The 44,609-nt window shown below is 38.1% G+C and carries 45 protein-coding genes, 2 tRNA genes, 1 rRNA gene, 2 pseudogenes and 2 riboswitches; of the genes and pseudogenes, 48 read left to right on the forward strand and 2 right to left on the reverse strand.

The features are described from left to right. The 4 genes and pseudogenes from KQI83_RS12190 to KQI83_RS12205 form a co-directional block, all read left to right on the forward strand. Positions 1-533, forward strand: a pseudogene (locus tag KQI83_RS12190) (hypothetical protein); the annotation flags it as partial. A gap of 14 nt (positions 534-547) precedes the next feature. Next, positions 548-838, forward strand: coding sequence for a hypothetical protein (locus tag KQI83_RS12195; RefSeq protein WP_216558424.1), 291 nt, complete (start codon positions 548-550; stop codon positions 836-838). A 64-nt stretch (positions 839-902) separates the two neighbouring features. Further along, complete coding sequence (locus KQI83_RS12200) at positions 903-1,880, forward strand: hypothetical protein (protein ID WP_216558427.1); 978 nt, start codon at positions 903-905, stop codon at positions 1,878-1,880. 15 nt (positions 1,881-1,895) lie between these two features. Further along, entirely contained in the window at positions 1,896-2,135 is a 240-nt protein-coding gene (locus tag KQI83_RS12205; protein WP_216558430.1) for a hypothetical protein, read from the forward strand. A gap of 44 nt (positions 2,136-2,179) precedes the next feature. Here the strand turns inward: KQI83_RS12205 and KQI83_RS12210 are convergent, their stop codons facing one another. After that, positions 2,180-3,358 carry an IS110 family transposase gene (locus KQI83_RS12210; protein ID WP_216558433.1) on the reverse strand — a complete coding sequence of 393 codons (1,179 nt, stop codon included), beginning with the start codon at positions 3,356-3,358 and terminating at the stop codon, positions 2,180-2,182. Between the two features lie 738 nt (positions 3,359-4,096). Here KQI83_RS12210 and KQI83_RS12215 point away from each other — a divergent pair. From KQI83_RS12215 to KQI83_RS12340, 26 genes and pseudogenes are all read left to right on the forward strand, one after another. Continuing rightward, a complete protein-coding gene (locus KQI83_RS12215; protein ID WP_216558436.1) occupies positions 4,097-4,369 on the forward strand; it encodes a hypothetical protein in 273 nt (90 codons plus the stop codon). Between the two features lie 154 nt (positions 4,370-4,523). Beyond that, entirely contained in the window at positions 4,524-4,802 is a 279-nt protein-coding gene (locus KQI83_RS12220; protein ID WP_216558439.1) for a hypothetical protein, read from the forward strand. A gap of 10 nt (positions 4,803-4,812) precedes the next feature. Continuing rightward, positions 4,813-5,037, forward strand: a complete 225-nt coding sequence (locus KQI83_RS12225) for a hypothetical protein (protein WP_216558441.1) — start codon at positions 4,813-4,815, stop codon at positions 5,035-5,037. Between the two features lie 372 nt (positions 5,038-5,409). Next, positions 5,410-5,610, forward strand: coding sequence for a DNA-directed RNA polymerase subunit M (locus KQI83_RS12230; protein WP_216558444.1), 201 nt, complete (start codon positions 5,410-5,412; stop codon positions 5,608-5,610). A 36-nt stretch (positions 5,611-5,646) separates the two neighbouring features. Continuing rightward, the gene (rffA, locus tag KQI83_RS12235) at positions 5,647-6,780 is read left to right on the forward strand and encodes a dTDP-4-amino-4,6-dideoxygalactose transaminase (protein WP_216558446.1); all 1,134 of its coding nucleotides are present in this window, start codon (positions 5,647-5,649) and stop codon (positions 6,778-6,780) included. Between the two features lie 2 nt (positions 6,781-6,782). Beyond that, a complete protein-coding gene (locus KQI83_RS12240) occupies positions 6,783-7,736 on the forward strand; it encodes a glycosyltransferase family 2 protein (protein ID WP_216558449.1) in 954 nt (317 codons plus the stop codon). Positions 7,737-7,803: 67 nt separating this feature from the next. After that, positions 7,804-9,222 (forward strand): sugar transferase, encoded by a 1,419-nt coding sequence (locus tag KQI83_RS12245; RefSeq protein ID WP_216558452.1) that lies wholly within the window; start codon positions 7,804-7,806, stop codon positions 9,220-9,222. After that, positions 9,219-9,983 (forward strand): glycosyltransferase family 2 protein, encoded by a 765-nt coding sequence (locus KQI83_RS12250; RefSeq protein ID WP_216558455.1) that lies wholly within the window; start codon positions 9,219-9,221, stop codon positions 9,981-9,983. The genes KQI83_RS12245 and KQI83_RS12250 overlap by 4 nt, the downstream gene beginning before the upstream one ends. After that, complete coding sequence (locus tag KQI83_RS12255; protein ID WP_216558458.1) at positions 9,977-10,705, forward strand: glycosyltransferase family 2 protein; 729 nt, start codon at positions 9,977-9,979, stop codon at positions 10,703-10,705. The genes KQI83_RS12250 and KQI83_RS12255 overlap by 7 nt, the downstream gene beginning before the upstream one ends. Positions 10,706-10,842: 137 nt before the next feature. After that, on the forward strand, positions 10,843-12,021 hold the full coding sequence (locus tag KQI83_RS12260; protein WP_216558460.1) for an LCP family protein: 1,179 nt from the start codon (positions 10,843-10,845) through the stop codon (positions 12,019-12,021). Positions 12,022-12,059: 38 nt separating this feature from the next. Beyond that, complete coding sequence (glmS, locus tag KQI83_RS12265; protein WP_216558463.1) at positions 12,060-13,886, forward strand: glutamine--fructose-6-phosphate transaminase (isomerizing); 1,827 nt, start codon at positions 12,060-12,062, stop codon at positions 13,884-13,886. Positions 13,887-13,986: 100 nt separating this feature from the next. Continuing rightward, a complete protein-coding gene (locus KQI83_RS12270) occupies positions 13,987-14,421 on the forward strand; it encodes a GtrA family protein (RefSeq protein ID WP_216558467.1) in 435 nt (144 codons plus the stop codon). A gap of 155 nt (positions 14,422-14,576) precedes the next feature. Then, complete coding sequence (locus KQI83_RS12275) at positions 14,577-16,019, forward strand: S1C family serine protease (protein ID WP_216558470.1); 1,443 nt, start codon at positions 14,577-14,579, stop codon at positions 16,017-16,019. A 61-nt stretch (positions 16,020-16,080) separates the two neighbouring features. Beyond that, positions 16,081-17,004, forward strand: coding sequence for a carbamate kinase (gene arcC / locus KQI83_RS12280; protein ID WP_216558473.1), 924 nt, complete (start codon positions 16,081-16,083; stop codon positions 17,002-17,004). 378 nt (positions 17,005-17,382) lie between these two features. Next, positions 17,383-18,810, forward strand: a pseudogene (gene pyk, locus KQI83_RS12285) (pyruvate kinase); the annotation flags it as partial. A 39-nt stretch (positions 18,811-18,849) separates the two neighbouring features. After that, positions 18,850-20,229, forward strand: coding sequence for a DUF6056 family protein (locus KQI83_RS12290; protein WP_216558480.1), 1,380 nt, complete (start codon positions 18,850-18,852; stop codon positions 20,227-20,229). Between the two features lie 13 nt (positions 20,230-20,242). Then, positions 20,243-21,313, forward strand: a complete 1,071-nt coding sequence (locus KQI83_RS12295; RefSeq protein WP_216558485.1) for an N-acetylmuramoyl-L-alanine amidase — start codon at positions 20,243-20,245, stop codon at positions 21,311-21,313. Between the two features lie 81 nt (positions 21,314-21,394). After that, on the forward strand, positions 21,395-22,087 hold the full coding sequence (locus KQI83_RS12300; protein ID WP_216558488.1) for a DNA alkylation repair protein: 693 nt from the start codon (positions 21,395-21,397) through the stop codon (positions 22,085-22,087). Positions 22,088-22,165: 78 nt separating this feature from the next. Then, positions 22,166-23,300 (forward strand): peptide chain release factor 2 gene (gene prfB, locus KQI83_RS12305; RefSeq protein ID WP_442969783.1). Its coding sequence is split into 2 segments (ribosomal slippage): positions 22,166-22,228 and positions 22,230-23,300, totalling 1,134 coding nucleotides; the frame shifts between segments, so codons are not numbered across the junction. After that, positions 23,297-24,055, forward strand: a complete 759-nt coding sequence (locus KQI83_RS12310; protein ID WP_216558493.1) for a TIM44-like domain-containing protein — start codon at positions 23,297-23,299, stop codon at positions 24,053-24,055. Before prfB ends, KQI83_RS12310 begins: the two co-directional genes overlap by 4 nt. Before the next feature lie 33 nt (positions 24,056-24,088). Further along, a complete protein-coding gene (locus tag KQI83_RS12315; protein ID WP_216558496.1) occupies positions 24,089-25,408 on the forward strand; it encodes an SPFH domain-containing protein in 1,320 nt (439 codons plus the stop codon). A 23-nt stretch (positions 25,409-25,431) separates the two neighbouring features. Continuing rightward, positions 25,432-26,508, forward strand: coding sequence for a TFIIB-type zinc ribbon-containing protein (locus tag KQI83_RS12320; RefSeq protein WP_216558500.1), 1,077 nt, complete (start codon positions 25,432-25,434; stop codon positions 26,506-26,508). After that, positions 26,505-27,284, forward strand: coding sequence for a TPM domain-containing protein (locus tag KQI83_RS12325; RefSeq protein ID WP_216558503.1), 780 nt, complete (start codon positions 26,505-26,507; stop codon positions 27,282-27,284). Before KQI83_RS12320 ends, KQI83_RS12325 begins: the two co-directional genes overlap by 4 nt. Before the next feature lie 101 nt (positions 27,285-27,385). After that, a complete protein-coding gene (locus tag KQI83_RS12330) occupies positions 27,386-27,829 on the forward strand; it encodes an ACT domain-containing protein (protein WP_216558506.1) in 444 nt (147 codons plus the stop codon). Between the two features lie 4 nt (positions 27,830-27,833). Next, complete coding sequence (locus tag KQI83_RS12335) at positions 27,834-29,036, forward strand: homoserine dehydrogenase (protein ID WP_216558509.1); 1,203 nt, start codon at positions 27,834-27,836, stop codon at positions 29,034-29,036. A 93-nt stretch (positions 29,037-29,129) separates the two neighbouring features. Then, positions 29,130-30,335, forward strand: coding sequence for an aspartate kinase (locus tag KQI83_RS12340; protein WP_216558512.1), 1,206 nt, complete (start codon positions 29,130-29,132; stop codon positions 30,333-30,335). A gap of 68 nt (positions 30,336-30,403) precedes the next feature. Here KQI83_RS12340 and KQI83_RS12345 read toward each other — a convergent pair whose 3' ends face one another. After that, a complete protein-coding gene (locus KQI83_RS12345) occupies positions 30,404-30,844 on the reverse strand; it encodes a DUF2752 domain-containing protein (protein WP_216558515.1) in 441 nt (146 codons plus the stop codon). Between the two features lie 150 nt (positions 30,845-30,994). On the opposite strand from KQI83_RS12345, the gene KQI83_RS12350 reads away from it, so the two are divergent. The 18 genes from KQI83_RS12350 to KQI83_RS12435 form a co-directional block, all read left to right on the forward strand. Continuing rightward, complete coding sequence (locus KQI83_RS12350) at positions 30,995-33,292, forward strand: Tex family protein (protein WP_216558518.1); 2,298 nt, start codon at positions 30,995-30,997, stop codon at positions 33,290-33,292. 48 nt (positions 33,293-33,340) lie between these two features. Then, a riboswitch (FMN riboswitch) is annotated at positions 33,341-33,484 on the forward strand. A gap of 91 nt (positions 33,485-33,575) precedes the next feature. Continuing rightward, positions 33,576-34,199, forward strand: coding sequence for an ECF transporter S component (locus tag KQI83_RS12355; protein ID WP_216558521.1), 624 nt, complete (start codon positions 33,576-33,578; stop codon positions 34,197-34,199). A 24-nt stretch (positions 34,200-34,223) separates the two neighbouring features. Next, positions 34,224-34,349: riboswitch (FMN riboswitch) on the forward strand. Between the two features lie 90 nt (positions 34,350-34,439). After that, entirely contained in the window at positions 34,440-35,555 is a 1,116-nt protein-coding gene (gene ribD / locus KQI83_RS12360; protein ID WP_216558524.1) for a bifunctional diaminohydroxyphosphoribosylaminopyrimidine deaminase/5-amino-6-(5-phosphoribosylamino)uracil reductase RibD, read from the forward strand. Next, entirely contained in the window at positions 35,537-36,184 is a 648-nt protein-coding gene (gene ribE, locus KQI83_RS12365) for a riboflavin synthase (RefSeq protein WP_216558527.1), read from the forward strand. Before ribD ends, ribE begins: the two co-directional genes overlap by 19 nt. Positions 36,185-36,208: 24 nt before the next feature. Continuing rightward, positions 36,209-37,411, forward strand: a complete 1,203-nt coding sequence (locus KQI83_RS12370; protein WP_216558530.1) for a bifunctional 3,4-dihydroxy-2-butanone-4-phosphate synthase/GTP cyclohydrolase II — start codon at positions 36,209-36,211, stop codon at positions 37,409-37,411. 79 nt (positions 37,412-37,490) lie between these two features. Beyond that, positions 37,491-37,952, forward strand: a complete 462-nt coding sequence (gene ribH, locus KQI83_RS12375) for a 6,7-dimethyl-8-ribityllumazine synthase (RefSeq protein WP_216558533.1) — start codon at positions 37,491-37,493, stop codon at positions 37,950-37,952. Between the two features lie 162 nt (positions 37,953-38,114). Continuing rightward, on the forward strand, positions 38,115-38,612 hold the full coding sequence (locus tag KQI83_RS12380) for a YcxB family protein (RefSeq protein ID WP_216558536.1): 498 nt from the start codon (positions 38,115-38,117) through the stop codon (positions 38,610-38,612). Positions 38,613-38,621: 9 nt separating this feature from the next. Then, the gene (tsaE, locus tag KQI83_RS12385; RefSeq protein WP_216558541.1) at positions 38,622-39,053 is read left to right on the forward strand and encodes a tRNA (adenosine(37)-N6)-threonylcarbamoyltransferase complex ATPase subunit type 1 TsaE; all 432 of its coding nucleotides are present in this window, start codon (positions 38,622-38,624) and stop codon (positions 39,051-39,053) included. Next, positions 39,050-39,766, forward strand: a complete 717-nt coding sequence (tsaB, locus tag KQI83_RS12390; RefSeq protein WP_216558544.1) for a tRNA (adenosine(37)-N6)-threonylcarbamoyltransferase complex dimerization subunit type 1 TsaB — start codon at positions 39,050-39,052, stop codon at positions 39,764-39,766. The genes tsaE and tsaB overlap by 4 nt, the downstream gene beginning before the upstream one ends. Beyond that, the gene (gene rimI / locus KQI83_RS12395; protein WP_253295616.1) at positions 39,753-40,214 is read left to right on the forward strand and encodes a ribosomal protein S18-alanine N-acetyltransferase; all 462 of its coding nucleotides are present in this window, start codon (positions 39,753-39,755) and stop codon (positions 40,212-40,214) included. Before tsaB ends, rimI begins: the two co-directional genes overlap by 14 nt. Before the next feature lie 44 nt (positions 40,215-40,258). Next, positions 40,259-40,486 carry a hypothetical protein gene (locus tag KQI83_RS12400; protein WP_216558548.1) on the forward strand — a complete coding sequence of 76 codons (228 nt, stop codon included), beginning with the start codon at positions 40,259-40,261 and terminating at the stop codon, positions 40,484-40,486. An 11-nt stretch (positions 40,487-40,497) separates the two neighbouring features. Continuing rightward, positions 40,498-41,403, forward strand: a complete 906-nt coding sequence (locus tag KQI83_RS12405; protein WP_216558551.1) for a ribonuclease Z — start codon at positions 40,498-40,500, stop codon at positions 41,401-41,403. A 27-nt stretch (positions 41,404-41,430) separates the two neighbouring features. After that, positions 41,431-41,976: a DUF6715 family protein gene (locus KQI83_RS12410; protein ID WP_216558554.1), complete on the forward strand. Its 546-nt coding sequence runs from the start codon at positions 41,431-41,433 to the stop codon at positions 41,974-41,976. A gap of 37 nt (positions 41,977-42,013) precedes the next feature. Further along, positions 42,014-43,045 (forward strand): tRNA (adenosine(37)-N6)-threonylcarbamoyltransferase complex transferase subunit TsaD, encoded by a 1,032-nt coding sequence (gene tsaD, locus KQI83_RS12415; RefSeq protein WP_216558556.1) that lies wholly within the window; start codon positions 42,014-42,016, stop codon positions 43,043-43,045. A gap of 8 nt (positions 43,046-43,053) precedes the next feature. Further along, positions 43,054-43,779 (forward strand): 2-C-methyl-D-erythritol 4-phosphate cytidylyltransferase, encoded by a 726-nt coding sequence (ispD, locus tag KQI83_RS12420; RefSeq protein WP_216558559.1) that lies wholly within the window; start codon positions 43,054-43,056, stop codon positions 43,777-43,779. Between the two features lie 124 nt (positions 43,780-43,903). Continuing rightward, positions 43,904-43,989: transfer RNA gene (locus tag KQI83_RS12425), tRNA-Ser, on the forward strand. Positions 43,990-44,074: 85 nt separating this feature from the next. Next, a tRNA-Ser gene (locus tag KQI83_RS12430) sits at positions 44,075-44,164 on the forward strand. 377 nt (positions 44,165-44,541) lie between these two features. Then, positions 44,542-44,609 (forward strand): 16S ribosomal RNA (locus KQI83_RS12435); the annotation flags it as partial.

Consider the following 44,609-nt stretch of genomic DNA (forward strand, 5'->3'; position numbering starts at 1 on the left):
CCAAGTCTTATATAGACGATGAGACGTGGGATATGGTAGAGAAAGCATTCCGGGGAGTGGTAGTTGGAGTAAATGCCGCAGTGGCAGCGGACTATTATGGAAATGTTGGGAAGGTGGAGAGTGGTAGAAACACAGCAACGACAATAGATTATTCTTATAAATTTGATAGGGAATTAGCCAATTTTAATGATGGTTATGAAATAAGGACAACAGTAGATAAAGATTTAATATTAGTGCAGTATAGTTCTGACGCACCAGATGCATCCTTATGTTACTGGACAACGGTTGATGAAGCAAATGGAATTACAACATTGAATGATTATATGGATAAGTTGGCTTTATCAAAAGATTGGGGAAACAGAAATACTGTAAAAGTTGCGAGAATTCCTGCTGGAACGGAGGTTAAGTATGCTGTAGGAACTGCGAGAGAACAATTATTGATTGCAGACCCTAGACCAGGTGGTGGAGTTCAATATTTATTTAATCAATTTGATACAGATTGGATAACAGAGATTAGAAGTTTTTCAAATTAAAGGAGATTGCTATTATGGATAAAAGACAAGAATTATTAAAAAAATTGGAACTATTAGTACAAGAAATTGATAAAGCCAAGGAAATGGTAGATGATGAAAAAAGTCAATACTTAAATAATTATGAAAATAGAATTGAAGTCGTAATAAAAAAATTACGGGATGGTACATTACCTGCTTCTAAAGGTGGACTTATTGGTACAATGAGAGGGATTTCAGAATATGACAGTTTGGCATCTATAAAAGCGTTGTACGATGCGGCATCTGATGTGGATTTGTTTTATAGCAAAGAATGTCAAAAATGGTAATATATTATTTTAATTATGTCTCCACATAAGGACAAAACTTAAAAATCTTGCCCAGGAAATCAGTATGCGAACCATTTCCTTAAGTGAAGGGCAATATCATAGGGCAGTGGAAGTTTTAGAAGGGGAAGATAACGAGAAAAAAAGACAATTAGAAACACTTATCGGAGTCACCAGAGGAAGTTCCGGAAGCAGCAGGATGGAGGAAAAGATAAGAGAAATCCTAAAATACTCTGTTGGAAATGGAAATCTGGAAGATGAGCTTGATGTGGAAAGCACAGAGTCGGGAATCAGCCAGAAAAGGAAAATGATTACCAAAGTAGAGGAGTTAAAACAACAGTTTAAAAAGGGGAAGATTACACAGGATGAACTAATCAGCCAGATTTGCGAATTATACCATGTAGAAGATTATGGAAGCAAAATAAATTATTCTCTGGCAGTGAAAAAGTATCAGCCGGAAAAGAAGGCAGCCATAGTAAGTGACATCTTTTCTACGGTGTTATATATCATAGGAGAAGATGGAATTGATGCAGAAAAGATAGAGGAAATACGTCAGAGTGTAAGTGCCAAGTCTTATATAGACGATGAGACGTGGGATATGGTAGAGAAAGCATTCCGGGGAGTGGTAGTTGGAGTAAATGCCGCAGTGGCAGCGGACTATTATGGAAAGGTTGGGAAGGTGGAGACCAGCTATGGGAAGTCAAGTGGAAAATTAAACTGGGACGCAATTGTTAGTAAGAAAGGTGAAACTAGAGTTGATCATATTAATCGACATGCGGTTCCAAATAATAGTCGAGAAACACATGGTGTATTTAACGGGAATCCGATAGATATGGTAAATGATGCATGGGAACAACGTCATTTGGTTGAACCGATATCGGATGGAATGGGAGGAACAATTTATAACATTCCGTACAAAAATGCAGGTTATGAAAGTGGATATATTAACACTGGTGCTCAAATGGATTATATAACAATAGTAACGTTGGACGAAAGTACTGATTTAATTACGGCATTTCCGTCTTTTGGAGATTATCATAAGTGATGGGAGGAATCTAAAATGTATAATATCGGTTACTGTAAGATATGTAAGCAAGGCTTACTTGAAATTGCTCAAGATAAATTAACTAAAAAAATATTTATATGTTGTGATGAATGTGAAGCAGAGTGGGATAATCCGGAGGATGCATTAAAGGGTATCAATGGAACAAGGAATAAATATGGAGAAATAGAATATCCCAAAATAGAAGATATACTAAGAGAAAAATGGAATGTTTCAATAAATGAGCATCACAACTAAGCCTCCCCATCGGCAGGCTTAAATCCTAGTCTTACTATCAGTCATTAACAAAATTTTTTAGGTTCATAAGGCTTACCATCCCGTAATACGGCGTAGATTACGGTGGTAAGCTTTCTTGCTACTGCGCCGGTGGCAGTCAGGTGGTGTTTGCCCTGTTCACGCTTCTTTTTGTAATAGGCATTTAGAGGACTGTTGTGAAAAGAGCAGGTGGTTGCAGCAAGGAAGATTGCATGCCTCAGGTAAGGGGAACCTCGTTTTGACATGTGGTTATGTATGCTGTTAAATTCGCCGGATTGCCTTACGGTTGGATCAATGCCGGCGGAGGCAACCAAGGCAGATGAACTTTTAAATCTATTTTTATCACCAATTTCAGCTAAGATGGTTGCAGCAGCAATCATGCCGATTCCCGGAATTGTATGGAGGTAACAATCAAACTTCTCATAGTAACTGAGAAGTTCATGGTCAAGAGCTTCCATCTGTTCATCAAGGAAATTCAATCTGTCAATAAGCTGTTTTAACTGGAAAGCGAACGCATCTTGTGCTATTTTAATACCAAAGGTATCCGCCGCAGCTTCTTTGATAGAAACAGCTTTTTTCATGGTAAGCTTGTTGTAGCTCTTATCTTTTATGATTTCAAAGAGCTCATCTATCGGGACATTCTGAATGTTCTCAGGGGTGAGGTGATTTTCCAGAATGCCCATGGATGTGCTAAGCCATAGAGAGGAAAACTGTTTTTCGTACTCTGGGAAAATCTGTTCCATAATTGCACTGATGCGAAGCTTAATTTCAGTTCTGGAGGAAACAACAGAATCTCGATAACGGCATAACTGTGGCATGGCAAGTATGTTTTCATCCGCCATGGAAGTTGTTGAAAACTGCCCAAAGCGTATTACTTCTGCAATCAGAAAAGAATCTATGGAGTCATTTTTTGTTTGTCGGATATACATTTTTCTGAGAGAATCAGACTTGATTGGATTGATTACATAGATGGTGTATCCTTTTGATTTGAGGAAAGAATAAATAGGATACCAGTAATGACCAGTGGCTTCCATGCCGAATACACAAGGCGAATTACCGATATTTTTGAAAATAAAAGTCATCAGAGAATCAGCACCTTTGTATGTAGTTGCAAAGCGAAGCGAATGTCCGATTTGTTTGCCTTCCGAAGAAACAATAGAAGCTTTGTGATGATTTTTTCCAATATTAATGCCTATAATGTACATAATAAAAATCCTTTCTTTTGTTTATTGCAAGTAGATAGAATCCTTACTTCAATGCGGGTTACAATCTGGTTAGATATACGAAGTACAGAATAGATACTGCCAACATCCAGTTAATACGCAAAATCCTGCAAAGCAGAGGGAGCAGTCTCAAACAACGAAGTCACAAGTGCTTCAAGAGTGGTGATGCACACCTCTATCTATTACAGGATTATTGTGATATAGGAATGTAATAAAAGCAATAGATAGATAAAGACTACTTAGAATTCCTATGTGTATAGCATACCAGAGTGGCAGTCCATCTTACGGAGCGTATAGTACTAAAATTGATTCGAAGGTTACTGTAATAGAAAAGCAAGAATTGCCAAGCTAGTTAATTGATACTTATAAAGATGGGCATTATCGTACTGTAGTAACTAATGAAGATATTACCGTATATCGTTCATTTGGATATAATGCGGAAGCAGGAGGCGCATTTGCTACAAGCAATTCTGCGTTAAGTAGAGTTCAAACAAAGGTCGATAGTGCAATACTTCCAGAGTGGAAAAACACACTGAGGTATGAAGCGGAGATTGTTATTCCTAAAGGAACAACATTAAATATAGGGCGTGTAGGCGAGCAATATACCATGAGTGGTGCGAGACTGGCAGGCGATGCAGATCAAATTCTATTACCACAAAATTGGGATTTAAATTGGATAAAAAATATAAGAGAAGTAAAACCTTAAGGAGATTATAACTGATGGATACAAATGAGTTATTGAAACAAATTAATAAAGTCATAGACCTGTTGACAACGCGTTTGCAGGATGATCCAGATAGACCTATTTTAAAAACATTATATGGTAGGTACATAAAAGCCAAAGAGATATTAATTAATAATGAGGATATAAATAGAATAATGATTGGCGGTGGATGTAGGGCATATTTAGATGCATTTAGTGATTACATGAATCCATTATTAATAGAAATGGACAAAGCTGAAAAAATGTTATCTGAATTACGAAATAAATAATAGTATTTAATTATGTCTCCACTTAAGGACATCTATCAGGAAGTGATTCATTAACACAATATAATTTATTTTATGGTCTAGGTAAAGTAAAGAGAAATGATTATATTGAATTGGTTCCAGGGTCAGTAAGAAGATTAAGGTGAGGTGACTAAATATGAATATGGAATATTCAGAAAATGAAGTGAAATGGATTTATAATAATACAGAATATAAATATGAGGTATCAGAAATTGAATTTGCAAGTGATATGTCACAATGTCTTTATATTGAAATGATTCAGGACGGTATATATGAATACAAATTAGTTGATTTTGAGGGAAAAGATATATGTAGCTATAATGAAAATAGTAGATTGAAAATTTATGATATGGACGGTTGCTCACATGAAAGTAATTTAGAAGATATAAATGATATCCTTTTTTTTGGAAGATAGAGTTTTGGTAATGAATAAAAAAGAGAAAATATTGATATATGGCAGAAATGGGATATGTAATGGTATAATTAAGCCACCGTTTGGATTTATATTTTCTAGATTTTGTAATGCAAAAAAATTAGAAACAGTATGCCAAGGAAGTATACAGCAGGCAGATAATTATGGAAGGGTTGATTATAGATTTGAATATGATTTTTTGACAAATTCTTGGAATAAAAAATCTCTTGCATACTAAAATACAGATGATGTATATGCATCAAAGGTAAGCAAAGATTATTATCCCAAGTGCACCAGTCTGGGCGATTAAATGTAAATCGTATTAATAATGGGAACTTGAAATTGTTAACCAGAGCAATTCACAGACACATGAAACCGAATTTGGTTCCCACATACTAAGGGAAAATTAATATAATTTTAAGGAATACCATACGCAATTTTTTCATGCTTTTTCTGAAAGAAAATCCACCCAAATCCCCGGTATAGTTTGGAAAAAAGCATTTAAAAAAGGCAAAAAAGGGGTAAGTTTTCAAAACTTGCCCTTTTTGTGATTCAATGCTACAATAGGAAGACGGATTATAAATTGTAAGGCAGGATGTGAGAAAGACCGATGATGAAAGTATTTATCTGCCCTGGATGCGGCAGCATGACAACAGTATCCAGAAGAAAAGAAGTGACATGCTATAAATGCGAAGGAATCAAAATGGTGCCTTCAAAGTTAAGCTTTGCCCAATATAGTGAAATGGATGAGCAACAGAGACAGGATTATGCCCAAAGTTGGTTATACATTCGAGAACGTAATAAAAAGTAAGAAAAAATGAGAAAAAGTGAGAAAAAGGAGTAGAAAATGATACACTTTAACGAGCCGCCCTTTACAGGGAAGGAATTTGAATATATGAAGCAGACAATAGAAAATGCACATATTTGTGGAGACGGGATGTTTACTAAGAAGTGTCACGCATGGTTGGAAGAACGGATGCAAAGTCCAAAGGTGTTGCTGACTACTTCATGTACCCATGCACTGGAGATGGCAGCACTTTTGATTGGAATACAACCGGGGGATGAAGTGATTATGCCATCCTATACATTTGCTTCTACAGCTGACGCATTCGTTATGCGAGGTGCAAAAATTGTGTTTATAGATATTCGCCCGGATACCATGAATATAGATGAAACATTGATAGAAGATGCCATTACAGATAAAACCAAAGCGATTTGTGTAATGCATTACGCAGGAGTAGCCTGCGAGATGGACACTGTTATGGAGATTGCCAATCGTCATCATTTAGCAGTGGTAGAAGATGCGGCTCAGGCAGTAATGAGTAGTTATAAGGGAAAACCATTAGGAAGTATCGGAGATTATGGATGCTATTCCTTCCATGAAACTAAGAATTATTCTATGGGAGAAGGAGGAGCAATCCTGATTCGTGATATTACTAATCGTGATAAAGCAGAAATTATTCGAGAAAAGGGAACAGACCGTAGCAAGTTTTGGCGAGGAGAAGTGGACAAGTATACCTGGGTAGATTTTGGTTCTTCTTATCTTCCAAGTGATATGAACGCAGCATATTTGTGGGCACAGTTAGAAGTGGCTGATGAAATAAATGATAAAAGACTGCATTTGTGGAATACTTATTACAAAGAACTAGGAACATTGGCAGAAGAAGGAAAGATAGAACTTCCGGTAGTACCAAAGGAATGCAAACACAATGCCCATATGTTTTATATAAAAACAGACGATATCGAGCAGCGTAGTACCTTAATTGCATTTTTAAAGGAAAGAGGCGTAGGCGCAGTATTTCATTACATTCCGCTTCATACCGTGGCAGCAGGAAAGAAGTATGGCGAATTTCACGGAGAAGACCGCTATACTACCAAGGAAAGTGAGCGATTATTGAGATTGCCACTTCATTACAATGTAAGTGAAGAAGATGTGCATTATGTATGTAAACAGATTAAGGAGTTTTATAAAAGAGGCTAATCATGAAAAAACTTTCATTTGTAATTCCGTGTTATAACTCAGAACACACGGTAGGACATGTAGTAAACGAGATAGAAGAAGCATTTCAGGGAAATGACCGATATGAGTACGAAATTGTTTTAGTAAATGATGCATCTCCCAAGGATGATACCATCGGAGCAATTCGAAAGATTGCCAAAGAAAATCCAAGAGTCATTGCAGTAAATTTGTCCAAGAACTTTGGACAGGACAGTGCCCTTATGGCAGGATATTCCATTGCCAAGGGAGATTATATTGTTTCCTTAGACGATGATGGACAAAATCCGGCAAAAGAAGCGTGGAAACTTCTGGACAAGATGGAAGAAGGCTGGGATGTTGTCTTTGGAAAATATAAAGTAAAAAAACACAGCAAATTTAAAAACTTTGGAAGTAAAGTAAATGATCTTATGGCAGACGCACTTTTAGACAAGCCAAAGGACTTAAGATTATGTAGTTATTTTGCCATGGATCGTTTCGTAGTAGAACAAATGTTGATGGATAGAAACTCTTTTCCTTATATCTGGGGATTGATTTTACGTTCTACCAATAAAATGACCAATGTGTATATTGAACATCGCATAAGAGAAGAAGGAAAATCTAACTTTACATTGATGAAATGTTTAAAAGTATGGTTCAATGGCTTCGTAGCGTTTTCCGTAAAGCCACTTCGGTTTTCTGCTTTGGTAGGAGTATTAGTTGCTATGCTTGGTTTCTTATATGGAATCTATGTGGTAGTAAAGGCAGTTTGCTTTGCAGAACCGGTAGTAGGCTGGAGTTCTCTTATGGTAGCGTTATTGCTGATAGGCGGAATAATATTGATTATGCTGGGATTGTTAGGTGAATATATTGGACGCATGAATTTAAGTATTAATAATACACCACAGTATATTATTCGCGATATTTATCGACAAACGGATGGCGACTTAAGGAAAAATTAAGAGATTTTAAATGTTTTGAGAATCTTCTTAGTGTAAACTAGGATGGAAGATTGTTGAGGGATATACTATGTACAAGAAACAGAAAACGGGATGGGTGAAACATCTGGACTTTCTCATAATTGACCTGATTTGTCTGGAAATGGCATTTCTGGCATCCTTTGGGATAAAGTTTGGAGATAGAGCACTCGTATCCTCTATTGTAAAAGAATATTATGTCAGATTAGCGATTGTGCTACTGTTGATGGATTTATGTATTGTATTTTTGTTAGAGGCATATACCGGAATCCTGAGAAGAAACAAAGTACAGGAACTGCGGGCGGTAATTGTTCATTGCAGTATTGTTTTTGCAGCAGTTACAGTGTACTTGTGGGGGACAAAGCAGTCAGAAATTTATTCCCGACAGGTAATTATGGTATTCTGGGGATTAGCTATTTTCTTCGAATACTTTGCACGGTGTGCCTGGAAGATTTATATTCGTCAAAAAATGATACGAGGAAAGCGTTTTTCACAACTGATTGTAATTACAGAAGACCGATATGCAACAGAATGTGTCCGAGAGTTTCAAAGGGATCGTTATAAAGAATTTGAAGTTGCGGGAATTATTATCGTTGACAAAGAGCGAATCGGAGAAGAAATATATGGAGTTCCAGTTGTTGCAGATGCAGATACCTGTTTGGAATATGTAAGAGCCAATGTGGTAGATGAAGTATTCATTAACGGAAATACCAGAGAAAGCAGCGAAGCACTTGCCAATGAATTGCTGGAACTTGGTGTTACAGTGCATTTTAGTTTAGTACATGAATCACAGCTTATGCCAAATAAAATGGTAGAACGCTGCGGAAGATATATGGTGCTTACTTCCAGTATGAAGATTGCATCCACCAGACAGTTGTTTGTAAAACGTGCCATAGATATTATAGGAAGTTTAATCGGATTATTGTTTACGGGAATTGCATTTATTATTTTTGCACCGATTATTAAGATTCAGTCTCCGGGTCCTATCTTCTATTCTCAAATCAGAATCGGAAAAAATGGACGTAGATTTAAGTTTTATAAATTTAGAACCATGGTAGTAGGCGCAGATGCTATGAAAAAAGACCTGATGGAGCAAAATGAGATGGAAGGTCTTATGTTTAAAATGGAAAACGATCCGAGAATTTTTGGAATCGGAAGATTTATGCGTAAGTACTCCATAGATGAGTTGCCACAGTTTTGGAATGTATTAAAAGGTGAAATGAGCTTAGTTGGGACAAGACCACCGACAGAGGAAGAATTTGAACAATATGAGTTACACCACAAAGCTCGTTTAGGAATAAAGCCTGGACTTACCGGAATGTGGCAGGTAAGCGGAAGAAGCGATATCAAGAACTTTGAAGAAATTGTAGCATTGGATACACAATATATATCAAACTGGTCATTAGGTGTGGATATTCGTATTTTGTTCCGCACAGTTCTGGTAGTATTGACCGGGAAAGGATCCGTATGACAGATATTTCAATTACCATTGTTGCTTATAATGACGAAGAAGATGTAAGAAATGCGGTATGTTCTATTATGGAACATACCGCTGTAACTATTCAAAAGAAAATTTATATTGTAGACAACAGTACCAATAAGAATCAATTGGAGAACTTTTGTAACCAATGGGATGAAGTGTATTATCGAAAACCAAAAGAAAATATTGGATTTGGAAAAGGACATAACTATGTACTTCCGGAACTGGATTCTAAGTACCATGCCATTGTAAATCCCGATATTCTCTTAAAAGAAGATAGTTTTCAGATTCTCTTGAATTTTATGGAAAAACATCAGGTGGGAATGGTAGTTCCACGAATGACGGATGAAAACGGGAATTTTCAGGCAGTTTATCGTAGAGAACTTACCGTATTTGATATGGGAATTCGTATGTTTTTATCTTCTCATTTCAAAAAGCGGCAGGCATATCATACCATGCAGGATATGGATTGCACCAAGCCCTTCCAGGTACCCTTTGCACAGGGCAGTTTTTTAGTGATTCAAACAGAGTTGTTTCGTCAGTTTGGTGGATTTGATACCAGATATTTCATGTATATGGAAGATGCAGACTTGTGCAAGCAAGTGAATGCTTGCAGTAGTTTGTATTACTGTCCAGATACTACAGTAATTCATAAGTGGGAACGCGCCTCCAAGAAAAATGGAAAGTTACGACGGATTCATATAGCTTCCATGTTTCGATATTTCGGTAAGTGGGGGTGGAAATTATGGTAAGAACAGAGAAAATATCTGTTGCAATGATAAGTTATAATGGAAAAAAGTACATAAAAGAACAACTGGACTCCATTTTTTTGCAATTAGAAGTACAAGACGAAGTAATCGTTTCTGATGACGGTTCCAATGACGGAACTCTTAACATATTGGAAGAATATCAGAAAACAGAGCCACGTCTACAGGTAATCAAAGGTCCGCAAAGAGGGATTAAGAAAAATGTAGAAAATGCGTTAAAACATTGCAAGGGTGATATTATTTTTCTGGCAGATCAGGATGATATCTGGAAACCAAACAAGGTTGAACGGGTTTTGCAGGTGATGAAAGAACAAAATGGTGCGCTGGTAATACACGATGCGGAAGTATTTCACGACAATCCCAAAGAGATTACCATGGAATCCTTTTTGACATTTCGAAATGCCGGGGCAGGCGTATGGAAAAATATCTGGAAAAATGGATATATTGGGTGTTGTATGGCGTTTCGTAAAGAGGTGTTGGAAACGGTACTTCCCATTCCTGATTCTATAGAAATGCATGATCAGTGGATAGGAATACTGAGTGATTTTTATTTTGGAAAGTCTGTATTTTTAAAAGAAGCATTATTAAGTTATCGCAGACACGGAGAGAACAGCTCTGCCATGAAACACTATGGAATCCCAAAGATGATACGCAATCGCGTGGTTTTTCTACTGCGTTTTTTAGGAAGGATTCTCCATATTTGCTAGAAATAGAGAAAAGTTTTAATAAAATTTTAAGAAAAATTACAGTTGTTAAATGAAAAAAAATATTATAAGATAGGTCTTGTATATTGTAAAAATAAGGGAATTACAAGGATGAGTATAAGCGTGAGAAAGGTGAAGATATGTCAGATAATAGAAGAAATACAAGAAACGGAAATGTAGATCCAAGACGTCAGCAGCCTAAAGTGAGCAAGAAGGCAATGCGAAAAAGAAAGAAAAAGAGAAAAATAGTTTTACTTATTGTAGAAGTGATTATACTGATTGTGGTTTTGATAGCTTTATGGGCATGGTCAAAGTTAGATAAGATTCAGACAGATGAAAATTTCGGAAAAGACGTAGCAAATAAGGAATTAACAGATGACACCAAGGATATTCTGGGAGAATATACTACAATTGCGTTATTCGGTCTGGATAATCGTTCTAATGGTAATTATAAGAGCGGAAACAGTGATGTTATTATGCTGGCGCGAATTGATAATGAAACAAAGGAAGTAAAACTGGTATCCGTATATCGTGATACGATGTTAAATATGATGGATGACGATGATGCAGAGGCATATAGTAAGGCAAATGCAGCATTTAATATGGGTGGACCGGATCAGGCAGTCCGCATGTTGAATGTCAACCTGGATTTGGATATCAAAGAGTATGTTGCATTTGACTTTAATGCAGTAGCAGAAGCAGTTGATTTGTTAGGCGGTGTTGAGGTAGAAATCAGCACAGAAGAAGCAGTTGCAATGCATGGATATCAGGAAGAAGTTGCTGAGATGATAGGTAAGAAGTCTAAGGAATTAAATGTTGGTGGAACTTATAACTTAGATGGTGTTCAGGCAGTTTCTTACGCAAGACTGCGTTATGTAGGAAACGGTGACTTCCAAAGAACGGAACGTCAGAGACTGATTGTGAATAAAATGGTAGAAAAGGCATTATCATCTGATATGGGAACTGTAAATGAGTTGATAGATACTGTATTCCCACAGATTAAGACCAGTCTTTCCAAGACGCAGATATTAAGCCTTGCAAAGGATGCAATGAACTATTCCATGGGAGATAATGCAGGATTCCCATTTGATCAGGAAACAGGAAGCTTTAAGGTAAGTTACCAGAGCAAGAAGGCAAGTTGTGTAATTCCGGCAGACTTGGCAAGCAATGTAAAACAGTTACATGAGTTCTTATATGGAACAACCGACTATGTAGTAACAGACAGTGTACAGAATATCAGTGATGAAATTGAAAAAAGAACAGGCGTAGAGGCTCCGGAAAAAGATGAGTCAGACAGTAGTAGTACAAGCGGCAATTAAATTGATGGCAAGGAAAAGAGATAGCAGGAGGAAATAGTATGTGTGGAATTGTAGGATATATAGGTGAATCCCAAGCAGCTCCGATTTTACTGGACGGATTGTCAAAATTGGAATACAGAGGATATGATTCCGCAGGAATTGCAGTATTTGACGGAGAAAATATTCAAATACAAAAAGCAACAGGCAGACTGAAAGTGTTAAGCGAGTTGACACACGACGGAACTACTATGCCGGGAACTATCGGAATTGGTCATACCAGATGGGCAACTCATGGCGCACCATCAGATGTGAATGCACATCCGCATTATAATAAAGACAAGACCATTGCAGTTGTGCATAATGGAATTATCGAAAATTATGTTAAATTAAAGACACGTTTACAGGAAAAAGGATATACTTTTGTTTCCGAAACCGATACAGAAGTATTAGCACATCTTTTAGATTACTATTATACAGGAAATCCGATTGAGACTATTACCAAGGTAATGCATCGAGTAGAAGGTTCTTATGCTTTGGGAATTATTTTCAAGGATCATTCTGATACGGTATATGCAGTGCGAAAAGACAGTCCTTTAATTGTAGGAAAAGGAAAAGAAGGTAATTTTATCGCATCAGATGTGCCGGCGGTTTTGAAATATACCAGAGAGGTGTATTTTATTCAGAATGAAGAGATAGCTGCGCTGACAGAGGATACAGTTACATTTTTCAATATTGACGGAGAAGAGATTCAGAAAGAATCCAGTACGATTGAATGGGATATCAATGCGGCTGAAAAAGGCGGATATGAGCATTTTATGTTAAAAGAAATGTACGAACAGCCAACAACTGTTCGTGATACCATTAGCCCAAGAATTAAAGATGGAAATATTGTAATTGAAGAATTGGGAATGACCGATGAGGAAATTCGTAAAATCAGACGAATTCATATTGTAGCCTGTGGTTCTGCATATCATACAGGAGTTACGGCAAAATATGTGATTGAAGATATGGCAAGAATTCCCGTTGAAGTAGATGTTGCATCAGAGTTTAGATATCGTAATCCAATATTAGAAGAGGATTCACTGGTAATTATTATCAGCCAGTCCGGAGAAACAGCAGATTCTCTGGCAGCATTGCGAGAAGCCAAAAAGCGTGGAGTGAAAACACTTGGTATTGTAAATGTAGTAGGAAGCTCCATTGCCAGAGAAGCAGATAGCGTTATGTATACCTGGGCAGGACCGGAAATTGCGGTAGCTACCACCAAAGCATATAGTGCACAGTTGGTAGCAGAATATTTATTAGCTATTAAATTTTCACAGGCACGAGGAACTATAACAGAAGAACAGATTCAAAGTATGCTCTGTGATTTGCAAAAACTTCCGGAACAGATTGAAATGCTTTTAAATAATAAAGAAAAAATTCAACGTTTTGCCAATCGATATGTTGCTGCAAAAGATGTATTTTTCGTAGGAAGAGGAATTGATTATGCTATCTCTATGGAAGGTTCTTTGAAGTTGAAGGAAATATCTTATATTCACTCTGAAGCTTATGCGGCAGGGGAATTAAAGCATGGAACGATTTCTTTGATAGAAGAAGGAACTTTGGTTGCAGCAGTGGTAACACAGGAGGATTTGTACAAAAAGACCATTAGCAATATTGTAGAGTTAAAGTCGAGAGGTGCGTTTGTATTGGCAGTAACCAATACCGGACATACCGAGATGGAAAATTCCGCAGATTATGTAATTTATATTCCACAGACCAATAAATATTTTACCAACTCCTTAGCAATTATTCCGTTACAGTTGTTCAGTTATTATGTAGCGGTAGGTAAGGGATGTGACGTAGATAAGCCTAGAAATCTGGCAAAATCCGTGACTGTTGAGTAAAAAGCTTGCAAAAAAAAACAAAATACGGTAGAATGGGAAAGTTGATGTGGGGAAACGTCGACTTTCCTAAGTTTCGTAAGGATAAATGAGAGAGGATATTATGAAAAAGATTTTAATGCAGTTTTGCAAGTTTAGCATGGTAGGCGTAGTAGCGTTCCTGATAGACTATGGTTTGCTATTTGCGTTTACTGATTTATTACACATGCATTATCTGATTTCGTCCATGTTGTCATTTTCTGTGGCAACGGTATTTAATTACATATATAGTACCAAGTATGTATTTGAATGCAGAGAAGAGCAGCGTAAGGCAGGACAGTTTACAGTATTTTTATTATTAAGTGCATGTGGACTTTTGTTAAATTCCATGTTAATGAAGACATTTGTAGAGAATATGGCATTTCATTATATGGTAGCTAAATTATTCTCGGCAGTAATTGTTTCTATCTGGAATTTTATATCAAGAAAAATATTTCTGGAAGAAGGTATCAAAGAAAGACTTTTTGCCAGAAGACAAGAGTTATTGCGTGATCGTTAGCGCGTAGAAGAAGAGTCCGACAAGCGGACCCTTTTTTCATTTTCTTAACAAAAACATATATTTTTAAAGTATTTATCACAGATTTGTCACAAATCTATCGTAAACTCCTTAATATAAAAAGAAAAGAAAGCAAAAGAGGAAAGGAGAGTTGCGTTATGGAACAAAATAATAACAACAACAGCAACAATAACAATACTTCAGATTCTTTATATTCATATAGTTATATCAACGAAGATAATCAGGAAAGAAATCCGAACTATTATGAGAAACAGGAGTCTGGCAACCAAAATTATACGAATTCAGGAGCTTATACAAATACCTATACAGACGCAAATGCATACAACAATCCGCAGCAGGGAAAGAAGCCGAAAAAGGCAAAAATAAAAAAGAAACATGGATTTGGAGGAACGGTAGGAAAAGCAGCAGCGGTTGCATTAGTATTTGGAATGGTATCAGGTGCTACATTTTATGGAACCGGGTATGCTATTGATTATGCCAACGGAAAAGTAACCACAACAAGCGAAAAGACTGTGACACAGACAAGCAGTAATACCAAGAGCAGTGGAAGCATTTCTGCAACAAATGTAAGTACAGCAACAACCGTAAATGATGTTTCGGATATTGCAGAAAATGTAATGCCATCCATTGTTTCTATTACAAATATGGGACAGCAGACAGTAAACTTCTTTGGACAACAGGTAACACAGGATGTAGAAGGAGCTGGAAGTGGTATTATTATTGGACAAACTGATGATGCAATATACATTGCAACAAATAACCATGTAGTAGCAAACTCCACACAGTTGACAGTAAACTTTATTGATGATCAAAGCGTTGCAGCAGAAATCAAAGGAACAGATACCAGCACAGACCTTGCAGTAATTTCCGTAGCAGTAAGTGATATTCCAAAAGATACACTTAGCAAGATAAAAGTAGCAACACTTGGAGATTCCGATAGTCTTAAGGTTGGCGAAGGTACTGTAGCAATCGGAAATGCATTAGGATATGGACAGTCTGTAACCACCGGTGTTATCAGTGCTTTGAACCGTGAAGTAACTGTACAGGACGAAAATACAGGAACATCTGTTACCAATGACTTGATTCAGACAAGTGCAGCAATCAACCCAGGAAACAGTGGTGGTGCATTACTGAATATGAAAGGCGAAGTAATCGGTATTAACTCTGTAAAATACTCCGATGAACAGGTAGAAGGAATGGGATTTGCAATTCCAATTTCTCAGGCAGAACCAATTATCAATGATTTGATTAACCGTGAAGTAGTAGATGATTCTAACTCCGCATACTTAGGAGTTGCCGGTCAGGATGTTACTTCTGATATAGCAAAAGCATATGGAATGCCGGAAGGTATTTATGTTACTCAGGTAAAAGAAGGAACAGCGGCAGAAGCAGCTGGTATTCAAAAAGGTGATATTATCACAAAGTTTGATGGCAAGAAAGTAAGTTCCATGGAAGCACTGAGAGATAACATGCAGTATTATGCAGCAGGAACCACAGTAGAGGTGGTAGTTCAGACGAACCAAAACGGTGAATGGCAGGAACAGACATTGTCAGTAACACTTGGCAAGAAAAATGGCTAAATTTTTCTTTTAAAATCCCTCGAAGTGTGGTAGGATAGGAATATATGCAGGAGGGATTTTCATGAGAAAGAAAAAAATTGTAATTGCATTAGGACATGATGCATTAGGAACCACATTACCAGAACAAAAGAGCGCAACTAAGAAAACAGCCAAGGCGGTAGTGGATTTTATAAAAGATGATTATCAGGTAGTAATTTCTCATAGCAATGGACCACAGGTTGGAATGATTCATACTGCAATGGCAGAATTTTGCAGAATCTATCCAGAATACACAGCAACTCCAATGTCTGTGTGTTCTGCTATGAGTCAGGGATATATTGGATACGACTTACAGAATGCTATTCGTACAGAACTTTTAAACAGAGGAGTTTATAAGCCTGTTTCAACTATTTTGACACAGGTATGTGTAGATCCTTATGATGAAGCTTTTTATCACCCAACCAAGGTGATTGGTCGTGTTATGAATGAAGCAGAGGCAGAAGCAGAAGAAAAGAAAGGCAATCATGTAGTTAAGACAGAGGAAGGCTATCGTAGAATCGTAGCTGCTCCAAAGCCAATGGATATCGTAGAGATAGACGCAATCCGTGCATTAGTGGATGCAGATCAGATTGTAATCGCTTGTGGTGGAGGCGGAATCCCTGTACTTGCACAGGATAATAATCTTAAAGGTGCCAGTGCTGTTATTGAGAAAGATTTTGCAGCAGGCAAATTAGCTGACATGGTAGATGCTGAAATGTTAGTTATTTTAACCGGAGTAGATAAAGTTTGTTTAAACTTCGGTACAAGCGAAGAACAGCAGTTAGATGAAATGACTGTAGAAGAAGCTAAGAAATACATGGCAGAAGGCCAGTTTGAAGAGGGAACCATGCTTCCAAAGATAGAGACTGCAATTGAATTTATTGGTAATTCCGCAGTTAGAAAAGTACTCATTACCAAGTTGGATGGGGCATCCGGAGAGAGTCATGGGACCGTTATCCATAAATAAAAAGTTAAGAAACCGTAGAAAATTAAAACTTACGGTTTCTTTTTTTTGATTTATTTGTTATAATATGGACTGTAGTGTCTCTGTGACATTACGAATAAGTTGATATTCCTTGAAAATTCAAGGGTTTGAGCGTAGTATAGGAAAGTGTCAAAAGGGACATACTGCAAAGCAGTATTGCCATATTGCACCGAATTGCATCTGAAAAACGAGTTTTTCAAGTGCAATTTAGTGCAATAATCACACATCACTTTGTGATGTGTGCCCTTTGACACGTTAAATAGTTACGTTGCAAAATTTGAATTTTAGGAGTATTCTAAATCAGTTATCAAATTTTGATAGATAGATTGCAATGATGCAAAAGCAAAGAGAGGTAGAAAGATGAAAAAAGAAAATCTGAGAAAAACAAAAATTGTCTGCACAATGGGACCTTCTACAGAAAAGGATGGCGTTTTAGAACAGTTAATGCTTGCCGGTATGAACGTTGCAAGATTTAACTTTTCACATGGTGATCATGATGAACAGATGGGACGTTTAGTAGAGTTAAGAAGACTTCGTGAGAAGTTAGGACTTCCAGTGGCTGCACTTCTGGATACTAAGGGACCAGAAATCCGTTTAAGAGAGTTCAGAGAAGGAAAAGTAAACTTAGTAAAGGGACAGACCTTTACCTTAACTTCTGAAGAAATCCAGGGTGATGAGACAAAAGTTTCTATCAGCTATAAAGAATTGGTAAACGATGTAAAGGTAGGAGATACTATCTTAATCGATGATGGTTTAATTGAATTAAAAGTTAAAGATTTAACAAAGACAGACATCGTTTGTGAAGTTGAAAATGGTGGAAAAGTTTCTAACAAGAAAGGTGTTAACGTACCAAACGTAGACCTTACAATGCCTTTCATCAGTGAAAAAGACCACTCTGATATCGTATTTGCAGTAGAGCAGGATTACGATTTTATCGCAGCATCTTTCGTTCGTACAGCAGATGACGTACTTCAGATTCGTAAGATTTTAAAAGAGAATGGAAATGATACAATTAAAATCATTTCTAAGATTGAAAATATGCAGGGTGTAAATAACATCGATGAAATCATCGAAGTATCTGACGGAATCATGGTAGCTCGTGGAGACATGGGTGTTGAAATTCCATTAGAAGACGTACCTGTTATTCAGAAAATGATTATTAAGAAAGCAACTAAGGCTGGAAAGCAGGTTATCACTGCAACACAGATGTTAGATTCTATGATTAAGAATCCAAGACCTACAAGAGCAGAAGCAACAGACGTTGCAAACGCTATTTATGACGGAACAAGCGCAATCATGCTTTCCGGAGAAACCGCTGCTGGTGATTACCCTATAGAAGCTGTTAAGACAATGGTTCGCATTGCAGTTCGTACAGAACAGGATATCAACTACAGATCAAGATTCAAACAGAGAGAGACTTTGGACAACCCAGATATTACAAATGCAATCTCTCATGCAACTTGTACAACAGCACATGACTTAAATGCAGCAGCTATTATCACAGTATCTAAGTCTGGTAGAACAGTACAGGATGTTTCTAAGTATCGTCCAGCTTGCCCAATCATCGGAGGAAGTACTTCTGAAAAAGTTTGCCGTCAGTTGAACCTTGCTTGGGGCGTTGTTCCAGTATTAGTTGATGTAAAAGAAGACATTGATGAATTATTTGATCATGCACTTGAAACTGCTGAAAAAGCTGGAGTTATCGAAAAAGGTGATATCGCAGTTTTAACAGCTGGTGTTCCACTTGGTGTATCCGGAACAACTAATATGATTAAGGTGCGTGTAGCAGACTAATAGATAGAGCCGAAAAGGCAAAGGAGTAATTGTTTGCAACGAATAAGTGACCAGAAAAAATGTGAGTGGCTGGAAAGAGCATGCTATTGCGTGTTCTTTCTGGCAGCATTTTTTTTATGTAGAATAATTAAATATAGTGATGGCGATGATGCCTATTTTTACCAGATGGCGCACAGTATGGGATTTTTTGAATACCTGAAGATGCGCTATATTACATGGGAGGGAAGAATGACCTCCGAAGCTATGACCTACATTTCCATGTATTTGGGAAAGACATTTTGGAACATAGCAAATGCCGGAATGCTTACATTATTGGTGGCAGGTCTGGTGAAGATTACGAAGAAAATTAGCGGCGCAATGGAACCACAGAAGGAATGTGCATTGACATTTTTTATGTGTACAGGAATTTTAATGATGGGAATACCGGTAATTGGATATGCAGGATTTTGGATTACAGGTTCCACATTTTATTTGTGGTCTGTTGTGGCAGGTATCTGGGCAGCAGTTCCTATAGCAGAACTGGCATTTTCTCCAAAGACAGTTAGCTGGAAGAGTTATCTGTATGCAATTCCATGTGGATTTATTGCATCCATGGGATTGGAACAGATAGCGGCAGTGGTAATTACCTTTGGCGTATTGGCAGTGGCATATCATTTTTGGAAAGAGAAAAAGGTGCATGTATGGACTGCGGTAGAAACAGTGATAATGATAGTTGGCTTACTGTTGCTTTTTGTTTCACCGGGAACAAGTGCCCGTGGCGGACAGGAATTAGAATGGATGCCGGAGTTTGATACCATGAGTGTGCCGCATCATATATTTATTACAGTACAGTGGATATTAAGCGGATTTGCTAATTACCACAAAGTATTTGTAAGTGCAATACTAATCATTGCATTGGTATATTATTTGCAGAAAGAAAAAGAAACTAAACAAAAAATTATTTTTAGTATTCTGACAGCAGCAGGTGTCCTTAGTACTTGGGTAAGTATTTTAGGAATTAATGTGTTTTCGGAATTGGGGATGGGGATTTCAGAGGGAATGGTACCGGTGGAAAAAACCGCTACCTTAGCATCCTTAAGCGGGATACAGATATTTGCCTGTATCTGGCAGATAGGAATATTAATTTTGCTAGGTGTCTTTTTGTGGAAAGTAGGAGAAAGTTTATTAGAAAAATGTGTAATGGTATTGATGCTGTTAGCGTCTCTTGCAAGTGCCGCCGTTATGTATTTTTCTCCTACAATGTATGTTTCTGGTGCAAGAGTTATGTTTGTGACAGCAGTGCTCTTGTGGCTTTTGATAGGAATATTGTTTGCAAAAGTAAAAAATTACAGACTGCAATCAGTAATAACAGGGTATGTTGCAGTGGCAGGCGTAGCAAACGTAATTGCTTATGCCGTGAATTTTATAAAATAAAGGGGAAACGCAAATGAAAAAAAGAGGTTTCTTGGTACTGTTGATAATGATGGCAGTACTATTGGCAGGTTGTGGAAAAGAGAAAAAAGTAGAACAAACAAGTCAAAAACAGGAAGAAGTTCCGACGCAAGAGGAAACAAAAGAAATCACCGAAACAGAAGAAGACAAGGGACAAGGAAGTATTGTACAACAAAATCAGCAACAGGAAAATGTTGCACCATTGCCTGCCTTGAATCCGGATACTGTAGTATATGCCGAAGAAGAAGTGTTAACTACGGACAAAGTAAATGTGCGTACACTTCCATCCAAAGACAGTGAAGTATATGAGGTTGCAGGAAGAAGAACGAAGTTTTTGCGTACGGCAGATGACGGAACATGGAGTGCAGTACAAATTGAAAATCAGGAATACTATATTGCATCAGAATATTTGAAATTAGCCTCAGAAATGACAACAGGTGGACATCTGATTGTGATTGATGCCGGACATCAGGCAAAGGGAAATAGCGAACAAGAACCCATAGGACCCGGAGCGTCAGAGACAAAGGCAAAGGTTGCAGGTGGAACAACAGGAACCACAACCGGACTAAAAGAATATGAACTGAATTTGCAGGTATCATTAAAGCTACAGGAAGAATTAGAAGCCAGAGGATATGAAGTTATTATGGTGCGTACTACCAATGATGTAAATCTTAGCAACAGTGAGCGTGCAGCCATAGCAAATAATGCCGGTGCAGATGCATTTATTCGTATTCACGCAAATGGTTCGGATAATAGTAGTGAAAACGGAATTTTAACGATTTGTCCAACAGCTTCCAATCCATATATGGGAAATCTTTATAGTCAAAGCCGTGCCCTTTCTGATTGTGTGTTAGACGGAGCAGTAAATGCGACTGGAGCCAATAAAAAATATGTCTGGGAAACAGATACCATGAGTGGAATCAACTGGTGTACAGTGCCGGTAACGATTGTAGAAATGGGATTTATGACCAATCCTACAGAAGACCAGAACATGGCAACTGACAGTTATCAACAGAAACTGGCGCAGGGAATTGCAGATGGAATAGATGCATATTTTGGAAATTAGAATCATAAGAATGGCAGTCTGATAATGGACTGCCTTTTTCTGTTGCAAGAATAGTCAAGAATGTGAGAACGGGAGAAAAATATGAGAGCATACGATAATCATTGGATAAAAGAACAATTAGAGGCTTTAAAAGAACCAGAATATCAAAAATTCACGGCAAGCCTTTTGCCCGGGGTAGAATCCATTTTAGGGGTAAGACTTCCGAAACTTCGTGAACTTGCAAAAAAACTTGCCAAAGACAACTGGAAAGAATACTTGCAAGAAGCTCAGGATGACTCCATGGAGGAAATTATGCTGCAAGGAATGACCCTGGGATATGCAAAGGGAAATTTACAGGAAAAAGAGACATTTCTGCGGGCGTTTATTCCGAAAATTGATAATTGGTCGGTATGTGATAGTTGTTGTAACAGCATAAAAATAGCAAAAGAACAGCCGGAAGAAATGTGGGAGTTTTTGCAGGAATATTTGCATTCCGAAAAAGAATTTGAAATTCGTTTTGCACTGGTACAGTTGTTAGATTACTATGTAAAGGAAGAATATTTGCAACGTGTATTAACAGAAATTGATAAAATTTCCAGTGAAGCATATTATGTGGAAATGGCACAGGCATGGGCAGTATCTATCTGCTATCGGGAATTTCCCAAAGAGACGGAACCTTTTTTGAGAGAGAACCATTTAAATGACTTTACCCATAATAAAGCATTGCAAAAAATAACAGAATCACTAAAAGTCAGTAAAGCACAAAAAGAATACATTCGGAGTCTGAAACGATAATTACATTGACGAGCGTTTGGGAAAACTTTATAATAAAACTAATAGTGGGAATTTTGCCCATAAGAAAGAGGTGACATAATGGTTGAATTAGACCAGTTCAAAACAACATTGAACACATACAAAGAACCGTTAGTTGAAGTGAGGGATTCACTTTGACCTGGCTAACAAAGAAAAGAAAATCCAGGAATTAGAAAGAGAAATGGAAGCTCCTGATTTTTGGGATAATACAGAAGTATCCCAACAGAAAATGAAGGAGTTAAAGAGCTTGAAGGATGACGTGGAAACATATGCTCATTTGACGCAGCAATATGACGATATTGAAACATTGCTGGAAATGGGATACGAGGAAGAAGATGCATCATTGATTCCGGAGATTCAGGAAGCGTTAGAAGAATTCAAGCAGACCTTTGAAAATATCAGAATTAAGACGTTATTGTCCGGGGAATATGATGGAGAAAATGCCATTGTGTCCTTGCATGCCGGAGCAGGAGGAACAGAATCCTGTGACTGGAATGCAATGCTATATCGTATGTACAAACGTTGGGCAGAGGACAAGGGATTTACCGTAGAAGTATTAGATTCCTTAGATGGTGATGAAGCCGGAATTAAGTCCATTACCTTTGAAGTATGTGGAGAAAATGCATACGGCTACCTTAAGTCAGAAAAAGGAGTACATCGTTTAGTGCGTATCTCTCCATTTAATGCAGCAGGAAAACGCCAGACTTCCTTTGCATCCTGTGATGTAATGCCGGATATTGAAAAAGAATTAGATATTGAAATTAAGGATGACGACTTGCGGATTGATACTTATCGTTCCAGTGGAGCCGGTGGACAGCATATCAATAAGACATCTTCTGCAATTCGAATTACCCATCTTCCTACCGGAATTGTAGTGCAATGCCAAAATGAGCGTTCCCAGCATATGAACAAGGATAAAGCAATGCAAATGTTAAAGGCAAAGCTGTACTTGTTAAAACAGGAAGAAAACGAGAAAAAAGCAGCAGATATCCGTGGAGAAGTAACAGAAATTGGCTGGGGAAATCAGATTCGTTCCTATGTTATGCAGCCATATACCATGGTAAAAGACCATAGGACAAATGCAGAGACTGGAAATGTAGATAGTGTTATGGATGGAAATATAGATTTGTTCATTAATGCATATTTGAAATGGAAAAGTCTTGGTTGTCCGGAAAAAATGGGAGAGAACGAATGAAAGGCTTAGTACTGTTTGGAGTAGTTCTGCTATGCATGATAATTGCAGTTGTAATATTAGTAGAATACATTAAGAGAAAAGTGCGTGGATTTTCCAGAGAAATATTCGGGACAGACTCTTTGACAGAGGGCTGGAGGAAGCAGGAAGAAGAACTTTCTGTAACTCCGGCATCCGTATCTGGAATGACACGAATACTGGAACCGCAGATACAAAAGGACTTTCCGGAGTTTAACTGGGTTCAGTTTAAAAATAAGGCAGAAGAAGTGTTGCGGGTATCATTATTGGCAATTACAACACAAAGTATGGAACAAATGTCAGATGCCTCAGAAGCATTAAAAGAACAGGTAGAAGGCAGGATTTTGGAAAATCAGACAGCAGGTGTTAGAGAGGTCTATGAGCGAATTCGTATTCATCAGACAGAGATTGCCAAGTACGAAAAGAAGAACGGACGTTGTATTGTTACACTGCAAAGTGCCGTAGAACACATTCATTATAAAGAAAAAGGCGGAAAAATTCTGTCAGGAAAAAAAGATTTGTTGGAACAAACAAAATATAATATGGAACTAATGTATATTCAAAATGAAAATATGGCAAACAATAGCCATGGAGTAGGACTTACCTGCCCAAATTGTGGTGCCCCTATTCAGACGCTTGGAATTAAACGTTGTGAATACTGTGGAAGTGAAGTGGTACCAATCAATATGCAGGTTTGGTCTTTGCAACATTTTTATGAAGTTACATACCAAAGGGTGTAATGTATAAATAAAACAAAAATCAGGAGGTTCGTTATGGGATTAATTAAAGCAGCAGCAGCGGCAGTCGGAGGAGCATTAGCAGATCAGTGGTTAGAGGTTTATGAACCAGATGATATGGGAGACCAGACCGTCTTTACCAGAGGAGTAATGATTCGAAAAGGTGAGAACAAAAAAGGAACAGACAATACCGTATCCAATGGTTCTGTGATTCATGTATATGACAACCAGTTTATGATGTTAGTAGATGGTGGTAAGATTGTGGATTACACTGCTGAACCGGGATATTATAAGGTAGACAATTCCTCTTTACCATCTTTATTCAATGGACAGTTAAAGGATACTTTAAAAGAATCCTTTGGCAGAATTAAGTTTGGTGGACAGACACCTACCCAGCAAAAAGTATTTTACATTAATTTGCAGGAAATCAAAGGAATTAAGTTTGGAACCAGAAATCCAATCAATTATTTCGACAGTTTCTATAACGCAGAGTTATTCTTGCGTGCTCACGGAACGTATTCTGTAAAAATCGTAGATCCACTTCGTTTTTATGCAGAAGCAATTCCAAGAAATAAAGATCATGTAGAAATTACAGATATCAATGAACAGTATATTTCCGAATTTTTAGAAGCATTGCAGACAGCAATCAATCAGCTGTCCGCAGACGGTATGCGTATTTCCTTTGTACCATCTAAGGGACGTGAATTAAGCAAATACATGTCTCAGATTCTGGATGAAGACTGGAATCAAATGCGTGGTATGGAAATACAGGCAGTTGGTATTGCAAGCATTTCTTATGATGATGAATCAAAAGAATTAATCAATAGTAGAAATGAAGGTGCAATGTTGAGTGATCCGGCAATTGCACAGGGCTATATGGTGAAAAATCTTTCACAGGGTGTAAAAGATGCAGGTTCCAATAGTGCAGGAGCAATGACTGGATTTATGGGAGTTGGAATGGGAGCAAATGCCATGAGTGGTATGATGAATGGATTTTCACAGATGAATCCAAACGGACAGCCACAGGCACCAGTGCAGCCACAGCAGCAAAATACCAATGACTTCCATGTAGGCGGAGCTGTTCCGGTTCAGCCACAGGCACAAAGTCCGGCAGGAGAAGCAGAGTGGGCTTGCGAATGTGGAGCAACCAATACAGGAAAATTCTGCTCCGAATGCGGAAAACCAAAGCCAATTATTCAGACAGAGTGGACATGTGCGTGTGGAGCAGTAAACAGTGGAAAGTTCTGTTCCGAATGTGGAAAACCAAAGCCGGTAGATAATGGAGAGTGGACATGTGCATGCGGAGCAACCAATACAGGAAAATTCTGCTCCGAATGTGGAAAACCAAGAGCATAAGAGAAAGGTAAGGGAGAGTACCAATGGCAGTAGTAAGTTATAAGTGTCCTCACTGTGGCGGTGAGTTGATTTTTAGCCCGACTACGCAGAAATATAAATGCGAATACTGTCTTTCTGATTTTTCTCAAGAAGAATTAGAAGCATTAAAGCCGGAGGAAGGCAGTGAAGAAAAAGCGGTAAACTTTGAGGAAGATACACAAGAAGAAAATACCACAGAAAAAGAAACACAGGAGGCAGTGATTTATCACTGCCCAAGCTGTGGTGCGGAAATTGTAACAGATGAGACAACAGCAGCAACATTTTGCTATTATTGTCATAATCCGGTGGTGTTGTCAGGAAGGGTATCCGGCGAGTTTTTGCCGGATAAAATTATTCCGTTTGCTATTGATAAAAAACAGGCAACAGAGAAGTTTTTAGACTATGTACATAGTAAGAAGTTTGTACCAAAGGCATTTTTTAACAAACAACAGATTGAAAAGATTTCCGGTGTATATTTTCCATATTGGATGGTAGATATGGATATGGAAGGCTCTATGCAGGCAGAGGGCAGAAATGTCCGTGTATGGCGAAGCGGAGATACAGAGTATACCGAGACAAAGGTATACTGCGTAGAACGTGAAGGTGATGTTCATTTAGAGGACATTACCAAGAATGCATTAAAGAAGTCAAACGCTAAGCTGGCAGAGGGAGTACTTCCGTATGATGTCAGTAAGGTACAGAAGTTTCATATGGGATTTTTGTCCGGGTTTTTAGCAGAAAAGCGTGACATTGAAAGAACAGAGCTAAACAAACAGGTGCAGCAGGAAGCCAATGAGTATGGTGAAAAGATTTTGCGAGGAACGGTAAAAGGATATTCTTCCATATCGGTAAAAAGCTGTCATTTGAATCAGACACAGGAAAATTGGGATTACACCATGCTTCCTGTCTGGACCGTTACCTATAAAGGAAAAAATGGAAAAATGTATTATTATTCCATGAATGGCCAGGATGGAAAAGTATACGGAGAACTTCCGATTGATTACAAAAAAGTATGGATACTGGGTGGAATTGTTTTTGGAGTGGTATTAATTTTGGCATTGATGGGGGGATATCTGTTATGAGAATGAGAAAAAAGCAAAGTACATATTTTGAGGGTAAAAAAGTTATACTGGCATTGCTGCTTACCTGTATCTTTGTGATGGGAAGCGGATTTTCAGCAAATGCAGCTAATAGTCAGGTGACAGATCAGGCAGGTTTATTAAGTCAGTCCGAAATAGAGGAAATAGAATCCCAGATAGAAAAGATGGAAGAAAAAACCGGCTGGGATGTAATGGCGGTTACTACAGATGATGCCGAAGGAATGGATGCAACCTATTATGCCGAAAAGTGGTTTGATGATTATACTACTTGCGATGATGGAATCATCTTTTTCGTTGATATGGATAATCGAGAGCTTATCATGCGAACCTTTGGAGAAGCAATTGATTGTATCAACGATGCCAAAAGAGATAATATTTTGGATGCAGGCTATGAAAAAGTAAGCGATGAAGAATACGGAAAAGCCTTTGAAGCAATGCTGAAAAAAACGGCAAAATATGTATATCGTCAGATTACACCGGTAGAAGCAGGAATTGCTTTTATAATAGCAATTGCAGCAGGTGGACTGACCATTGGATGTATTATCGGTTCTTATCGTTTGAAATTTGGTGGTTATAAATATTCAATTGAGAAAAATGGAAGTGTAAAATTAAGAAAAAAAGAAGATGCTTTTGTAAATCAGTTTGTTACCCACAGACATATTCCGAAATCAGACGGAAGTGGTGGAAGTGGCGGAAAAACAACCACACATGTTGGCGCCGGAGGAAGAGTATCCGGTGGCGGAAGTAGGAAATTTTAGTAATAAAATAGAAAAAGGTGTTGCATTGCATGCATAAATATGCTAACATCTTTCCTATGAGCACAAATGTATTTCACAGACAAACACACCAGGAGGGCAAAATGCAAGAAAAAACAAAATATTTTGTTTTGAAGAAAAAAGCTGTTCCTGAGGTATTGTTGAAGGTGGTTGAAGCGAAGAGGCTTTTGGAATCAGAGCGGGCTGAATCTGTACAGGAAGCAACTGATATGGTTGGAATCAGCAGAAGCTCTTTTTATAAGTATAAAGATGACATCTTTCCATTTCATGACAATGCCAAGGGAAAGACGATTACCATGGTGATACAGATGGATGATGAACCGGGACTTTTGTCAGTTGTTCTTAGGATTGTAGCAGATTTTCATGCAAACATTCTTACGATTCATCAGAGTATACCCGTTAATGGAATTGCTTCGCTGACCTTAAGCGTTGATGTGCTGCCAGATACAAAGAATGTGTCCCAGATGGTGGAAAACATTGAGCAACAGGAAGGCATACATTATTTAAAAATTTTAGCCAGGGAGTGACAACATGATCAAGATAGCGATTTTAGGTTATGGAACTATCGGTTCCGGAGTAGTAGAAGTATTAAACACAAATAGAGAAAGCATTGCCAAGCGTGCAGGCGATGAAATCGAAGTAAAGTACATATTAGATTTACGGGATTTCCCGGGAGATCCAATGGCAGATAAAGTAGTTCATGATTATGATATAATTGCCAATGATGAAGAGGTACAGGTAGTAGTAGAAGCAATGGGTGGCGTAGAGCCGGCATACACATTTGTAAAACGTGCCTTAATGGCAGGAAAAAATGTAGCTACTTCCAATAAAGCATTAGTGGCAAAACACGGAGCAGAACTTCTTGCAATTGCAAAAGAGAAGGATATTAACTTCTTATTTGAAGCAAGTGTAGGAGGAGGGATTCCGATTATTCGTCCTTTGAATTCTTCTTTAACAGCAGATGAAATCGAAGAAATTACCGGAATCTTAAATGGTACAACCAACTATATGTTAAGCAAAATGACCTTTGAAGGACTTGAATTTGATGATGTGTTAAAAGACGCACAGTCTAGAGGATATGCAGAGGCAGACCCAACCGCAGATATTGAAGGTTATGATGCTTGTCGTAAGATTGCTATTTTAACTTCCTTGGTATGTGGACAACAGGTAGATTTTGAAGAAATTTATACAGAAGGAATCACCAAGATTACAGCAACAGATATTAAGTATGCAAAAGCAATGGGCAGAGTAATTAAGTTGCTTGCTACCAGCAAGAAGGTAGGAGACAGTTATTATGCTATGGTAGCACCATTTATGTTGTCACAGCAGCATCCATTATTTAGCGTTAATGATGTATTTAATGCGATTTTTGTACATGGAAACGTATTAGGAGATGCTATGTTTTACGGAAGTGGAGCAGGAAAGCTTCCAACTGCAAGTGCAGTAGTTGCTGATATTGTAGACATTGCAAAGCATTTACATAGAAATATTATGATTTCCTGGAGTTCCAAGAAGTTAGAATTGGTAGATTGTAAAAAGGCAAGTAGCCGTTTCTTCGTAAGAACAACAGACAGCGAAGAAGAGGTAACAGCAATATTTGGAAATGTGGAATTTGTGAAAGTTCCGGAAATTACAGACGAAGTTGGATTCGTAACAGATGTATTGACGGAAGAAGAGTTTGAAGAGAAGTCAGCAAAACTCAAAAATATGCGTCAACGCATTCGTGTAGAATAGAAATGAAAAATGAATTCCATATTACAAAAAAGCATATAATATAATGTGTTTTATGTTAAAGAAGTAGGATAATAGGGAATTCGGGAGAAAGATATGCTGATTGTAAAAAAGTTCGGTGGAAGTTCTGTTGCCGACAAAGAAAGAATTTTTCATGTTGCAAAAAGATGTATCGAAGAATATCAGAATGGAAATGACGTAGTGGTGGTTTTGTCCGCAATGGGCAAAACCACAGATCATTTAATCGAGATGGCGAAGAATATTAATCCCAATCCATCCAAACGTGAATTGGATATGTTGCTTGCAACAGGTGAACAGACTTCGGTAGCCTTAATGTCCATGGCAATGTCCGCATTAGGAGTGCCATCGGTTTCTTTAAATGCATTTCAAGTTGTAATGCATACATCATCCAGTTATGGAAATGCTCGTTTTAAGCGAATAGATACAGAACGGATTCAACATGAGTTGGAATCTCGTAAAATTGTAATTATAACTGGTTTTCAGGGAGTCAATAAGTATGATGATATTACTACATTGGGGCGTGGCGGTTCCGATACCACAGCAGTTGCCTTAGCAGCAGCACTTCATGCAGATGCATGTGAGATTTATACAGATGTGGAAGGTGTCTATACAGCAGATCCCAGAATTGTGCCGCAAGCTAAGAAATTAAAAGAAATTACTTATGATGAGATGTTAGAATTGGCAACACTTGGAGCAAAGGTTCTACACAATCGTTCTGTGGAAATGGCAAAGAAGTATGGAGTTCAGCTGGTAGTTCGTTCCAGCCTGAATAATGCAGAAGGAACCGTTGTGAAGGAGGAAACAGACGTGGAAAGTATGCTGATTAGTGGTGTGGCAGTAGACAAAAATGCTGCACGAATTGCAATCATCGGAGTAGAAGATACACCGGGAATCGCATTTAAGATATTTGATTTATTGGCAAAGCATAATATTAATGTAGATGTAATCCTTCAGTCCATTGGACGCGATGGCAGTAAGGACATTTCTTTTACAGTAGCAAGAGATGATTTAAAAGAAGCAGTTGCTATTTTAGAAGAGAATAAGAATCGTATTACTGCAAAAGAAATTAAGTTTGACGATACAGTTGCCAAAGTATCTATTGTAGGTGCAGGCGTACAGTCAAATCCGGGTGTGGCAGCACAGATGTTTGAAGCCCTTTACAATGTGGGAATCAATATCCGAATGATTGTTACCTCTGAGATTCGTATTACCGTGTTAATCAACGAAGAAGATGTGGAAAAGGCAATGCGGGCAGTACACGATAAATTTATGGAAGAATAAACCACGCGAAAATTGCGTAAATGAAATCCTTATGTATGGAGAAACCATTTCCAATACATAAGGATTTTTTAAAGAGTATAGTTTCCGAGAAGGTCAATCTGCCATACAAGCAACAGTACATTTTTTACAATAAAATTTAAAACTACAATGGCAAGGGCAATCCATAGATACATGTCACGGTAGTGTAGTCCGATTTTTAATTTATGTTTTGAAACACGTTCCACTGTCTGACTGATAAGAAACCATCCCCCAAGAAGAAAGGTGTAAGGCACAATGGGATGACAGACAAAAGAATTCCACAGGTGTCCATGAAAAAAAGCAGAGATAGCACGAGTACCTCCACAACCAGGGCAATAGATACCAAAAAGCATGTGTATGAGACAAGGCCCATTTGCTTGAAAAAGTGAAGGCATTTTCTTCAAAAGTATATAAATAATAAATAAAATGATGACAAAAAACCAGCCAATGTAAAAAAGGGCGGTTTCTTCCTTTTTTCGTTCACGTTTCATATAAATTTTCCTTTAATCGTTATTACCATTTGCAGTATAACGGTTCTTTTTTTATTTGTCAAAAAGGTATTTCTTGAAACCAATTTCTAAATCCGCTATAATAGGAAAAGAATGCATTTGCATAGAATTCAAAAGCAAGGGAGAACTAGAATGGATATAATTGCAAAACTGGCAGAAGAATTGAATATTCGTAAGAATCAGGCAGAAGCTGCCGTAAAATTAATTGACGAAGGAAACACCATTCCTTTTATTTCCAGATATCGTAAAGAAGCTACTGGAGCATTAAACGATGAGGTGCTTCGTAATCTGTATGAAAGACTGAACTATTTGCGTAACCTGGAAGAGAAAAAGGGACAGGTATTAGCAAGCATAGAAGAACAGGGAAAATTGACAGAAGAGCTGAAACATCAGATTTTAGCAGCAGAGACATTGGTGGTAGTAGAAGACTTGTATCGTCCATATCGACCAAAGCGTCGTACGCGTGCAACGATTGCCAAAGAAAAAGGATTAGAGCCGCTGGCAAATATAATTATGCAGCAGGAAACAGATAAGACATTAGAAGAAGAGGCGAAAGCATTCTTAAATCCGGAAAAAGAGGTAAATACAACACAGGATGCTATTAATGGTGCCATGGACATTCTTGCGGAAAGTATTTCCGATGAAGCAGATTATCGAAAATATATCCGAAAAGTTACCATGGAAAGAGGAAAAATCACATCCACAGCCAAAGATCCAAAAGCAGAATCTGTATACGAAATGTATTATGAATTTGAAGAAGGTCTTGCAAAACTGGCAGGACATCGAATACTTGCATTGAATCGTGGTGAGGCAGAGAAAGTCCTTACTGTGAAAATCGAAGCTCCAACAGAAGATATTTTAAGATACTTAGAAAAGAAGGTCATTGAAAAGGACAACCCTAATACAACACCTGCATTGAAAGCAGTAGTAGAAGACAGCTATAAACGTCTGATTGCACCTGCCATTGAACGAGAGATTCGTAATGAATTAACAGAAAAGGCAGAAGATGGAGCAATTAAGGTATTTGGTAAGAACTTAGAGCAGCTCTTAATGCAGCCACCAATTGCTGGAAAAGTAGTACTTGGATGGGACCCGGCATTCCGTACCGGATGTAAACTTGCGGTAGTAGATTCCACGGGAAAAGTATTAGATACCGTAGTCATTTACCCAACAGCTCCACAGAATAAAGTAGAAGAGTCTAAAAAGATATTAAAACAGTTAATTCAAAAATATGATATATCCCTTATTTCGGTAGGAAATGGAACAGCATCCCGTGAATCCGAAATGGTAATTGTGGATTTGCTAAAAGAGATTCCAAAACCGGTACAGTATGTAATTGTAAACGAAGCAGGAGCTTCTGTGTATTCAGCAAGTAAGTTGGCAACAGAAGAGTTTCCTAATTTTGATGTAGGACAAAGAAGTGCTGCATCCATTGCAAGACGTTTACAAGATCCATTAGCAGAGTTGGTAAAGATTGATCCAAAATCCATCGGAGTCGGACAGTATCAGCATGATATGAACCAAAAGAAGTTAAGCGAGACATTAGGCGGTGTAGTAGAAGATTGCGTAAATAAGGTTGGTGTAGACCTTAACACAGCATCTGCATCTCTGTTAGAATACATTTCCGGAATCAGTAAAGTCATTGCAAAAAATATCGTAGCATATCGAGAAGAAAACGGACGATTCCTGACTCGTGCGCAACTATTAAAAGTGGCAAAATTAGGTCCAAAGGCATACGAGCAGTGTGCAGGATTTATGCGAATTGCAGATGGTAAAAATCCACTAGACGGAACCAGTGTGCATCCGGAAAGTTATGATGCAACCAAGAAGTTGTTGGAAAAATTGGGCTACACCATGGAAGATGTTAAAAATCGTAATGTAGAGGGGATTTCTAAGAAAATTGCAGATTATGATGCATTAGCAGAAGAATTAGGAATCGGTGCACTTACACTGGAGGATATTGTAAGAGAACTGGAAAAACCGGCGCGTGACCCTCGTGAAGATATGCCAAAACCAATTTTGCGAAGCGACGTGTTAGAAATCAAAGATTTAAAACCGGGTATGATTCTAAAAGGAACCGTTCGAAATGTAATTGACTTTGGTGCCTTTGTAGATATCGGAGTGCATCAGGATGGACTGGTACATCTTTCTGAAATCTGTGACCGTTTTATCAAGCATCCATTAGAGGCAGTCAGCGTAGGTGATATTGTAGACGTACAGGTGCTTTCCGTAGATGAGAAAAAGCAACGTATTCAGCTTACCATGAAAATCGGTGGTGGCAAGTCAGAGGTGCAGAAGAAAGAAGAACGCAAAGAAAAGCAAAAAACGACGAAGCCGACACAAAAGCCGAAAAACGGACAACGTAATCGTAGAAATAATGATAGAGTACGCAAAGGAAACAATTTCTTTGATGGAATTATCATTGAGTAGTTGACAGAATGAAAAAGTGCGAGTACAATACGTTTTAGAAAACAAAATAAAGTTCTTCAGGGCAGGGTGACTTTTTAAAAGAATTCCCGACCGACGGTGATACCACAATGTGGGCAAGTCCGTGAGCCATAATGGCAGGATATTGGTGCGAATCCAAAACCGACAGTACAGTCTGGATGAGAGAAGAAGTGATATAGAACAATAAGTAGATACAAGCCCTGAGAAGATTAATTCTCAGGGCTTTTTGTATACACAAGTAATGGTAAGAAAAGGAGCGATAAGAATGGATACTGTAAACACAACAACGGTAAGAAATGGGAAAAGAGTAAATGTTTGGAAGATGACAATGACAGCTATGTTGTCAGCAATTGCATTTATCTTAATGTTTTTAGATTTTTCTACACCATTTATGCCGAACTTTATAAAAATGGATTTGTCAGAACTTCCGGCATTAGTAGGAACTTTTGCAATGGGACCCATTAGTGGAGTGGTAATTTGTCTCATTAAGAATTTGCTTCACTTATTTATGACAGATACTGCAGGAGTAGGAGAACTTTCTAATTTTATTTTAGGAGCAGCATTTGTACTTCCGGCAGGTTTGGTTTACAAGAAATGGAAGGGAAAAAAGAGCGCAGTTTTCGGAGCATTACTGGGAGCACTTCTGATGGCATTAATTAGTATCGTATCTAATTATTTTATTGTATATCCGGTGTATTACAATTTTCTCCCGAAGGAAACAATCTTAGCAGCATATCAGGCAATTTTTTCAGGAGTAGATAACATTCTGGAGTGTTTGATTATCTTTAATGCGCCATTTACCTTTGTAAAAGGATTGTTCAGTGTAATTATCACATTGGTGATTTACAAGCCGTTATCTCCATTTTTAAAAGGAAACTATAGAAAATAAAAAACAAAAATAAAAAGAGAATATAGAAATCTTCAGGGCAGGGTGCAATTCCCTACCGGCGGTAAAGCCCGCGAGCACTAAGGTGCAGATTCGGTGAGCTACAAAGCAACTCCGAAGCCGACAGTATAGTCTGGATGAAAGAAGATGACAGGCATGAAAACTTATGCGTGTTTTACTTACCCTGAGATTTGGTTTTTGCCGGTCTTGGGGTTTTTTTATGCAATAGTTAGGAGAATGAAAATGCAGGAAAAAGAAAAATATATGCAACGAGTGTTAGAACTTGCTGCGCAAGGAATGGGGAAAACATCTCCCAACCCTATGGTGGGATGTGTGGTAGTAAAGAACGGAGAGGTGATTTCCGAAGGATTCCATGAACAATACGGTGGATTTCATGCAGAGCGAAACGCTTTGCTAAAATGTGGAACAGAAGCAGAAGGCGCAGACTTATATGTGAACTTAGAACCCTGTTGTCATCAGGGAAAGACACCGCCATGTACAGACATTATTATAGAAAAAAAGATAAAGCGCGTATTTGTAGGGTGTCGGGATTCTAACCCATTAGTGGCAGGAAAAGGAATTAAAATCTTAGAAGGACATGGAATTGAAGTAGAAACAGGAATTTTAGAAAAAGAGTGCCGGGCACTCAACGAAGTGTTTTTTCATTACATAGAGACTGGGATGCCATTTGTGGCAATGAAATATGCCATGACATTAGATGGAAAAATTGCATGTGAAACGGGAGATTCTAAGTGGGTAACAGGAGAAAGTGCCAGAAATAAAGTGCAGCAGTTGCGCAATCAATACCGTGGAATTATGGCAGGAATCGGAACCGTTCTGGCAGATAATCCGATGTTGAACTGTCGTATCCCACAGGGGAGAAATCCTATTCGTATTATCTGTGATTCACAGGTGCGAATACCGGAAAACAGTCAGATAGTAACAACTGCCCCAGAACAGGAAACCATCCTGGCATATTGTCAGGGCGATTCAGAAAAAATAGCGCGATTAAAGCAACAGGGACTCCATATGTTACCTGTTTCCAAAAATAAACAAGGACAACTAAATTTAAAAGAGCTGATGCAAAAATTAGCAGAGCAAAAAATAGACAGTATTTTATTAGAAGGCGGAGGAACCTTAAATGCCTCCATGTTATCAGAACAGTTGGTGCAAAGAGTATATGCATTTATTGCTCCTAAATTAGTAGCGGGAGCAACGGCAAAGTCCCCGATAGAAGGGAACGGAATAGAGAAAATGCAGGATGCGATTAAGCTTCAAAATGTAGAAACCATAATATATGGGGAAGATATCTGCATTACAGGAAGGGTAGGTGAGAAAACGTGTTCACTGGAATTGTAGAAGAAACAGGAATCATAGAGTCTATCCGAAAACAAGGTGTTTCGGCAATGATTCAGATTGGGTGTAACAAAGTGCTGGAAGGCACAAAGTTAGGAGATAGCATAGCGGTTAACGGTGTATGCCTTACCGTAGTAAAACTGGAAAAAGATGGTTTCTGGGCAGATGTTATGACAGAAACCATGCACCGCAGTAGTTTATCCCAGATAAAGGCAAAAGACCATGTGAATTTGGAAAGAGCAATGGCGGCAGATGGAAGATTCGGAGGACATATCGTTTCCGGACATATTGATGGAACCGGAAGTGTTGTTCAAATTCGTCCGGAAGAAAATGCAGTTTGGTACACCATAGAAGCGGCACCGGAATTATTACGCTACATCGTGGAAAAAGGCTCCATTGCCATAGATGGTATCAGTCTTACCGTAGCGAAGGTATCAGAAAAAAACTTTCAGGTATCCATTATTCCACATACCAGACAAGAAACCACATTGTCAGAAAAACAGATAGGAAATATCGTAAATTTAGAATGTGACATCATAGGAAAATATGTAGAACGCTTTGTGGGTGGAGCCAAGAAACAGCAAGAAAGTAAAGTCACAGAAGAATTTTTACAAAAATATGGATTTTGTTAATGTTATTCGTCAGGAGGAGAAAAAATGAAGAACACAACAGATAGTATTGAACAGGCATTGGAAGATATTCGCCAGGGAAAAATTGTCATGGTCATTGATGACCCGGACAGAGAAAACGAAGGAGATTTTATTTGTGCAGCAGAATTTGCCACACCGGAAAATGTAAATTTTATGGCAACGCATGGAAAAGGCTTGATTTGTATGCCTATGAGTAAAGAATTGTGTCAGCAGCTGGGATTAAAACAGATGGTAGAGCAGAACACAGATAATCATCAGACAGCATTTACCATATCCATTGATGAAGTAGATACAGACACGGGAATTTCAGCTTATGAACGTTCCAAGACAGCGTTAGCTACGGTAAAAGAGGGAGCAAAACCGGAGGATTTTCGCAGACCGGGGCACATGTTTCCATTAGAAGCCAGAGAAGGCGGTGTGTTGAAAAGAACAGGACACACAGAAGCAACGGTAGATTTGGCAGTACTTGCAGGATTAAAACCTTGTGGACTTTGTTGCGAAATCATGAGAGAAGACGGAACCATGATGCGCACCACAGAATTATTGCAGTTGGCAGAAAAGTTCGGCTTAACCGTGATTACCATTGCAGATTTAGTTCGCTATCGTATGGAACGCGACAGCTTAGTTCGATGCGAGGCTCATGCAAAGCTTCCAACAAAATATGGAGAATTTGAAATATACGGTTATGAAAATAAGTTAAATGGAGAGCATCATGTAGCACTTGTTATGGGAAATATTTCAGACGGAGCACCGGTACTTTGCCGTGTACATTCCGAGTGCCTTACCGGAGATGTTTTCGGTTCAGGAAGATGTGATTGCGGAGAACAGTTAGATACAGCCATGAAGGTTATTGCAAAAGAAGGAAGAGGCATATTGCTTTATATGCGACAGGAAGGAAGAGGAATTGGACTGATTAACAAGCTAAAAGCATATGAACTTCAGGAGCAAGGCTTAGATACCGTAGAGGCAAATATTCGTTTGGGATTTGCTCCGGATCTTCGCGACTATGGCATCGGAGCACAGATATTAAATGATTTAGGAGCACATAAGCTACGTCTTTTGACCAATAACCCGAAAAAAATCAGTGGCTTATCCGGCTATGGTATTACCATAGAAGAACGAGTGCCGATTCAGATGCCTGCGAAGAAAACGGATTTATTTTATCTAAAGACCAAACAAGATAAAATGCAGCATATGACTACATATTAGAAAACAATGTGAAAAAAATCACAAAGTATAAAAGTATTTTTTAATAAAAAGCAAGATAAAAAAGAAAAGAGGAAGAAAAATGAAAGTATTAGAAGGAAATGTAGTAGCACAGGGAATCAAAGTAGGAATTGTAGCAGCAAGATTTAACGAATTTATTGTATCAAAATTAATCGGCGGAGCACAGGATGCCTTAGTTCGCCATGGAGTTTCCGATGATGATATTACCTTAGCATGGGTACCGGGAGCATTTGAAATTCCGGTAATTGCTCAGAAGATGGCAGAAAGCGGAAAGTATGATGCCATTGTTTGTGTGGGAGCAGTAATCAAAGGCTCTACCAGCCATTATGATTATGTGTGTGCAGAAGTCAGCAAAGGAATTGCAACCGTAGGATTAAAAACAGAAGTACCGGTAACATTTGGGGTACTGACTACGGATAATATTGAGCAGGCAATCGAACGTGCAGGTACAAAAGCAGGAAACAAGGGATACGATGCAGCATGCACCGCAATAGAAATGGTAAATTTAATCAAGAATATGTAAAAAGTAAAATAGAAAAATAAGTTTAACAGAAAGTCTGACTATGAAACAAAAAAGATGTTTGATAGTCGGGCTTTTTATGTTGGGGACTTTTAATCTTCCGTTGACCTATTTTTGTAAAAAGGTTATACTATATGCGAAGAAAATAGAAATGGAGAAATACAGATGAGCACAGAATTTGATGTGACAATTACTTGGAAAGATATGTACCGATTTAATCTGTATCATGCCTACCATGGATTTCAGGGGATATTTGCAACGGTAATAGGAATTTTGGTACTGGTAGTGGCAGGTTTAACAGCAGGAAAAGTAGATACCATGTATACTGTGTTGTATGCAATTTTCGGAGTAGTATTTTTGGTATATGTACCGGGAAGTTTATACATCCGTTCCAAACAGCAGATATTGTTATCCGATGTGCTGAAACAGGCACTTCATTATAAAGTTGACGAAGAAGGCATACATGTATCGCAAAATGATCAGACGGCAGACCTTTTGTGGAATCAGATTTATAAAATTGTTTCAACAAAAAGTAACTTGCTTATTTACAGTAGCAGAGTAAATGCCTATGTGATTCCAAGAGATGTAATAGGCGCAGAATATGAAACAGTAGCAAGTCTTGCAAAAGACCATTTAGAAAAATATCGTCTGAAGTTAAAATAGGAGAAATATATGATAAAAGAAACATTTTCCCCGGAAGAAACATTTTTGTTTGGAAAAGAATTAGGTGAAAATGCAAAACCGGGAGAAGTATATACACTAATAGGAGACTTAGGTGTAGGAAAAACAGTACTAACTCAGGGAATTGCAAAGGGACTGGATATCGACGAACCAATTAACAGTCCGACCTTTACAATTGTTCAAGTATATGAGGAGGGCAGAATGCCCTTTTACCATTTTGATGTATATCGAATTGGCGATATTGAAGAAATGGATGAGATTGGTTACGAAGACTATTTTTACGGTCAGGGACTTACCATGATTGAATGGGCAAATCTAATAGAAGAAATTTTGCCGGATCATTATAAAGAGATAAAAATAGAAAAAGACTTAGAAAAAGGTTTTGATTATCGTAGAATTACAATAAATGAGGTAGAAAAATGAGAATATTAGGATTGGACAGTTCTGGATTAGTAGCAAGTGTTGCGCTGGTTGAGGACGATAATATGTTAGCGGAATATACAGTAAATTATAAAAAGACACATTCCCAGACATTACTGCCTATGTTAGATGAAATAGCAAAAATGATAGAGTTGGACTTAAATACCATAGATGCCATAGCAATTTCCGGCGGTCCGGGCTCCTTTACCGGACTTCGTATCGGTTCAGCAACAGCCAAAGGACTAGGATTTGCTTTGAAAAAGCCATTAATCCAGATACCTACCGTAGATGGGCTGGCATATAATCTGTATGGATGCAAGGATATGGTGTGCCCATTAATGGATGCAAGAAGAAATCAGACTTATACAGGCTTGTATCGCTTTGATGCAGAAGGCATGCATGTGCTAGAGCCACAGTGCGCAGTGGGAATTAATGAGATTCTTGCAAAAATAAATGATTTGGGACAAGCCGTAGTGTTTTTAGGAGATGGTGTACCTGTATTTCGTGACTATATCAAGGAAAACTGCAAGGTACCGTATTCCTTTGCACCGGCGCATATGAACAAACAGCGGGCAGGTGCAGTAGCAGCCCTGGGAGAAAAATATTATCAAGAAGGCAAAGTGCAGACGGCAGAAGAACACAGACCGGATTATTTAAGGCTTTCACAGGCAGAACGAGAACGTATGGAGAAAGAAAAAGCCAATGGACAAGCCTAGTGTTATAGTGACAAAAATGCAAAAAAATGACATAGGGCAAGTAGCTGAAATCGAATCACAGGTATTTTCGATGCCATGGTCAAAACAAGGCTTCCTGGATGCATTAAACCAGGATACCATATTTGTAGTAGCAAAGCACCAACAAAAGGTATTAGGATATTGCGGAATGTACTGTTCCTTTGAAGAAGGCGAGATTACCAATGTTGCAGTCAGTCCACAAGTACAGAAGCAAGGGATTGGGAAAAAGATAATTTCAGGTTTACTGGAGTTGGCAAAAGAAAAGAAAATTACTCGTATCGTATTAGAAGTGAGAGTATCCAACGCGCCAGCCATTCAATTGTATGAGAAATTCGGATTTCAAAGTGTGGGGGTTCGAAAAGGATTTTATGAAAAACCAAGGGAAGATGCCATGATTATGGTGCTGGAACAGATTCCCTCTTTTCAATAAGACGCTGTACCACCTATAATAGAAATCGATTAGGAGGATGACAGATGAGAACGGAAAACGGAGAAATCAGATGCAATTGTTGTGAGAAAAAAATACAGAAAAACGGAGAAATCCACACAGAGGAATTTTTTCATGTAGAAAAAGTGTGGGGATATTTTTCAAAGAAAGATGGAGAAAAGCAGGAGTTTGATGTATGTGAGGAATGTTACGATAAGTGGACATCTTCTTTTAAAATTCCTGTGCAAAAACAAGAAGTGACAGAATTCATTTGAAAGGAAATATTATGCTAGATGTATGTTTATTAGGAACAGCTGGAATGATGCCCCTTCCATATCGATGGCTTACGTCATTAATGACAAGATATAATGGAAGCAGTTTACTTATTGACTGCGGAGAGGGCACACAAATTGCTATAAAAGAAAAAGGATGGAGTACAAAGCCAATAGACGTGATGTGTTTTACCCATTATCACGCAGACCATATCAGCGGGCTGCCGGGACTTTTACTTAGTATGGGAAATGCAGACAGAACAGAACCATTGACCATGATAGGACCAAGAGGATTGGAAAAAGTAGTAAATTCCCTTCGAGTGATAGCACCGGATTTACCATTTCAGCTGGAGTTTATTGAATTGACAGAACCATTAGAAAAAATGGAAATAAAGGGATATCATATTACAGCATTCAAGGTAAATCATAAAATCACCTGCTATGGATATACCGTAGAAATACCAAGAGCCGGACAATTTCAGCTGGAAAAGGTACAAGAACTGGGGATTCCGAGAAATTATTGGAGTAAACTGCAAAAAGGTGCTACGATAGAATTAGAAGGAAAAACCTATACACCGGATATGGTATTAGGCGAGCCGAGAAAAGGAATCAAAGTAACCTACTGTACCGATACAAGACCAACACCGGCTATTACGGAACAAGCAAAAAATGCCGATTTATTAATTATAGAAGGTATGTATGCGGAAAAAGAAAAGTTGGCAAAAGCAAAGCAATATAAGCACATGACCTTTTATGAGGCAGCACAAATTGCAAAAGATGCAGAAGTATCCGAGATGTGGTTAACACATTTCAGTCCATCTTTGGTAAGGGCAGAAGAATATATGGGAGAAGTGCGAAAAATTTATCCCAATGCTCATCTTGGAAAAGATGGAAAAACAGTAGAACTAGATTTCCAGTAGAAAACAAAGGATGAAGGAGGGGATTCTATGAAAAAGAATCTGCGTACAATTATTATTGTGGTATTATGTGCAGGGTTATGTATTGGATATTATTATTATTTATCCAATCGCGACAAAGGGAAAGAGACAAATCTTACAGAAGTAGAACAGGTAATTACAAAAGATTTGGATAAGTCCTATCCAAAAACAGCAAGAGAAGTAGTAAAATTTTACAATCGAATCTTGAAGTGTTATTACAACGAAGAACACACCGAAAAGGAATTAGAACAACTGACAGAGCAGGCAAGAAAATTAATGGATCAAGAACTTCAGGAAAAAAATCCGGAAGATACTTATCTCACAGCAGTAAAGGCAGACATAAAGTCTTATGCAGATGAAGATAAAACCATTACCAGTTATACAATAGACAGCACCAACGAAGTAACATATAAGACAGTAAACGGTCAGGAGTGCGCCTATGTAGAAGTGTCTTATTTTGTTCAAGAAAAAAAAGGTGCCAATAAAGCAAGCCAGACCTATGTGCTCCGCAAGGATGCAAATGGAAACTGGAAAATTTTGGGATTTTACCAATAAGTAATAGTAATAAAGAAGTTATAGGAAGGAAAGAAACATGACAAGCAGTAAACAGGATGTAGTAATACTGGCAATCGAAAGCTCATGCGACGAAACAGCAGCGGCAGTAGTGCGTAATGGAAGAGAAGTGTTGTCAAATGTAATCTCATCTCAAATTGCATTACATACGTTGTATGGAGGCGTAGTGCCGGAAATTGCATCCAGAAAGCATATAGAAAAAATAAATCAGGTAATCGAAGAAGCACTAAAAGAAGCAGAAATGACATTAGAAGAAATGGATGCCATAGCAGTTACCTATGGACCGGGATTGGTAGGTGCACTTTTAGTTGGAGTAGCAGAGGCAAAGGCGATTGCATATGCGGCAAAAAAGCCTTTAATCGGTGTGCACCATATTGAAGGTCATATCAGTGCCAATTATATTGAAAATAAAGAACTGGAACCTCCATTTTTATGTCTTGTAGTATCAGGAGGTCATACGCATCTTGTAAAAGTTGCAGATTATGGAAAATACGAGATATTAGGAAGAACCAGAGATGATGCAGCAGGCGAAGCCTTTGATAAAGTAGCCCGTGCAATCGGATTGGGGTATCCGGGAGGACCAAAAATTGAAAAGGTATCCAAAGAAGGCAATTCGGAGGCAATTGCATTCCCAAGAGCGAAAGTAGCAGAAGATCCGTATGATTTTAGTTTCAGCGGTGTAAAATCCGCAGTTTTGAATTACATAAATGGATGTAAAATGAAAAATATTCCCATTGTACAGGCAGATATAGCAGCATCTTTCCAAAAAGCAGTGACAGATGTGTTAATTGACCATGCAATGATGGCAGTAGATGAATTTGGAATAAAGAAATTTGCTATTGCAGGAGGGGTTGCCTCCAATGGAACCTTGCGTAATGGAATGAAAGAAGCCTGTCAGAAAAAGGGAGTGGAGTTTTATCATCCATCACCTATTTTCTGTACTGATAACGCAGCTATGATAGGTGCGGCAGCCTATTATGAATATATAGCAGGAAAAAGAGATGGTTGGGACTTAAACGCAGTTCCTAACTTAAAATTAGGAGAACGATAGGAGGCAGTATGGCAAAGCCGAAATACGCAGCCATAGTTCTTTCTGCCGGAAGAGGAAAACGTATGAACAGCACCGTGCCAAAGCAATACTTATTGCTAAATGGGAAACCGGTGCTGTATTATTCTCTTTTAGCATTTGAAAAGAGTATGGTAGATGAGATAATACTGGTAACAGGAAAAGAAGAAATTTCTTATTGTCAAAAAGAAATTATTGAAAAGTACAATATAAAAAAAGTGAAGGCGATAGTATCAGGAGGAAAAGAACGCTATCACTCTGTTTTTTGCGGATTACAAGCCTTAGAAAAAGAAGAAAGCACTGCACAATACGTTATGATCCATGATGGTGCAAGACCGTTTATTGATGATGCAATCATAGAAAGGTGCGCCCAAGGAGTAGAAAAGTATAAAGCATGTGTAGCGGGAATGCCTGTAAAAGATACGATAAAAATAGCAGATGAAGATTTATTTGCCGTTCAAACTCCAAACAGAAGCAATGTATGGATGGTGCAGACCCCACAAACATTTGAAAGAACAATGATATGGGATACATATAAAACGATTATTGCAGAAGAACAGTCAGGAAAAACAATTTCTGTAACAGACGATGCTATGGTAGTAGAAAAAATGACAGATTACAAAGTAAAAATGATTTTAGGGTCGTATGAAAATATCAAGATAACTACTCCGGAAGATTTACAGATTGCGCAGTTATTCTGCGATAAAAGGCAGTATTAATCGTGCTGTATTTAGTAGTGCATTTATAAAAAAGAAAAAAAGTAGAAAAAATTCAAAAATTCTATTGACAGTTACGAATTATTTTGTTAGAATCATATCTGCGCTGTAAAAAGCGGGACAATCCGGAGAGGTGTCCGAGTGGTTTAAGGAGCTGGTCTTGAAAACCAGTGATTCCGAAAGGGACCGTGGGTTCGAATCCCACCTTCTCCGTTTAAAGAACCATTTCCGCAAGCGCAAATAGTGATGCGAATCACGAAAGAAATTGAATATTAGTTATAGATATTCAGCCAATTATGGAGAAGTACCCAAGCTGGCCGAAGGGACACCCCTGGAAAGGGTGCAGGTCGTTAACAGCGGCGCGAGGGTTCAAATCCCTCCTTCTCCGTTCCTTGATGTTCTATCAACACTGAGAAACAAAAAAGTTTTAAAAAAGTGTTGACAAAGAAATGAAAAAGTGATAGAATAATCAAGCTGGTCGAACAAAAGAGATTAAAAACGATTAAGTTCGACAAAAAAAATAAAAAGTTTTAAAAAGTTGTTGACAAAAGCGAATGATTGTGATAAGGTATAGAAGTTGTCGCTTGAGACAGCAAAACAAACAACCTTGATAACTGAACAGTGAAACAACCTTGAAAGATTCTAAGAGTTTTCGCCTGATAAGGCGGAAAAGTCAGTAAAAACTGACAGAATTTTTTGCAGGACAGCATCAATAGATGCGACCTTAAAACAGTAAGCCAGAAAAGATTCTGGTTAGGAAAAACTTTTTTAGAGAGTTTGATCCTGGCTCAGGATGAACGCTGGCGGCGTGCTTAACACATGCAAGTCGAACG

It is taken from the genome of Roseburia sp. MSJ-14, from assembly GCF_018918225.1.
Taxonomy (GTDB): Bacteria; Bacillota; Clostridia; order Lachnospirales; family Lachnospiraceae; genus Petralouisia.

Excerpts from the sequence above, each read along its gene's own strand:
- KQI83_RS12195 (WP_216558424.1), top strand. The coding sequence starts at position 548 with ATGGATAAAAGACAAGAATTATTAAAAAAATTGGAACTATTAGTACAA.
- KQI83_RS12200 (WP_216558427.1), top strand. The coding sequence starts at position 903 with ATGCGAACCATTTCCTTAAGTGAAGGGCAATATCATAGGGCAGTGGAA.
- KQI83_RS12205 (WP_216558430.1), top strand. The coding sequence starts at position 1,896 with ATGTATAATATCGGTTACTGTAAGATATGTAAGCAAGGCTTACTTGAA.
- KQI83_RS12210 (WP_216558433.1), bottom strand. The coding sequence starts at position 3,358 with ATGTACATTATAGGCATTAATATTGGAAAAAATCATCACAAAGCTTCT.
- KQI83_RS12215 (WP_216558436.1), top strand. The coding sequence starts at position 4,097 with ATGGATACAAATGAGTTATTGAAACAAATTAATAAAGTCATAGACCTG.
- KQI83_RS12220 (WP_216558439.1), top strand. The coding sequence starts at position 4,524 with ATGAATATGGAATATTCAGAAAATGAAGTGAAATGGATTTATAATAAT.
- KQI83_RS12225 (WP_216558441.1), top strand. The coding sequence starts at position 4,813 with ATGAATAAAAAAGAGAAAATATTGATATATGGCAGAAATGGGATATGT.
- KQI83_RS12230 (WP_216558444.1), top strand. The coding sequence starts at position 5,410 with ATGATGAAAGTATTTATCTGCCCTGGATGCGGCAGCATGACAACAGTA.
- rffA (WP_216558446.1), top strand. The coding sequence starts at position 5,647 with ATGATACACTTTAACGAGCCGCCCTTTACAGGGAAGGAATTTGAATAT.
- KQI83_RS12240 (WP_216558449.1), top strand. The coding sequence starts at position 6,783 with ATGAAAAAACTTTCATTTGTAATTCCGTGTTATAACTCAGAACACACG.
- KQI83_RS12245 (WP_216558452.1), top strand. The coding sequence starts at position 7,804 with ATGTACAAGAAACAGAAAACGGGATGGGTGAAACATCTGGACTTTCTC.
- KQI83_RS12250 (WP_216558455.1), top strand. The coding sequence starts at position 9,219 with ATGACAGATATTTCAATTACCATTGTTGCTTATAATGACGAAGAAGAT.
- KQI83_RS12255 (WP_216558458.1), top strand. The coding sequence starts at position 9,977 with ATGGTAAGAACAGAGAAAATATCTGTTGCAATGATAAGTTATAATGGA.
- KQI83_RS12260 (WP_216558460.1), top strand. The coding sequence starts at position 10,843 with ATGTCAGATAATAGAAGAAATACAAGAAACGGAAATGTAGATCCAAGA.
- glmS (WP_216558463.1), top strand. The coding sequence starts at position 12,060 with ATGTGTGGAATTGTAGGATATATAGGTGAATCCCAAGCAGCTCCGATT.
- KQI83_RS12270 (WP_216558467.1), top strand. The coding sequence starts at position 13,987 with ATGAAAAAGATTTTAATGCAGTTTTGCAAGTTTAGCATGGTAGGCGTA.
- KQI83_RS12275 (WP_216558470.1), top strand. The coding sequence starts at position 14,577 with ATGGAACAAAATAATAACAACAACAGCAACAATAACAATACTTCAGAT.
- arcC (WP_216558473.1), top strand. The coding sequence starts at position 16,081 with ATGAGAAAGAAAAAAATTGTAATTGCATTAGGACATGATGCATTAGGA.
- KQI83_RS12295 (WP_216558485.1), top strand. The coding sequence starts at position 20,243 with ATGAAAAAAAGAGGTTTCTTGGTACTGTTGATAATGATGGCAGTACTA.
- KQI83_RS12300 (WP_216558488.1), top strand. The coding sequence starts at position 21,395 with ATGAGAGCATACGATAATCATTGGATAAAAGAACAATTAGAGGCTTTA.
- KQI83_RS12310 (WP_216558493.1), top strand. The coding sequence starts at position 23,297 with ATGAAAGGCTTAGTACTGTTTGGAGTAGTTCTGCTATGCATGATAATT.
- KQI83_RS12315 (WP_216558496.1), top strand. The coding sequence starts at position 24,089 with ATGGGATTAATTAAAGCAGCAGCAGCGGCAGTCGGAGGAGCATTAGCA.
- KQI83_RS12320 (WP_216558500.1), top strand. The coding sequence starts at position 25,432 with ATGGCAGTAGTAAGTTATAAGTGTCCTCACTGTGGCGGTGAGTTGATT.
- KQI83_RS12325 (WP_216558503.1), top strand. The coding sequence starts at position 26,505 with ATGAGAATGAGAAAAAAGCAAAGTACATATTTTGAGGGTAAAAAAGTT.
- KQI83_RS12330 (WP_216558506.1), top strand. The coding sequence starts at position 27,386 with ATGCAAGAAAAAACAAAATATTTTGTTTTGAAGAAAAAAGCTGTTCCT.
- KQI83_RS12335 (WP_216558509.1), top strand. The coding sequence starts at position 27,834 with ATGATCAAGATAGCGATTTTAGGTTATGGAACTATCGGTTCCGGAGTA.
- KQI83_RS12340 (WP_216558512.1), top strand. The coding sequence starts at position 29,130 with ATGCTGATTGTAAAAAAGTTCGGTGGAAGTTCTGTTGCCGACAAAGAA.
- KQI83_RS12345 (WP_216558515.1), bottom strand. The coding sequence starts at position 30,844 with ATGAAACGTGAACGAAAAAAGGAAGAAACCGCCCTTTTTTACATTGGC.
- KQI83_RS12350 (WP_216558518.1), top strand. The coding sequence starts at position 30,995 with ATGGATATAATTGCAAAACTGGCAGAAGAATTGAATATTCGTAAGAAT.
- KQI83_RS12355 (WP_216558521.1), top strand. The coding sequence starts at position 33,576 with ATGGATACTGTAAACACAACAACGGTAAGAAATGGGAAAAGAGTAAAT.
- ribD (WP_216558524.1), top strand. The coding sequence starts at position 34,440 with ATGCAGGAAAAAGAAAAATATATGCAACGAGTGTTAGAACTTGCTGCG.
- KQI83_RS12370 (WP_216558530.1), top strand. The coding sequence starts at position 36,209 with ATGAAGAACACAACAGATAGTATTGAACAGGCATTGGAAGATATTCGC.
- ribH (WP_216558533.1), top strand. The coding sequence starts at position 37,491 with ATGAAAGTATTAGAAGGAAATGTAGTAGCACAGGGAATCAAAGTAGGA.
- KQI83_RS12380 (WP_216558536.1), top strand. The coding sequence starts at position 38,115 with ATGAGCACAGAATTTGATGTGACAATTACTTGGAAAGATATGTACCGA.
- tsaE (WP_216558541.1), top strand. The coding sequence starts at position 38,622 with ATGATAAAAGAAACATTTTCCCCGGAAGAAACATTTTTGTTTGGAAAA.
- tsaB (WP_216558544.1), top strand. The coding sequence starts at position 39,050 with ATGAGAATATTAGGATTGGACAGTTCTGGATTAGTAGCAAGTGTTGCG.
- rimI (WP_253295616.1), top strand. The coding sequence starts at position 39,753 with ATGGACAAGCCTAGTGTTATAGTGACAAAAATGCAAAAAAATGACATA.
- KQI83_RS12400 (WP_216558548.1), top strand. The coding sequence starts at position 40,259 with ATGAGAACGGAAAACGGAGAAATCAGATGCAATTGTTGTGAGAAAAAA.
- KQI83_RS12405 (WP_216558551.1), top strand. The coding sequence starts at position 40,498 with ATGCTAGATGTATGTTTATTAGGAACAGCTGGAATGATGCCCCTTCCA.
- KQI83_RS12410 (WP_216558554.1), top strand. The coding sequence starts at position 41,431 with ATGAAAAAGAATCTGCGTACAATTATTATTGTGGTATTATGTGCAGGG.
- tsaD (WP_216558556.1), top strand. The coding sequence starts at position 42,014 with ATGACAAGCAGTAAACAGGATGTAGTAATACTGGCAATCGAAAGCTCA.
- ispD (WP_216558559.1), top strand. The coding sequence starts at position 43,054 with ATGGCAAAGCCGAAATACGCAGCCATAGTTCTTTCTGCCGGAAGAGGA.